General features: G+C 66.2%; 53 protein-coding genes (2 of these 53 only partly in view). 25 read left to right on the top strand and 28 right to left on the bottom strand.

Translation table 11 applies throughout. From position 1 onward, the window contains the following. The 6 genes from NMB43_RS01055 to gatC all read right to left on the bottom strand — a co-directional run. A protein-coding gene (locus tag NMB43_RS01055) for a hypothetical protein (protein ID WP_494350302.1) crosses the window boundary here: on the bottom strand, positions 1 to 549 show its 5' portion. Its footprint begins 15 nt before the window's first position; the window shows 549 of its 564 coding nt (coding positions 1-549); its start codon is at positions 547 to 549; the stop codon falls past the left edge of the window. A 1-nt stretch (position 550) separates the two neighbouring features. Then, the gene (rhtB, locus tag NMB43_RS01050) at positions 551 to 1,171 is read right to left on the bottom strand and encodes a homoserine/homoserine lactone efflux protein (RefSeq protein WP_494350301.1); all 621 of its coding nucleotides are present in this window, start codon (positions 1,169 to 1,171) and stop codon (positions 551 to 553) included. Between the two features lie 83 nt (positions 1,172 to 1,254). After that, the gene (locus NMB43_RS01045; protein WP_494350300.1) at positions 1,255 to 1,941 is read right to left on the bottom strand and encodes a hypothetical protein; all 687 of its coding nucleotides are present in this window, start codon (positions 1,939 to 1,941) and stop codon (positions 1,255 to 1,257) included. A 45-nt stretch (positions 1,942 to 1,986) separates the two neighbouring features. Next, a complete protein-coding gene (gatA, locus tag NMB43_RS01040; protein WP_494352178.1) occupies positions 1,987 to 3,387 on the bottom strand; it encodes an Asp-tRNA(Asn)/Glu-tRNA(Gln) amidotransferase subunit GatA in 1,401 nt (466 codons plus the stop codon). Between the two features lie 47 nt (positions 3,388 to 3,434). Beyond that, the gene (gene lpcA, locus NMB43_RS01035; RefSeq protein ID WP_494350299.1) at positions 3,435 to 4,019 is read right to left on the bottom strand and encodes a D-sedoheptulose 7-phosphate isomerase; all 585 of its coding nucleotides are present in this window, start codon (positions 4,017 to 4,019) and stop codon (positions 3,435 to 3,437) included. After that, positions 4,016 to 4,303: an Asp-tRNA(Asn)/Glu-tRNA(Gln) amidotransferase subunit GatC gene (gene gatC / locus NMB43_RS01030; RefSeq protein ID WP_494350298.1), complete on the bottom strand. Its 288-nt coding sequence runs from the start codon at positions 4,301 to 4,303 to the stop codon at positions 4,016 to 4,018. The genes lpcA and gatC overlap by 4 nt, the downstream gene beginning before the upstream one ends. A gap of 120 nt (positions 4,304 to 4,423) precedes the next feature. Here gatC and NMB43_RS01025 point away from each other — a divergent pair, with 120 nt between their 5' ends. From NMB43_RS01025 to NMB43_RS00995, 7 genes are all read left to right on the top strand, one after another. Then, positions 4,424 to 5,467, top strand: a complete 1,044-nt coding sequence (locus NMB43_RS01025; protein WP_494350297.1) for a rod shape-determining protein — start codon at positions 4,424 to 4,426, stop codon at positions 5,465 to 5,467. Positions 5,468 to 5,579: 112 nt separating this feature from the next. Next, positions 5,580 to 6,671, top strand: a complete 1,092-nt coding sequence (gene mreC / locus NMB43_RS01020) for a rod shape-determining protein MreC (RefSeq protein WP_494350296.1) — start codon at positions 5,580 to 5,582, stop codon at positions 6,669 to 6,671. A gap of 9 nt (positions 6,672 to 6,680) precedes the next feature. Next, positions 6,681 to 7,202 (top strand): rod shape-determining protein MreD, encoded by a 522-nt coding sequence (mreD, locus tag NMB43_RS01015; protein WP_494350295.1) that lies wholly within the window; start codon positions 6,681 to 6,683, stop codon positions 7,200 to 7,202. A 69-nt stretch (positions 7,203 to 7,271) separates the two neighbouring features. Continuing rightward, on the top strand, positions 7,272 to 9,161 hold the full coding sequence (gene mrdA / locus NMB43_RS01010; RefSeq protein WP_494350294.1) for a penicillin-binding protein 2: 1,890 nt from the start codon (positions 7,272 to 7,274) through the stop codon (positions 9,159 to 9,161). Continuing rightward, on the top strand, positions 9,158 to 10,297 hold the full coding sequence (gene rodA / locus NMB43_RS01005; protein ID WP_494350293.1) for a rod shape-determining protein RodA: 1,140 nt from the start codon (positions 9,158 to 9,160) through the stop codon (positions 10,295 to 10,297). Before mrdA ends, rodA begins: the two co-directional genes overlap by 4 nt. After that, a complete protein-coding gene (locus tag NMB43_RS01000) occupies positions 10,297 to 11,391 on the top strand; it encodes a septal ring lytic transglycosylase RlpA family protein (protein WP_494350292.1) in 1,095 nt (364 codons plus the stop codon). The genes rodA and NMB43_RS01000 overlap by 1 nt, the downstream gene beginning before the upstream one ends. 69 nt (positions 11,392 to 11,460) lie before the next feature. Beyond that, positions 11,461 to 11,964, top strand: coding sequence for a hypothetical protein (locus NMB43_RS00995; protein ID WP_494350291.1), 504 nt, complete (start codon positions 11,461 to 11,463; stop codon positions 11,962 to 11,964). 79 nt (positions 11,965 to 12,043) lie between these two features. Here the strand turns inward: NMB43_RS00995 and NMB43_RS00990 are convergent, their stop codons facing one another. From NMB43_RS00990 to metX, 9 genes are all read right to left on the bottom strand, one after another. After that, on the bottom strand, positions 12,044 to 13,639 hold the full coding sequence (locus NMB43_RS00990) for a pectate lyase family protein (RefSeq protein WP_494350290.1): 1,596 nt from the start codon (positions 13,637 to 13,639) through the stop codon (positions 12,044 to 12,046). A 197-nt stretch (positions 13,640 to 13,836) separates the two neighbouring features. Further along, complete coding sequence (locus NMB43_RS00985; RefSeq protein ID WP_494350289.1) at positions 13,837 to 14,610, bottom strand: class I SAM-dependent DNA methyltransferase; 774 nt, start codon at positions 14,608 to 14,610, stop codon at positions 13,837 to 13,839. A gap of 18 nt (positions 14,611 to 14,628) precedes the next feature. Then, positions 14,629 to 15,753, bottom strand: coding sequence for a DegT/DnrJ/EryC1/StrS family aminotransferase (locus tag NMB43_RS00980; protein ID WP_494350288.1), 1,125 nt, complete (start codon positions 15,751 to 15,753; stop codon positions 14,629 to 14,631). Positions 15,754 to 15,757: 4 nt separating this feature from the next. Continuing rightward, positions 15,758 to 16,189 carry a cupin domain-containing protein gene (locus tag NMB43_RS00975; protein ID WP_494350287.1) on the bottom strand — a complete coding sequence of 144 codons (432 nt, stop codon included), beginning with the start codon at positions 16,187 to 16,189 and terminating at the stop codon, positions 15,758 to 15,760. Positions 16,190 to 16,267: 78 nt separating this feature from the next. Beyond that, a complete protein-coding gene (locus NMB43_RS00970; RefSeq protein ID WP_494350286.1) occupies positions 16,268 to 16,633 on the bottom strand; it encodes an EamA family transporter in 366 nt (121 codons plus the stop codon). Continuing rightward, positions 16,630 to 17,376, bottom strand: a complete 747-nt coding sequence (locus NMB43_RS00965; protein ID WP_494350285.1) for a glycosyltransferase — start codon at positions 17,374 to 17,376, stop codon at positions 16,630 to 16,632. Before NMB43_RS00965 ends, NMB43_RS00970 begins: the two co-directional genes overlap by 4 nt. Beyond that, on the bottom strand, positions 17,373 to 19,268 hold the full coding sequence (locus NMB43_RS00960; protein ID WP_494350284.1) for a hypothetical protein: 1,896 nt from the start codon (positions 19,266 to 19,268) through the stop codon (positions 17,373 to 17,375). Before NMB43_RS00960 ends, NMB43_RS00965 begins: the two co-directional genes overlap by 4 nt. Positions 19,269 to 19,576: 308 nt before the next feature. Continuing rightward, entirely contained in the window at positions 19,577 to 20,179 is a 603-nt protein-coding gene (metW, locus tag NMB43_RS00955) for a methionine biosynthesis protein MetW (RefSeq protein ID WP_494350283.1), read from the bottom strand. A 1-nt stretch (position 20,180) separates the two neighbouring features. Then, positions 20,181 to 21,308, bottom strand: a complete 1,128-nt coding sequence (metX, locus tag NMB43_RS00950; RefSeq protein WP_494350282.1) for a homoserine O-succinyltransferase MetX — start codon at positions 21,306 to 21,308, stop codon at positions 20,181 to 20,183. Positions 21,309 to 21,544: 236 nt separating this feature from the next. On the opposite strand from metX, the gene NMB43_RS00945 reads away from it, so the two are divergent. Next, positions 21,545 to 22,039 (top strand): GNAT family N-acetyltransferase, encoded by a 495-nt coding sequence (locus NMB43_RS00945; protein WP_494350281.1) that lies wholly within the window; start codon positions 21,545 to 21,547, stop codon positions 22,037 to 22,039. Between the two features lie 7 nt (positions 22,040 to 22,046). Here the strand turns inward: NMB43_RS00945 and NMB43_RS00940 are convergent, their stop codons facing one another. From NMB43_RS00940 to NMB43_RS00920, 5 genes are all read right to left on the bottom strand, one after another. Next, positions 22,047 to 22,457, bottom strand: coding sequence for a cupin domain-containing protein (locus NMB43_RS00940; RefSeq protein ID WP_494350280.1), 411 nt, complete (start codon positions 22,455 to 22,457; stop codon positions 22,047 to 22,049). A gap of 18 nt (positions 22,458 to 22,475) precedes the next feature. After that, entirely contained in the window at positions 22,476 to 22,676 is a 201-nt protein-coding gene (locus NMB43_RS00935) for a DNA gyrase inhibitor YacG (protein ID WP_494350279.1), read from the bottom strand. Beyond that, on the bottom strand, positions 22,673 to 24,433 hold the full coding sequence (locus NMB43_RS00930) for a sensor domain-containing diguanylate cyclase (RefSeq protein ID WP_494350278.1): 1,761 nt from the start codon (positions 24,431 to 24,433) through the stop codon (positions 22,673 to 22,675). Before NMB43_RS00930 ends, NMB43_RS00935 begins: the two co-directional genes overlap by 4 nt. Before the next feature lie 3 nt (positions 24,434 to 24,436). Beyond that, the gene (argA, locus tag NMB43_RS00925) at positions 24,437 to 25,756 is read right to left on the bottom strand and encodes an amino-acid N-acetyltransferase (RefSeq protein WP_494352177.1); all 1,320 of its coding nucleotides are present in this window, start codon (positions 25,754 to 25,756) and stop codon (positions 24,437 to 24,439) included. Between the two features lie 101 nt (positions 25,757 to 25,857). Continuing rightward, positions 25,858 to 26,580: a 16S rRNA (uracil(1498)-N(3))-methyltransferase gene (locus tag NMB43_RS00920; RefSeq protein ID WP_494350277.1), complete on the bottom strand. Its 723-nt coding sequence runs from the start codon at positions 26,578 to 26,580 to the stop codon at positions 25,858 to 25,860. A gap of 159 nt (positions 26,581 to 26,739) precedes the next feature. Between NMB43_RS00920 and NMB43_RS00915 the strand changes: the two genes are divergently transcribed. The 8 genes from NMB43_RS00915 (at position 26,740) to NMB43_RS00880 (ending at position 36,783) form a co-directional block, all read left to right on the top strand. Next, the gene (locus NMB43_RS00915; protein WP_494350276.1) at positions 26,740 to 27,537 is read left to right on the top strand and encodes an inositol monophosphatase family protein; all 798 of its coding nucleotides are present in this window, start codon (positions 26,740 to 26,742) and stop codon (positions 27,535 to 27,537) included. A gap of 11 nt (positions 27,538 to 27,548) precedes the next feature. Further along, on the top strand, positions 27,549 to 28,421 hold the full coding sequence (locus tag NMB43_RS00910) for a phosphoribulokinase (protein ID WP_494350275.1): 873 nt from the start codon (positions 27,549 to 27,551) through the stop codon (positions 28,419 to 28,421). Positions 28,422 to 28,607: 186 nt separating this feature from the next. After that, positions 28,608 to 30,626, top strand: coding sequence for a transketolase (gene tkt, locus NMB43_RS00905; protein ID WP_494350274.1), 2,019 nt, complete (start codon positions 28,608 to 28,610; stop codon positions 30,624 to 30,626). A gap of 110 nt (positions 30,627 to 30,736) precedes the next feature. Continuing rightward, complete coding sequence (gap, locus tag NMB43_RS00900) at positions 30,737 to 31,738, top strand: type I glyceraldehyde-3-phosphate dehydrogenase (RefSeq protein WP_494350273.1); 1,002 nt, start codon at positions 30,737 to 30,739, stop codon at positions 31,736 to 31,738. A 60-nt stretch (positions 31,739 to 31,798) separates the two neighbouring features. Next, positions 31,799 to 32,983, top strand: a complete 1,185-nt coding sequence (locus NMB43_RS00895; protein WP_494350272.1) for a phosphoglycerate kinase — start codon at positions 31,799 to 31,801, stop codon at positions 32,981 to 32,983. A 211-nt stretch (positions 32,984 to 33,194) separates the two neighbouring features. Then, positions 33,195 to 34,625 (top strand): pyruvate kinase, encoded by a 1,431-nt coding sequence (pyk, locus tag NMB43_RS00890; RefSeq protein WP_494350271.1) that lies wholly within the window; start codon positions 33,195 to 33,197, stop codon positions 34,623 to 34,625. A gap of 172 nt (positions 34,626 to 34,797) precedes the next feature. Then, a complete protein-coding gene (gene fba / locus NMB43_RS00885) occupies positions 34,798 to 35,862 on the top strand; it encodes a class II fructose-bisphosphate aldolase (RefSeq protein ID WP_494350270.1) in 1,065 nt (354 codons plus the stop codon). Positions 35,863 to 36,213: 351 nt separating this feature from the next. Continuing rightward, on the top strand, positions 36,214 to 36,783 hold the full coding sequence (locus tag NMB43_RS00880; RefSeq protein WP_494350269.1) for a hypothetical protein: 570 nt from the start codon (positions 36,214 to 36,216) through the stop codon (positions 36,781 to 36,783). Positions 36,784 to 36,789: 6 nt separating this feature from the next. On the opposite strand, the gene NMB43_RS00875 is transcribed toward NMB43_RS00880, so the two are convergent. Next, the gene (locus NMB43_RS00875; RefSeq protein ID WP_494350268.1) at positions 36,790 to 37,137 is read right to left on the bottom strand and encodes a hypothetical protein; all 348 of its coding nucleotides are present in this window, start codon (positions 37,135 to 37,137) and stop codon (positions 36,790 to 36,792) included. Positions 37,138 to 37,237: 100 nt separating this feature from the next. Between NMB43_RS00875 and NMB43_RS00870 the strand changes: the two genes are divergently transcribed. Both NMB43_RS00870 and NMB43_RS00865 read left to right on the top strand, forming a co-directional pair. Further along, entirely contained in the window at positions 37,238 to 37,510 is a 273-nt protein-coding gene (locus NMB43_RS00870) for an oxidative damage protection protein (RefSeq protein ID WP_494350267.1), read from the top strand. 65 nt (positions 37,511 to 37,575) lie between these two features. Beyond that, positions 37,576 to 38,472 (top strand): phosphoribosylaminoimidazolesuccinocarboxamide synthase, encoded by an 897-nt coding sequence (locus NMB43_RS00865; RefSeq protein ID WP_494350266.1) that lies wholly within the window; start codon positions 37,576 to 37,578, stop codon positions 38,470 to 38,472. 82 nt (positions 38,473 to 38,554) lie between these two features. Here NMB43_RS00865 and NMB43_RS00860 read toward each other — a convergent pair whose 3' ends face one another. Genes NMB43_RS00860 through NMB43_RS00850 form a run of 3 tightly spaced genes read right to left on the bottom strand, consistent with a single transcriptional unit; the run spans position 38,555 to position 42,151 of the window. Then, on the bottom strand, positions 38,555 to 38,752 hold the full coding sequence (locus tag NMB43_RS00860; RefSeq protein ID WP_494350265.1) for a hypothetical protein: 198 nt from the start codon (positions 38,750 to 38,752) through the stop codon (positions 38,555 to 38,557). Continuing rightward, entirely contained in the window at positions 38,749 to 39,921 is a 1,173-nt protein-coding gene (locus tag NMB43_RS00855) for a PepSY-associated TM helix domain-containing protein (protein ID WP_494350264.1), read from the bottom strand. Before NMB43_RS00855 ends, NMB43_RS00860 begins: the two co-directional genes overlap by 4 nt. Before the next feature lie 19 nt (positions 39,922 to 39,940). Next, entirely contained in the window at positions 39,941 to 42,151 is a 2,211-nt protein-coding gene (locus NMB43_RS00850; RefSeq protein WP_494350263.1) for a TonB-dependent receptor, read from the bottom strand. Positions 42,152 to 42,444: 293 nt separating this feature from the next. On the opposite strand from NMB43_RS00850, the gene NMB43_RS00845 reads away from it, so the two are divergent. Next, a complete protein-coding gene (locus NMB43_RS00845) occupies positions 42,445 to 42,840 on the top strand; it encodes a NifB/NifX family molybdenum-iron cluster-binding protein (protein ID WP_494350262.1) in 396 nt (131 codons plus the stop codon). Between the two features lie 60 nt (positions 42,841 to 42,900). Here NMB43_RS00845 and NMB43_RS00840 read toward each other — a convergent pair whose 3' ends face one another. Next, positions 42,901 to 43,758, bottom strand: a complete 858-nt coding sequence (locus NMB43_RS00840; RefSeq protein ID WP_494350261.1) for an HDOD domain-containing protein — start codon at positions 43,756 to 43,758, stop codon at positions 42,901 to 42,903. A 110-nt stretch (positions 43,759 to 43,868) separates the two neighbouring features. Between NMB43_RS00840 and NMB43_RS00835 the strand changes: the two genes are divergently transcribed. The 4 genes from NMB43_RS00835 to NMB43_RS00820 all read left to right on the top strand — a co-directional run bounded on the left by NMB43_RS00835 (position 43,869) and on the right by NMB43_RS00820 (position 48,197). Beyond that, positions 43,869 to 45,938 (top strand): M3 family metallopeptidase, encoded by a 2,070-nt coding sequence (locus NMB43_RS00835; protein ID WP_494350260.1) that lies wholly within the window; start codon positions 43,869 to 43,871, stop codon positions 45,936 to 45,938. Between the two features lie 20 nt (positions 45,939 to 45,958). Continuing rightward, complete coding sequence (locus NMB43_RS00830) at positions 45,959 to 46,432, top strand: glutaredoxin family protein (RefSeq protein ID WP_494350259.1); 474 nt, start codon at positions 45,959 to 45,961, stop codon at positions 46,430 to 46,432. An 8-nt stretch (positions 46,433 to 46,440) separates the two neighbouring features. Next, entirely contained in the window at positions 46,441 to 46,956 is a 516-nt protein-coding gene (locus NMB43_RS00825) for a GNAT family N-acetyltransferase (RefSeq protein ID WP_494350258.1), read from the top strand. An 89-nt stretch (positions 46,957 to 47,045) separates the two neighbouring features. After that, positions 47,046 to 48,197, top strand: a complete 1,152-nt coding sequence (locus tag NMB43_RS00820) for a type IV pilus twitching motility protein PilT (protein WP_494350257.1) — start codon at positions 47,046 to 47,048, stop codon at positions 48,195 to 48,197. Positions 48,198 to 48,267: 70 nt separating this feature from the next. On the opposite strand, the gene NMB43_RS00815 is transcribed toward NMB43_RS00820, so the two are convergent. The 3 genes from NMB43_RS00815 to NMB43_RS00805 form a co-directional block, all read right to left on the bottom strand. Then, the gene (locus tag NMB43_RS00815) at positions 48,268 to 49,236 is read right to left on the bottom strand and encodes a Gfo/Idh/MocA family protein (RefSeq protein WP_494350256.1); all 969 of its coding nucleotides are present in this window, start codon (positions 49,234 to 49,236) and stop codon (positions 48,268 to 48,270) included. Positions 49,237 to 49,410: 174 nt separating this feature from the next. After that, a complete protein-coding gene (locus NMB43_RS00810; protein ID WP_494350255.1) occupies positions 49,411 to 50,589 on the bottom strand; it encodes an aldose epimerase family protein in 1,179 nt (392 codons plus the stop codon). 211 nt (positions 50,590 to 50,800) lie between these two features. Continuing rightward, a complete protein-coding gene (locus NMB43_RS00805; protein ID WP_494350254.1) occupies positions 50,801 to 53,056 on the bottom strand; it encodes a DUF8769 domain-containing protein in 2,256 nt (751 codons plus the stop codon). 60 nt (positions 53,057 to 53,116) lie between these two features. Between NMB43_RS00805 and xth the strand changes: the two genes are divergently transcribed. Both xth and NMB43_RS00795 read left to right on the top strand, forming a co-directional pair. Beyond that, positions 53,117 to 53,875 (top strand): exodeoxyribonuclease III, encoded by a 759-nt coding sequence (gene xth, locus NMB43_RS00800; protein WP_494350253.1) that lies wholly within the window; start codon positions 53,117 to 53,119, stop codon positions 53,873 to 53,875. A gap of 233 nt (positions 53,876 to 54,108) precedes the next feature. Further along, positions 54,109 to 55,778, top strand: partial view of a hypothetical protein gene (locus NMB43_RS00795; RefSeq protein ID WP_494350252.1) — the 5' portion only. 511 nt of this gene lie beyond the right edge of the window; 1,670 of the gene's 2,181 nt are visible here — the first part of the coding sequence; it begins with the start codon at positions 54,109 to 54,111; the stop codon falls past the right edge of the window.

Raw genomic sequence — 55,778 nt, 5'->3', positions numbered from 1 at the left:
TGATGTTCGCCCTATCAGAACAGGCCAAACATACTGAAAGGCCGCAGGATTCTCGCAATGACTGGCGCAGCCACTGAACGAGAGGGTGGCCTTGTCGCCCTGCTCCCACAGGCGGGCAGTGCATCCGGAGCGGGCGTCGCGCAGCTCCACGGGCTGAATGCGGGTCTGTCGCATCTGGGCCATGTCGAACAGACATTGTCCCTGGCCGGGAACGTTGAACAGCGCGCTGAGGCGCTTGACCTGGCTGTTGACGACCTCGACGCTGGCCGTCCCGTTGTAGCCCGTCTCGTTCTCGAAGCGGCACTCGGTCTTCAGGTTCAGCGGGCGCGGGGCCTGCGGGCGGATCGTCCGGCCGAGCAGGCGCGACTGGACCGGCGCCGGCGCACGACCGGGCGAGACGGCGGCGGCCTGTGTAGCGGCCGGCGCAGGCGCAGCTTGTGCGGAACCTGCCGGGGCGGGCGTTGGCGCCGGGGCGGGTTCGGGCGGTACGGGCGGCGTACTGCTGCAGGCCACGAGCACGCCGGCTAGAAGGATCGGCAGGCGGCGCATCTCAATGGCGCCGGAAGCCGGCCAGCAACAAGCCGGCACCGATAAACAGACCACCGAAGGCTCGATTGGTCCAGCGGATGTGGGCGGGGTCGCGCAACAGGCGCAGCACCCGCGCAGCCAGCAGGGTATAGCCACTCATTACGACCGAATCGGTGATCAGCAAGGACACGGCGCACAGCGCGTACTGCGGCCATTGCGGCGCCTGCGGGTCGATGAACTGGGGCAGGACGGCCAGCATGAACACGATGCCCTTGGGGTTGCTGGCGTTGATCAGGAAGGCGCGCAGGACCAATTGCGTGCGACTGCTCTGCTCCGCCTGGCCGAATTCAAGCGGGCGCGGTACGGCCCGCCACTGCTGGATGCCTAGCCAGATCAGATAGGCCACCCCACACCATTTGATGATCTCGAACGCAGTCTGCGAGGCCGCCAGCAGCGCGCCAAGACCGGCCGCGCAGATCAGCACCAGCAGGAGCACGCCCAACTGCAGGCCAAGAATGTTCCACAGTGCGCGACGGTAGCCGTAGCGCAAGCCGGCGGCCATGCAGGAGACAGCTCCAGGGCCAGGTGACAGGCTGATCAGCCAACTGGCGATGAAGAAGGCGAGCCAAGTTTCAAGCGACATCGGTTTGCATGCGGAGCGGAGAAGGTGGCAGGCATGTTAACCAGCACACAGCATCCTGCCGCCACGCTGGCGACGAATGCCCCTTATGGCTTGACCGGAAGGTCGGGACGGTAGCGCTGCATCAGGGGCGCCGGCACATCGCCCGAGTATTCGCAGGACACGACGCTGCGCGTGAGGTCGGTGCTGTCGGCGCGGATCACGAACCAGCGACGCGGCTCGCGGCTCGCCGGGAAGCCGTCGTCAGCGGTACAACGCACGCGCTTCCATTCGTTCTGCACGAGGATCTCTTCGATGCAGAACACGTCTGGCTTGTCAGCGGTGGAGCGCGCCAGATGCTGCGCCCGCTCCGGCGCGTGCAGCTTGTACCAGGTGACTACGTCCTCGGGCATTTCGTAGACGTAAAAGCCCCAGCCGGTGAAGCGCACGCCATTGCGGCGGAAGACCGACCAGTTGGTCAGATCGGAATCATGAAAGCTGAGCAGGTGCAGGCCGCCGATCTCGCGCGCCTTCTTAAACTCGACGATCGCATCCGCGCTGCGCCCCTGGTACTCCGGCGGGGCCCGGTCCGTGACCTTGAAGCTGGCTATCTGTTGTTTGCGGGTGAAGCTGGGTTCGCCGCGCCAGCGCGCGGAATCCTTGGCCAGCGCGGTAAACAGGCTGCCCTCGCAACTGGCCATGCCGCGCATGACCTCGATACCAGGCTCAGCCAGCACAGGCAGGCTGAAAGCAGCGATCAGCAGGGTCGCGAGCGGGCGTACGAGCGGATGCATCGGCGGCTCCTTCCGACGCCCCGCTCAGTCACGCGGCAGCGCCGATCAGTTGGGTGGCTGGCGCAGATGCCAGTCGGTCGCCTGCTGCAACTGGTGGGCCACCCCGAGCAGGCGTGCTTCGTTGAAATAGTTGCCGATCAGTTGCAGCCCGACCGGCAGGCCCTCAACCGAGAATCCTGCGGGTGCGGACAGGGCCGGCAGACCCGCCAAGTTCACGGCGATCGTGTAGATATCTGCAAGATACATCTGCACGGGGTCATCCGCCATCTGGCCAATCCCCCAGGCGGCGGTCGGCGCCACCGGGCCGGCGATCACGTCGCACTGCCGCAGGGCTTGCTGGAAGTCTTCGGCAATCAGGCGGCGCAGTTGCTGGGCCTTGATGTAGTAGGCGTCGTAGTAGCCATGCGACAGCACATAGGTGCCCACCAGGATGCGCCGCTTGACCTCGGCACCGAAGCCTTCGGCGCGGCTGCGTGCGTACATCTCGGCCAGGTCCTTGTAGTCGCTGGCGCGATGGCCGTAACGCACGCCGTCGAAGCGGCTCAGATTGGAGCTCGCCTCGGCTGGCGCGATCACGTAATAAGCCGGGATGGCCAGATGCGTGTTGGGCAGGCTGACCTCGACCGTGGTGGCACCAAGCTTCCTCAATTCGGCCAGCGCGCCTTCGATGGCGGTGCGCACGTCGGCCGCCAGGCCCTCGCCGAAATACTCCTTGGGCAAACCGATACGCAGGCCCGCCAGCGGTGCAGTCAGGGCGCGCGTGTAGTCCTCGCCCGGGCGCTCCAGGCTGGTGGAGTCACGGCTGTCGAAACCCGCCATGTGGTTGAGCAGCAGCGCGCAGTCCTCGGCGGTATGCGCCATCGGGCCACCCTGGTCCAGCGAGCTGGCGTAGGCCACCATGCCGTAACGCGAGACCACGCCGTAGGTCGGTTTGATGCCGGTGATGCCGCACAGCCCCGCAGGCTGACGGATGGAGCCGCCGGTGTCGGTGCCGGTCGCGGCGGGCACCATGCCGGCCGCCACCGCCGCGGCCGAGCCGCCCGAGCTGCCGCCGGCCACGCGGGCGGTGTCCCAGGGGTTGCGCACGGCGCCGAAATGCGGGTTCTCGCTGGTCGAGCCCATGGCGAACTCGTCCATGTTGGTCTTGCCCAGGCTCACCGTGCCGGCGACCTTGAGCTGGCTCACCACATGCGCGTCGTAGGGGCTGACGAAATTGGCCAGCATCTTCGAGCCGCAGGTGGTCAGCACGCCCTCTGTGCAGAACAGATCCTTGTGGGCGATCGGCAGGCCGGCCAGCGGCGCGGCCGTGCCGGCGGCGATGGCCTTGTCGGCCGCATCGGCGGCGGCCAGCGCGCCCTCACGGTCGACCGTGATGAAGGCGTTGATGGCGGCGTTCTTCGCGTCGATGCGGGCGAGGTATTGCGTGACCAGCTCGCGGCTGGACATCTTCTTTTGCTTGAGCTGTTCGGACAGCGACTTGAGGGTCTGGATGCTCATTTTTCTTGCGCGTAGCCCAGCCCGATCTCGATCTGGTCCATCAGGGCGTGGATGAATTTGATGTGGATTTCCTGGATGCGGTCGGCGTAGCCGAAGTGCGGCACGATGATTTCGGCATCGGCCAGCCCTTTCATCTTGCCGCCGTCCTTGCCCATCAGCAGGATCACCTTCATGTCGCGCGCTTTGGCGGCCTTGGCGGCGGCCAGGATGTTGGCCGAGTTGCCGCTGGTGGACAGGCCCAGGAACACGTCGCCGGGGCGGCCCAGCGCCTCGACCTGGCGCGAGAAGATGAACTCGAAACCGTAGTCGTTGCCGACACAGGTGATGTGCGAGGGGTCCGAGATGGCGATGGCGGCCAGCGCCGGGCGATTGTCGCGGTAGCGACCGGACAGCTCCTCGGCGAAGTGCATGGCGTCACAATGCGAGCCGCCGTTGCCGGCCGACAGCACCTTGCCACCCGCCTTGAGGCAGTCGATCAGGATCTGGCCGGCCTTGCCGACCTGGGCCAGCAACGCCGGATCAGCCATCACGCGGCCCAGCAGTTCATGGGCTTCCTGCAGATGACTCAGAAGACGGCTCATTCGATCACCTTCGGGACCAGGTAGAGCCCTGCTTCGGCCTCCGGCGCCACGGCCTGGAAGGCCTCGCGCCGATCGGCCTCGGTCACGGCGTCTGGCCGCAGGCGCTGGACCACGTCCTGCGGGTGCGACATCGGGGCAACGCCGGTGGTATCGACGGCCTGCATCTGCGCAATCAGATCAAAGATGCCATTGAGCTTGGCCTGGGTGGCTTCGGCATCCTGGGGAGTGAGTTCGATACGGGCCAAGCGCGCGATGCGGCCGACCTCTTCGAGCGACAGTGACATGGCGACGGAAGGTACTGGGTGGAATGAATCAGACAGGTGATTAGGGTAACATAGCCGATTATTCTGCCCTCCTGATCACACTGCCCTGCCAGGCCTTGCCGGCAGCGCTACGGTAAAAAAATGTTCGGACTCCTGCGCTCCTATTTTTCGAATGACCTGGCCATCGACCTGGGCACCGCCAACACGCTGATCTACGTGCGTGGCAAGGGCATCGTGCTTGACGAACCCTCGGTGGTGTCGATCCGCACCGAAGGCGGCCCCAACCAGAAGAAAACGATCCAGGCCGTCGGCCATGCAGCCAAGCAGATGCTGGGCAAGACGCCGGGCAACATCACGGCGATCCGCCCGATGAAGGATGGCGTGATCGCCGACTTCACCGTCACCGAGCAGATGCTCAAGCAGTTCATCAAGAAGGTGCACGACACGCGCCTGTTCTCGCCCTCGCCGCGCATCATCATCTGCGTGCCCTGCGGTTCGACCCAGGTGGAGCGCCGCGCGATCCGCGAATCTGCCCTGGGCGCCGGCGCTTCGCAGGTCTACCTGATCGAGGAGCCGATGGCGGCGGCAATCGGTGCCGACCTGCCGGTGGCCGACGCCACCGGTTCGATGGTGGTCGATATCGGCGGTGGCACCACCGAAGTGGGCGTGATCGCCCTGGGTGGCATGGTGTATTCCGGCTCGGTACGCGTAGGTGGCGACAAGTTCGACGAAGCCATCGTCAATTACATCCGCCGCAACTACGGCATGCTGATCGGCGACACTACGGCTGAGAACATCAAGAAGGAAATCGGTTCGGCCTTCCCGGGCTCCGAAGTCCGCGAGATGGAAGTGAAAGGCCGCAACCTGGCCGAAGGCATCCCGCGCGCCTTCACGATCAGCAGCAACGAGATCCTCGAAGCGCTGACCGATCCGCTGAATTCCATCGTGTCGGCCGTCAAGATCGCGCTGGAACAGACGCCGCCGGAGCTGGGCGCCGACATCGCCGAGCGCGGCATGGTGCTGACCGGCGGCGGTGCGCTGCTGCGCGACCTCGACCGCCTGCTGATGGAAGAGACCGGCCTGCCGGTGATCGTGGCCGACGACCCGCTGACCTGCGTGGTGCGCGGCTGTGGCCTGGCGCTGGAGCGCATGGAAAAACTGGGGGCGATCTTTGCCTCTGAGTAAGCCCCGGATCAGCGCGGGCGCCACGCCCGTCCGGGTGGCAACAAGCAATGCGCCTGCGGGCGCATTGCTGGTTTTTGTTTCCTGTCTTTCCGTTTTCTCGCCCCACTGAGCAATGGCCGCCGTTCCCGGTCACCAGCCGCCCCCGTTCTTCCGCCGCGGCCTGCCGCCTTCGGCCAAGCTGACCATTTACCTCGCCCTGTCGCTGGCCCTGATCGTCGGCGACCTGCGCCTGCGCTATCTCGAAACCCTGCGCCAGGGGGTGGCCATCCTGACCTACCCGCTGCAGATCGCGGCCGCCACGCCAGCCGAGTTCGTGCGCAATGCTTCCAATTACTTCAATGGTCTCGTCGGCCTGCAGCGCGAGAATCAGCAGCTCCGCACGGAGCAACTGGAAGCGGCCACCAGCCTGTTGCGCCAATCCCAGCTTGAGCAGGAGAACGCACGCCTGCGCGGCCTGCTGGAGATGCGCGACCGGGTCGGCGTGCATGCGGTGGCAGCCGAGGTGCTGTTCACCGCGCGTGATCCGTTTTCCCGCCGCGTGATTCTCGACAAGGGCGGCAACCAGGGGGTGGAGGCCGGGCTCGCCGTGGTCGACCCGGAGGGGGTGATCGGCCAGGTCACACGCGTCTATCCGCTGCATGCTGAAGTCACGCTGCTGTCCGACAAGGATCAGGCGATCCCGGTCGTGATCGAACGCAGCGGCCTGCGCGCCGTGATGTTCGGCACCGGCACCGGTCTGATGGAACTGCGTTACCTGGCGGCCAATGCCGACGTGCAGACCGGCGACCGCATCCTGACCTCGGGCCTGGACGGCGTGTTCGTGCCGGGCCTGCCGGTGGCGACCGTGGTGCGGGTGAGCCGGGACAATGCGGAGTCCTTCGCGCGCATCCTGTGCAAGCCGCTGGGCGGCGTCGAGACGAATGGCTCGGTGCTGGTACTGGGGCGCGCCGGCCCCTTGCCGCAGCGCCCCGCAGAAGAGAAGGTCGAGGCCAAGCGCAGCGGCACCGGCCGGATCGTGGCGGGGGTCTCGGAGCCAAGCACCGCACCGGCGGCACCGCCCCAGGCGTCCGCGGCACCCGCCACCGCGCCCCCTGCCGTGCGTCCGGCGCCGCGTGCCGCATCCGCCCCGCCGGCCCGTCCCGCCACTTCGGCGCCCACGCCCGCCGCCTCCCCGGCGGCCTCCGCGCCCGCCCCTTCCCGCTAGGCGTCCCGCATGCAACCCACTCACCGCTCCAGCCGCCTGCTGTTGCCCGTCAAGATGGGCTTCGTCACCTTCAGCCTGATCCTGGCCTTGGTGCTGCACTTCGTACCGGTCGGCCGCTTCTACGCGGTGCCCGACTTCGTGGCCCTGGTGCTGGCCTTCTGGTGCGTGCGCGAACCGCACCGGGTGGGCATGGGCACGGCCTTCCTGCTGGGGGCGATCGTGGACGTGGCCCACGGCGCGGTGATGGGGCAGCACGCCCTGGCCTACGTGCTACTGGCCTACGTCAGTGGCGTGGTATCGCGCCGCATCCTGTGGTTTGGCCCGGCCGCGCAGGCCCTGCACATGGTGCCGCTGTTCTTCATGACGCAACTTGTGATGCTCTTGTTGCGTCTGATGGTGGGCGGCCGTTTCCCGGGCTGGGAATACTTCTTCTCCACCTTCACGACGGCCTTGTTGTGGTTGCCCACACACTACCTGCTGCTGATCCCGCAGTTGCGGCCGATCGACCGTGATGAGAACCGTCCTTTGTAGAGCGTGGAGAGTGGGGAGTCAGTGGGCGTCCAGCCGACTCCCGACTCCCGAATCCCGCCTCCCGAACCCATGGAACTGAAGGCCCCCGAACAGGAACTCTCGCGCTTCCGCGCCCGCGTGGCGGTGGCAGGTGTTTTCGTGCTCGCATGCTTCAGCCTGATCGTGGCGCGTTATGTGCACCTGCAGATCATCAAGCACGACTACTACGCCACGCGCGCCGAGGACAACCGGATCTCGCTGGTGCCCATCGTGCCCAACCGCGGGCTCATCACCGACCGCAACGGCATGGTGCTGGCGCGCAACTACTCGGCCTACACGCTGGAAATCACGCCCGGCAAGGTGCACAACCTGGATGGCATGATCGACGAGCTGGCCGAGGTGCTGGAGATCCAGCCCAAGGACCGGCGGCGCTTCAAGAAGATGATGGAGGAGAGCAAGAACTTCGAGTCCTTGCCGATCCGCACCCGCCTGACCGACCGCGAGGTGGCGCGCTTCATCGCGCAGCGCTACCGCTTCCCCGGCGTCGAAATCAAGGCGCGCCTGTTCCGCCAGTACCCCCAGGGCGAGCTGGCGGCCCATGCGCTCGGCTACATCGGGCGTATCAACCAGAAAGAGGCCGAGCGCATCGCCGAGGACGAGGAGCTGGTCGACAACTACCGCGGCACCGAGCACATCGGCAAGGCCGGCCTGGAGCAGAGCTACGAGAAACACCTGCACGGCACCACCGGCTTCGAGCAGGTGGAGGTGGATGCGGCCGGGCGCGCCGTGCGCTCGCTTGCACGCAACCCACCGGTGCCGGGCAACAACCTGGTGCTGACCCTGGATGCGGAACTGCAGCGCATCGTCGAGATTGCCTTCGGCGACCGCCGCGGCGCCCTGGTGGCGATCGAGCCCGGCACCGGGGGCGTGCTGGCCTTGGTATCGAAACCGACCTTCGACCCCAACCTGTTCGTCGATGGCATCGACACCCAGAACTGGAACGCGCTGAACAACTCGCCGGACCACCCACTGCTCAACCGCGCGATCTACTCGGCCTACCCGCCCGGCTCGACCTTCAAGCCCTTCATGGCGCTGGCCGCGCTGGAAACAGGCAAGCGCACGCCCACACAGGCGATCGCCGACCCCGGTTACTTCGTGTTCGGCAACAACACCTTCCGCGACGACAAGAAGGGCGGTCACGGCATGGTGGACATGGCCAAGTCCATCATCGTGTCCTGCGACACCTACTACTACCTGCTGGCCAATGACATGGGCATCGACGGTATCGCGAATTTCATGGGCCCGCTGGGCCTGGGTTCGCGCACCGGCATCGACATCCAGGGCGAGTCGGAGGGTGTGCTGCCCTCGCCCGCATGGAAGAAGAAGCGCTTCAAGAAACCGGAACAGCAGAAGTGGTATGCCGGCGAGACCATCTCGATCGGCATTGGCCAAGGCTACAACTCGTACACCTTGCTGCAACTGGCCAATGCGACCGCCACGGTCGCCGCCGGTGGGGTGATGTTCAAGCCGCACATCGTGAAGTACATCGAAGACGCCAAGACTGGCCAGCGCGAAGTGGTGGAGCCGACCCCGCTGCGCACCCTGCCGTACAAGCCGGAGCATGTGGCGCTGATCCGCGACGCAATGGTGGGCGTGAACAAGTGGGGCACTGGCGCGCGCGCCTTCCGCGGCGCCGAGTACGAGGTGGCCGGCAAGACCGGTACGGCCCAGGTCTACTCGCTCAAGGGCGCCGTCTACAAGGCCAACGAGATCCATGAACGGCTGCGCGACCACGCGCTGTACATTGCTTTCGCGCCGGCCGAGAACCCCAAGATCGCGCTCGCCGTGGTCGTCGAGAACGGTGGCTTCGGCGCTGAGGCCGCCGCGCCGATCGCCCGCCTGGTGCTGGACTATTACCTGCTGGGCAAGCGTCCGCAGGGCCCGGCCGAGACCCAACCCGGCGCGGAGGGCGAGGAGTGAAGAGCTTCCACTTCGACCCGATCGGCTGGGTGCGCCGCTTCCTGGCGCCGATCGACCCCTGGCTGGCGGCCATCCTGGGACTGATCCTCGCCTCCGGCTACGTGATGATGCTGAGCGCCTCGCCAGAGCGCCTGCAGGCCCACAGCATCAACCTGGCCGTGGCGCTCAGCGCCATGTGGGTGGCGGCCGCGCTGCCGCCGCAACGCTGGGCCTCATTCGCCGCGCCGCTGTATGTGGTGGCGGTGCTGTTGCTGCTGGCGGTGGAAGTGATCGGCGACATCAGCAAGGGCGCGCAACGCTGGCTGGACCTGGGCTTCATCCGCATCCAGCCGTCCGAGCTGATGAAGATCGCCATGCCGCTGATGCTGGCCTGGTACTTCCAGCAGCGCGAGGGCAGTCTCAAGGTGCGCGACTTCTTCGCCGCCGGTGTGCTGCTGCTGGTACCAGCGATCCTGATCCTGAAACAGCCCGATCTCGGTACCGCGCTGCTGGTGCTGGGCGCGGGCTTCTTCGTGATCTTCTTCGCCGGCCTGTCGTGGTGGCTGCTGGCGCCGGTCGCCGTACTGGGGGTCGTGCTCATTGTCGGCGTCATCACCTTCGAATCGCAGATCTGCGCGCCCGAGGTCAAGTGGCCCGGCCTGCGCGACTACCAGAAGCATCGCGTGTGTACCCTGCTGGATCCCTCCTCAGACCCGCTGGGCAAGGGCTTCCACACCATCCAGTCGACCATCGCTGTGGGCTCCGGCGGACTGTTCGGCAAGGGCTGGCGCGAAGGCACACAGACCCACCTGGATTTCCTGCCCGAACGTCATACCGACTTCATTCTCGCGGTGATCTCGGAAGAGTTCGGCCTCATGGGCGTGCTCTTCCTGCTGGTCGTCTACTGCATGCTGATCGGGCGCGGACTGATCATCGCCGCCAACGCCCCCAATCTGTTCTCACGCCTGCTGGCCGGCGCCCTGACCCTGAACTTCTTCACCTATGCCTTCGTGAACATGGGCATGGTCGGCGGCATGCTGCCGGTGGTGGGCGTGCCCTTGCCGATGATGAGCTATGGCGGCACCGCGCTGGTGACCCTGTGCCTCGCCCTGGGCATTCTCATGAGCATCCAGCGCAAGCGTAGGCGGGGGGCCTGATGCGGGCAGGGTACGCGCTCGGCGTATCGCTCCTCGCCTTGCTGCTGGCCGCCTGCGCCAGCACGCCGCCAGCCCCGGCCCCAGCGCCACGCCCCTCCACGCCGACCGCCACGGCCCCGGCCCCAGCAACGCCGGCCCCGATGGTGCCGGCTCCCAAGGGCGGCGGCTACTACAAGGACGACGGCCCGGGCGAGATGGTGCCGGGCAACCTGGACGACATCCCGGATGCGGTGCCGCGCGTCGAGCCGATCCGCGCCGCCAACACCCGCCCCTACACCGCGCTGGGCCAGACCTTCACCCCCATGACCGCGCTCCAGCCCTACCGCGAGCAAGGCATCGGCAGTTGGTACGGCAAGAAGTTCCATGGCGCCAAGACGGCCAGCGGCGAGCGCTACGACATGTTCGCCATGACCGCCGCCCACCCCACATTGCCGATCCCCAGCTACGCGCGCGTGACCAACCTCGACAATGGCCGCAGCGTGGTGGTGCGCATCAACGACCGCGGCCCCTTCCACCGCGACCGGGTGATCGACCTCTCCTACACCGCCGCCCACAAGCTGGGCTATGTGAGCCGTGGCTCGGCGCGCGTCGAAGTGGAAACGATCATCCCCGAAGGCGTGGACATGGTTGCCACCGCGCGCCCGGTGGCGCCAGTCCGAACGCCCACGCCGGCCGCTCCGGAAGCCCCTGCCCCACCACCTGCCAGCGCGCCAGCGCCGGTGGCACCGCTCACGACGGCCAGCCTGCCCGAGCGCCTGCTCAATGGTGAGGCTCAGTCCGCTGCGGAGCCGGCGGTCCTGGCCGCTGCCCCGCCGCTTGCCAGCGCGCCGCGTGCACCCACCGCCCCGCACACCGCGCCCGCCCAGGGCATCTTCCTGCAGTTGGGCGCGTTTACCAGCCTGGCCAATGCTGAGAGCTTCCGCGACTATGTGCGGCAAGAGCTGCGCGAATTCGAGAGCGCGCTGAGCGTGTTCATGGACGGCAGCCGCTATCGTTTGCAGATGGGCCCTTTCGCCAGCCAGGCCGAAGCCCGCCAGCGCGCAGAGCGGGTGGCCCAGCGGCTCAAGCTGACGCCGTTTGTGGTCGTGCGCTGAGGGTCATCCCGGCAGCATCGCGTCATCGCCCGCCAGCACACCAGCGTTAAGACCGCAGGAGGTATGTTCATGCGCCTGTTCCTGTCGACCCTGTTGCTGCTCGCCCCGTCGGCCTATGCCATCGAAAAATGCGTGACGCCGGACAAGCAGGTTCTCTACTCCGATGTGCCTTGCCCACCGGGCAGCAAACGCGTGGGTGGGGTGCAGGAAGCGCCCCCGCCGGACGCCGAGACCCGCCAGCGGGTACGCGAGGAGCGCGAGCAGATGCAGCTTGAGCTGGAGCGCCTGCAGCGCGACGCCGCGGCGCAGCGCGAAGCCCGCGCGCAGGATCGCGCGGCCGAGCGCGAGGCGGCACGCCGCGCCGAGCAGGACGCCTTGATGCGCCGCCAGACCGAGGCACTGGAACGCCTGGCCACCGAGCAGGCCAACCAGCCGGTGTATGTCGCGCCGCCTTACTACTGGCCGCCCCATCGTCCTCACCCACCGATCGTGAGGCCGCCATTGCCACGCCCTCCAGTGGAGGAGGAGAAGCGCTATGAAATGGCGCCCATGCCACGCAAAGCAAACAAGTAGGCGGGCAATCCACGCTCGGTGCCAACCCAAAAAAAGACCAGCCCTTGGCTGGTCTTTTTGCTTCCTCCGCGTTCCGCTTTTACTTCGGCGCAACGACGGCCAGCTTGCCTGCCCCGGCGTTGTCCAGGACGTGTTGCTTGATGCCCTTGTCCGTCTTGCCCGCGACATAGGGATACGGTGGCGCCCAGCCCAACTCGTTGGTGAAGGTTTGCTTCGCCCAGTCCTCCACCGCCGAATTGGACGCCGTCCACGCCGCGATCGCTTCGGCCTTGACGGCCTCGTAGCGGTCGCTCGCCACCTTGTTGATGACTTCGGGGCGCAGCGGTGTGCCATTGAACCAGGAGCCTACGTCCTTGAACTGATAGCCCTTGAAGTTATCCACGATGATGTGCTCCGAAGCGCCGGTTCCGTTGTATTCGAAACTGTTCGATTCGGACAGGATCATCGATTCGATACCCATGCCAATGAAGTAATGGAAGCCACCGGTCATGGCGCGGCTGAGCATCGGATAGTCCGGATCGGTCGTGCTGCCACGGAAGTAGTTGTTGTAGATATGCACCTTGCCGAAGCGGACACGCGGTGCGCGCTCCTGCGAGTTCTCGAACAGGTTGCCGACCAGCGTGATGCGGTTCTTGCCACGGTCCTTATCGCCCTTGCCGTCACCCGAGCCCATCATGAAGGTTTTGTCGTGATTCTTGAACACCGTATAGGACACCGTCACATAATCGGTCCCGTCTTCTACGTCGAGCAGGCCGTCGTGTCGCTGGATGTGCTTGCCGAAGACTACTGGCTCCTTACTGTCTGGATGAGCGCCGTCGCTCAGGGTCAGGTGGTCGAACCACAGGCGCGTGCCTGTCACGACCTGGATGGCCTTGTAGCGCGCGTTCCAGTTGCCCGTTGCGCCGTCAGACGGTGACCACGCCATGAACCAGTCTTGCACGGCCTGGATTTCCAGGTTGCGCACGATGACATTGGTGCGCGCGTTCAACTCCAGGTAGCCATCGATGATCTTGGCATCCGTCCCCACCCCCAGGATGGTGGTGTTCGACGGCACACTGAACTGGACCTGGGCCTTCTGCACGTTGGCGCAAGAGGTTCTGGCCGACCCCTGGTTGTTGATCAAGGTGAGTTCGGCCGATGCAGCCGTGTCCCCGGCGGTGGCGCGCGCCTGCAGATCGGCCTTGTACGCGGCGTCAAAGCTTTTCACGTAGGCATCGAAGTTCCACTGCCGGCACTTGTTGTTTGAGGGCACGCTGGCCACATAGCTGGCCTCGGTGGCGAACTGTCCGTTGCCGAGATCGGTACCGTAGATGCTGCCCTTGATGTAGATGATCTTGGGTTCCAGCGCGGCAGCGCTCGCATTGGTCGCGTAGGTCGGACTGCCTTTGTTGGCGAGCGCGTCTTTCAGTTCTTGGCGAGTCGCCACGACATAGATATTGGTCGCCGGGGCGCCTTCACCGCCCGTGGGCGGCAGCAACTTGCTGGCATCGCTGGGGTCGGGATATTGGGCCGCCCAGCCGGACACCGACTGAATGGCAGCGATGCTTTCGGGCGGAGTGACCGGCGCGGCAGCAGGCGATGTGCTGTCGTCGTTACCAGAACCCCCGCAAGCGGCAAGCAAAGCGAGACCGGACATGGCTGCGACGCTGCGCAGCCAGTCTTTATGACCGTACATGGACACTTCCTCCTGAGTGATTGGGACAGGCTTGGCGCGTTATGTTCTTGTTGTTCCCGCGCGGCCCGAAGGCCACTGGCGCGCTGGCATGACTACCTACAAGCCCTGCGCAATGTACGATTTGTTGGTTCGTTTGACAGACTAACTTGCGGGGCGCAACAACAATTAACCTTCCCTTACGTCGATGCGCCCCGGCTTCAGATCGCGGTGAGCACGTAGCACACGCCCCAACTGCACTCGCTGGGCGCTGCCTCGCTGAGCCATTCGCAACTGTGCGCCACGCGGAAGCCGGCTCGTTCTGCGAACAACATGATCTCGGGCGGGAACAGGTAACGCATGCGGTGCGTCTCCTGCAGCTCTTCCACCGTGCCACTGGCGCGATCGCGCACGAAGACCTGATAGTGCACGTCGACCAGACAGTCGTTGGGATGCAAGGTGGACTCGCACAGCCGCGTCACCTCGGTGGTTTCGTCGGCCATGCGCTTGATGCGCGTGGCGGGACGCTCGGTCAGAACGGCCGGGCCATGCCACACGTCGAACAGGAACACCCCGCCCGGCGCCAGATGCGCGCGCGCCGTGGCCAGCGCGGCAGCCAGCGCGGCGTTGTCCGGCATGTAGCTCAGCACGTGGAAGAGGGACACCGCGCAATCGAAGCGCTCGCCCAGACGCACCTGGGTGAAGTCGCCCTGGCAAAAGCGCAGGCGCGCCGCCGTGTCCGCTGGCTGGCGCGTGGCGTGCGCGCGCGCCTCGACCAGCATGTCCTCACTGCGGTCAATGCCGGTCACTGCGAAGCCATCTCCCGCCAGCAAGGCCGCATGCTTGCCGCCGCCGCAGCCGAACTCGACCAGGCTGCGCGCGCCCGGGGCGAAGCGACGCAATAGATCCGCCACGAATCGGGCCTCGCCCGCGTAATCCTTGTCGCGATAAAGCAGCGCGTAATAACGCGCGTAGGATTCTCCGAATACGCTCATGTCATTCAATCCATGTAATCAGGCGAACACGCGATGCATGGCCTCGGCCACACGCGAGGTCTGCGCCTCGGTCAGGGCCAGGCCGCTGGGCAGGTAGAAGCCGCGCCGCGCGATCCGTTCGCTCACCGGCAACGAAACGCCCTGGAACAGACCCATCTTGTGGAACACCGGCTGCTCGTGCATCGGCCAGAAGAAGGGGCGGGTGCCGATGCCCTCGGCCGCCAATGCCTTCATGGCCGCCTCGGCATCCAGGGGATGCGTCTCGTCGATGACCACGCCATAGACCCAGTAGATGTTGTCGGCATGCGACAGCGCGGACAGCGGCAGTTGCAGTGCGGGAATGTCACTCAGCAGCGCGGTGTAGCGGGCGCCCATGCGCCGCTTGATGGCGACGAAATCATCCAGGCGCGCAAGCTGGGCCACCCCCAGCGCCGCCTGCAGGTTGGTCAGGCGGAAGTTCCAGCCCAGCTCCTCGTGCACGAAGCGGCGCTGCGGCTGAAAGCACAGGTTGCGCAGGCTGCGACAGCGCGCCGCCAAGGCATCGTCGTCAGTGACGATCATGCCGCCTTCGCCGGTCGTGATGTGCTTGTTGGGGTAGAAGCTGAAGGTCGACAGCGCTCCGAAACTGCCGCAGGGGCGGCCGGCACAGCTCTGACCGTGGGCCTCGGCGGCGTCCTCGATGATGGCCAGGCCGTGCTTGTCGGCCAGGGTTTCGAGCGCCGTCATGTCGCAGGGCAGACCATAGATGTGCACTGCCATGATGGCGCGCGTGCGCGGTGTGATGGCAACCTCGACCTGGGCAACGTCCATGTTCCAGGTCTGCGGATCGCAATCGACCACCACCGGCGTGGCGCCAGCGCGCACCACGGCAGCGGCGCAGGAGATGATGGTGAAGCTGGGCAAGATCACCTCATCACCCGGGCCCAGACCCAGCGCCACGACGGCGGCATCCAGCGCGACCGAGCCGTTGGCCACGGCGATGCCGTGGCGGCGCCCCACCCGCGCCGCGAAGGCCTCTTCGAAGCGTTGCACGAAGGGGCCTTCGGACGATATCCAACCGGTCTCGATGCATTCGATCAGAAGCCGTTTCTCATCGCCATCCAGCAAGGGTTCATTGACCGGGATGAAAGCAGGGCGCTCCATCGGCTCAGTCCACGATGCACAGGCTGCGATCGGTGCGCGGCGTGAAGCGCGTCTTGTCGTGGTCGCCCGAGTACGGGCCCTGCTTCACCTCGATCATCTGCAGTTCCTCCAGCACCTCAAAGCCATGCCCGCCGGTGGCCAGCAGTACCACGTCGCCCGGCCCCAGCACGCGGCTGTGCAGGTACACGCGCTCGACACTGTAGAAGTCCACGCGCAGCTTGCCGCGTTTGATGAACAGCACCTCCTGCGTGTAGCTGACCTGGCGCTTGACCTCGTTATGCACATGCGGCTCGATGACCTTGCCGCGCGGGTGGTGCATGTAGGCGAGCTGTTGCGACAGGTCGTTGGGGGTGAAGAACGAAATGCCCGGCTTGTCGTAGTCGTTGCGTACGATGATGGCCAGCAGCATGTCGCCGTCGTAGATTTGTTCCAGCATGATCTTCTCCTTTGGTATTCGCCAGGCTTGTCGTGCCGGCCCTGAGGGCTCTTGTGCGCCTGGTTGAGGTTCTCCCTTTCACTTCATTGAAATCAGCACCACCCCCATGGCGACGAGCGCCGTGCCGCCCAGCCGGGGCAGGGTCAGCGCTTCCTTGAACAGCAGCACGCCGGCGGCCAGCACCAACACATAGGTGATACTGGCCAGCGGCACTGCATAGGACAGCTCGGCGCGCGCCAGGGCGAACAGCCACAGCACCGCACCGAGTCCGAAGGCGATGAAACCCAGCACGATGCTGGGTGTGGTGAAGATGTCCCACAGCAGGCGGGGCAGGCCGCCCCCGCCAAGCTGGGCATCGGCGAAGCCCTGCATGCCCCACTTGAAGGCGATCTGGCCGATGGCGGTCAGCACGCAGGAGACGAGGATCAGCGCCAGGGTGTTCATGCGCCCACCCCCAGGCGCAGGCGCGCCACCGTGCTGAGGTATTTGCGCCCGCGCCGCACCAGGCCCCACAGGTTGGTGGCGGTCTTCGATTCGCCGATCTGGCGTGGCGTCAGCACATAGGGGACCTCTACCACGCGCGCGCCCTTGCGCTTGATGAGGGTATGGATCAGGTCGATGAAGTACTCGCCGTAATCACCGCGCAGGTCGTAGTCGGCGAGCAAGGGACGCTTGAGCACGATGAAGCCGGAGGACCAGTCGCGGAAGCGGCAGCCCAGCATCCAGCCACCCAGGATCGACAGGATCTTGCTCAGCGCCAGTTGCACCGACAGGTGCAGGCTCACCGCGCGCGCATCTCCCCCGCCAGGCACGTAGCGCGAACCGACGGCAACATCCGCGCCTTGCCCGATGGCGGCCAGCAGTTCCAGGATCTTGGCCGGCGGCATCGACAGGTCGACATCCATCCAGCCCACCAGAGGCGCACGTGCCGCCTTGATACCCTCGTCGATCGCGGTAGTGAGCCCGCGCCGTCCGATGCGGCGGATCAGGCGCACATTCGGATGCGTGATCGCGAACAGCTCCACCTCCTGCCAGGTGCCGTCAGGGGAGTCGTCATCCACCACGATGGCCTCGAAGGGCAGGGTCAGCACCTTGTGCAGTTCGACCAGCAGCACACGGATGTTCTCGCGTTCGTTATAGGTGGGCAGCACCAGGCTCAGGCGTGGTACTTCGTCGTGGCTACTCATGGCTTGGCTCCGACTTGAGGAACTTGTTGCGGCAGATGGAAACGCACGCGCGGCGAGTCCATGCCCACAGCGCGGCGGATCTGCCAGCCGTCTTCGTCCTGGTACATATAGTTGAGGGCAAGACCGCCCGGGGAGTGCAGGTAGTTCACCTGCAACTCCAGCTCATGCATGCCGGGGCTCAGGTTCAGTACGGACTCGGCGTCGCGGAAGAAGTCCGGCGACTCATGGATCATGACCGGTGCGTTGTCGACCAGCAGGGCGATGGACCACGCGCTGTAGGTCCGCATGACGAGCTGCAAGGGGGTCTCGCCCACCACTTCCAGGCGCGTCCGCATGCGCATCAGGCCGGCTTCGCGCAGCACCACGTCCGGGCGATCCTGCTGCCGCAGATCGCCCTCGCCACGGGTATGCGGAAAGACCACCCGGCTGATCATGACCGGCTTGACGTCCAGCGCATCCCGCTGAGGAATCAAACTCAGTTCCACCCGGTCCGGCAGACTCGGCGTCATCGCCGCCACACTGCCCCAGCCCAGCCCACCCGCCACGCCGAGGACGGTCGCGTAGAGCGCGAGCGGACGGCGCCAGGCCCGCCACGCCACCAGCCACGCCTCCAGCAAGCCCAGGCCCAGCAGGTAGAAGGCGAAGATGATCGCGTAGGTGTAGCGCGGCTCGCCGGTGAACAGCACGCTGACGATCATGGTCAGCACGATCAGGCTGCCCAGCAGGACGACCACGGGCCGCCGCGTCGCGTCGAGGCTGCGCCAGCGCCACAGGTACAGCCCGCAGGCGAGGAACAGGGTGAACTTGAACCAATCCCAGATCGGCCGCAGGTACTTGAATCCCGGCGCGTCGTAGCGGCTGGGCAGCATGTCGGCGAAGAACAGGTTCCGGATCTCGGACAGATTGCGGACCATGCGCATGGGATCGCGCTGCAAGGCCTCCCAGCCCAGCCGGAAGTAGTGCCCTTGTTCGTAGAACGGCACGTTCGTGTAGAACACGCCGTTCTCGGGCTTCCACGACTGGGCCGGCACGATCACGAAGAAATGCCAGCCGTCGTAGCTGAGGTCGACACGGTGGTAGTCGGTGTTGGCGATGAAGAAATCCAGCCCACCATTGGCCGACAAGCCGGTCACCCGCCCCTTGGAGACGCGTGACACCTCCAGGCTCGCCAGCATGATCAGGGAGAAGAACAGGGCCGAGAACAGCGCGGCCTGCAGCAGGAAGCGACGCGACCAGCCCTGGCGTGCCAGCAGGAAGGCCACGAAGGCGAGCCCGTAAGGCCCCAGCGCGGGGCGCACGATCACCGCGGCGGCAAACAACAATGCTGACAGCAGGATGCCGCTCCAGCCCGTACGGCACACGATGGCCGCGACCGCCATCACCAGTAGGGGCGAGCCCAGGTTGTCGGCCAGGAGGAAGGCGTTGAAATACAGCGCCGGGAAGCCGAAGCCATACAGGAGCGTGCACACAAGGACCGTGTCGCCGCGCTGCAGCCAGTGCGCGGCCAGGCGCTGCAGGGAGTACACCGAGACAGCGAAGACCACGATATTGAGCAGCAGCGCCGTCTCCAGGCGCACCAGCCCGCCCAGGCCAAGGACGCGCAGCACGCGGAACAACTCGGCGAGGAAGATGTGGTACAGCGGCGGCCAGGCGACGAATTGTGAGTCGGCGAACTCCTTGCCATCCAGGCGCTGCATGGCCTGGGTCCAGAAGTTCTTCATGTCGCTGAACAAGAACTCTTGGTACGGCGTCAGCCAGAACACGTAGAGGCAGACCGCGACGAAGGCCCCCGCAGCCAACAGGACGCCGGCGGGCCGGCCGCGCGCCCATGCCAGCGGGACGACGACCTCAACCGGCGTCGGTGCGGTCGTGGCTACACGGGCCTGGGACATGTCAATCCCCTGGGCATAGACCCGCGCAGCGGCAGCCCTATCCCCGAGAATGCAAAAATCGACCCGTTAACGCCAGAATCGGCGAAATTCGAAGAAATTGTCTCCATTGTCCACCCAAAAGCGACATCTCGTTCTTGTTCCGCTACCGTAAGCCAAGACGTATCTGCTTACAAATCTTTTCGGTCGAAAAAATGATGCTTTCGTCACGCCGGCATGACGAGGGCACGCCGCCGGACCCGCTCATGCGGGCCCGGAAACGGAACAAGAAAAGAGGAAGCGCTTGGGAGGGGCCGGACTGCTGCAGTGCGTCAGGCGCGACCGAGGCGATAGATGGCGACGCTGGCGTAATTGTTGGGCTCGATGGTGATCTCGCGATCCTCATCGAAGCCCACTCGTTCCAGCACGCGGATGCCGCGCTGCTGGCACAGCGTCTCGAAATCCGCCATGGTGAAGAAGCGGATGTTGGGAGTGTTGTACCACTGGTACGGCAGACTGTCGGAGACCGGCATGCGCCCTTCGTTGATCGACACGCGATGGCGCCAGAAACCGAAGTTGGGGAAGCTCACCACCGCCTCGCGGCCGACGCGCAGCATCTCGGCGAGAATGCCCTCGGTATTGCGCACCGCCTGCAATGACAGACTCATGATCACATGATCGAACTGCTGGTCCTCGAAACCGGCCAGCCCCTGCTCCAAGTCGATCTGCAATACGTTCACCCCGGCAGCAATGCAGGCCACCACGCGCTCGACATCGCTCTCGATGCCGTAACCCTGGACGCCTCGCGTCGCGCTCAGGTGGCGCAGCAGGCTGCCATCGCCACAGCCGAGGTCGAGCACGCGCTCACCGGGCTGAATCCAGCGGGTGATGACGTCGAAGTCGAAACGAATGTCCTGATGTGTCAGCGGCACCATCTCACACCTCGATCTTGTTGAAGTAGGCGCGCATCGCCGCGTGGTAGTGCGGGTCGTCGAGCAGGAAGGAGTCGTGCCCGGCCGCGCACTCCAGCTCGGCGTAACTCACCGCGCGGCGGTTGTGCAGCAGCGCAAACACCAGTTCGCGTGAGCGCGCCGGCGAGAAACGCCAGTCGGTGGTGAAGGACGCGATGAAGAAGTCCGCCTCGGCGCGCGCCAGCGCCGCCGCGAGATCACCGTCGTAATCGAAAGCCGGATCGAAGTAGTCCAGCGCCTTGGTCGTCAGCAAATAAGTATTGGCATCGAAGAAGCCGGCGAACTTGTCGCCCTGATAACGCAGGTAGGACTCGATCTCGAACTCGATGTCGTAGTGGAACTTGCGTTCACCATGGCGCAGCTTGCGGCCGAACTTCTCCGCCATCGCATCGTCGGACAGGTAGGTGATGTGGCCGATCATGCGCGCCAGGCGCAGGCCACGCACCGGCACCACGCCATGCGCGTAGTAGTCGCCGCCATGGAAATCCGGGTCGCTCAGGATGGCCTGGCGCGCCACCTCGTTGAACGCGATGTTCTCGGCCGACAGCTTGGGCGCCGCCGCGATGACCATGCCATGGCGCACCCGCTTCGGGTAACGCAGCGTCCAGTCCAACGCCTGCATGCCGCCCAGGCTGCCGCCCAGCACCGCCGCGAATTGACGAATACCCAACAGATCGGCCAGGCGTGCCTGCGCGTCCACCCAGTCCTCTACCGTCACGAAGGGGAAGGCCGCTCCCCAGGGTTTGCCGGTATCGGGATTGAGCGTCAGCGGCCCGGTGCTGCCATAGCAGCCGCCCAGGTTGTTCACGCCAATGACAAAGAACTTGTTGGTGTCGAGCGGTTTGCCGGGGCCGACGAGGTTGTCCCACCAGCCGAGGTTCTTCGGCTGGTCGGCATAAACGCCGGCCACATGATGCGAGCCGGACAGCGCATGGCACACCAGCACGGCATTGCTGGCCTGCGCGTTGAGCGTGCCATAGGTCTCGTAGACCAGTTCATAGCGCGGCAGGACGCCGCCGCTGACCAGGTGAAGCGGCGCCTCGAAACTAGCGCGTTGCGGCGTGACGATGCCGACCGAAGCGGGGCTTGTCATGGACTTCCCGAAAAACAAAAACCCAGCGGCTTGGAAGCGACTGGGTTTTGGCTAGGCCCGCCGCTTTAGCCGAATTTTTAGCGCGCCCGCAAGCTGAGTGGAATCAAATCGGCGCGTGCTGCCGCATGGCAGCCTGCGCAACTTACCCCCGCCGGCCCCGACTTGTCAAACCAGGCCCGCGCCATGCGAGGATGTCGGCAAGCCACCGCAAACCTTCACCTGTCCAACCGACTGCCATGCCCGCTCTCGACATTCAGCCCATCCGCCTCGACCACCCTCGCCACGCCGCCGATCTGATCGACTTGCTGGACCACTATGCAGGCGACCCCATGGGCGGCGGCAGCACGCTGGACGAACAGGTGCGCCGTGAACTGCCGCAACGCCTGCGTGACTGGCCCGGCTACCACGGCTTCCTGGCCTATCGCGATGAGCAGGCGGTCGGCCTGATCAACTGCTTTCTCGGTTTCTCGACCTTCAAGGCCCGCCCGCTGCTCAACATCCATGACATCGTGGTTCGCGACGAGGCGCGCGGCCAGGGTGTGGCGCAAACCCTGCTCGCGGCGGCCGAGGGCGCTGCGCGGGCCCACGGCTGCTGCAAGCTGACGCTCGAAGTGCTGTCGAACAACGCGGCCGCGCAGCGCAGCTACGCACGCTTCGGCTTCGCCCCTTATGTGCTGGACCCGGCGGCGGGGCAGGCTCTGTTCCTGCAGAAATGGCTCGCCGCAGACTGAGCCCCGCTCAGGCCGGACCCGGCGGATTCGCCGCGAACCACTCGGCAATGGCGGGCATGTGGGACTCGAAGGCACCGGGGATGGACAGGTTCAGCGCGCCGGCGGGCTGATCGCCGCGATTCTGGAAGTCGTGCACGACGCCTCCCGGCACCAGCACGAAACTGCCGGGCCCGGCCTCGGACCAGACCTCGCCGACGAGAAAGCTCATCGTGCCGGCCAGCACGTAGAACACATCGTCTTCCGGATGGGCATGCGCGCCCGGGCCCTGGGTGTGGGGCTCCAGCCACCATTCGGAAATGGAATAACGTCCTGCAGTCTCGACGCCGTCCGCCTTGAACAACGCGCGGATGCGCCCCATGTCGTAGGGCCGCCCGGCACCGGGCGGCAGCAGCAGCGGCTGACGATCATTCTCTTCCATGGCCTGCGCTCCTCAGACTCAGTTGGGGCCGCGCTCCTCGCCATCCCCCAGGGGTTCCTCCTGGCCGGCCACGCGATAGGTGTCGGACGCCCAGGCGCCCAGGTCTATGCCACGACAACGCGCGGAACAGAAGGGCCGGTAGCGGCTCTCCGGCGTCCACGGTACGGGCGCCTTGCAGTGGGGGCAATTGACGATGCGGGGCGGGGTCTGGCTGCTCATTGCGACAAGTGGGGTGGAAGTGAAACGTCATCGCTGTCGAGGGCGACCTCCCAGCGATTCTTGCCATGCGCCTTGGCGGCGTACATGGCACGGTCGGCGGCGGCGACCAGGCCCATGGGCGTGCGCGAATGGCGCGGCGCAAGGGCAAAGCCGAGGCTCACGGTCACCGCCGCCGGTTTACCACGGAACATGAAGCGCTGCTCGGCGGCGCGCGTGAGCACACGGCGCGCAAGCTGCGCCATGGCGTCCTCATTGGTGTTGGCGGCAAGGATCGCGAACTCGTCGCCGCCGAGACGGAAGAACAGCTCATTGCGTCGCACGATGGCCCCGATCTGGTTGGCGATCTCGATCAGCACCTGGTCGCCCGCCTGATGGCCAAAGTTGTCGTTGATGTGCTTGAAGCCGTCGAGGTCGAAGGAGATCAGGCCCACCTCCTCCTCGCGCCGTCCGGCGTCGGCCAGTTGGCGGTCCAGTTCCTCCAGGAAGCGGCGGCGGTTGTAGAGCCCGGTCAGGGGATCGCGCTCGGCCAGTTCGGTCAGGCGCTGCTGCGCCAGGCGCGCGGCGGTGACATCCTCGAACACCCAGATGCGGCCGATCGCCCGCGTGCCGTCTGACGAGCTGACCAGCGAAGACATCTCGTTGATGATGCGTCCGTCGGTGAAGCGGATGTCATAGGGCTGGCTGCGCCCGCGCAGCGACAGCACCTCTTCCACATGCGCCAGGTAGCGCATGGGGTCAGCCAGGCGCGCGCCACCCTTTTCCAACAGGACTTCGTCGCGCACACCGACCAGCGCTTCGCGCTCGCCCAGTTGCCACAGGTCGACAGCGGGCTGGTTGATGTAGACGACGCGGCGGTCTCGGTCGATGAACACGATGCCCAGTTGCACGGTGTCGAGCAGCGAGGCCAGGCGCATGCGTTCGTCATTGCTGCGCGACAGGTAGTGCTCTTTCAGGGCCTGGGCGCGACGCAGCGCGGCGACGTTCTCCAGCAACTTGAGTTCGGCATCCTTGCGGCTCTGGATGCTCTGCGCCGAGAAGCGCAGGCCCACCATCTTGCCGTGCTCATCCAACTGTGGATACCAGCGGCAGCTATACCAGCTCGTGCGCCCGGCCCTGTCGACGAGGCGCAGTTCGTGGTCCTCACGCGCTTCACCGGCGCGCCCGCGCGCCGCCAGCTCGCGCATCTGCGGCCGGTCCTTCTGGTACACCCATAGCTCGATCAGGTCCGGTGCCGCATAGCACTCGGTCGGAGTGTAGCCGGTCAGTTGCGCCACGGCCGGATTCACCCACAGCAGACGGCCGCGCGGACTGAAGTAGGCTTCCAGGCCCTGAGTGCCCTCGGCGATCACGCGGTAGTGGGCGACCTGCTGGGCCAGCGAGCCGAGCCGGTCGGCGCGCTCCATCAGGGTGGCCGCAATGCTGGCGCGCAAGGCATCGAAGTCGCGCCAGCCGGTCGGCTTCAAGAGCGGCGTCTCGGCCTGCTGCAAGGCCTCATCCAGTTCGCTCCGCAGGGCCTCCAGTTGCTGGCGCGCCGCGCCCTGACCCAGGCGCAAGCCAAGCAGCATCAGCAGCAAGGTCAGTGCACACAGCAACAGGCTGGCGCCGAGTCCACCGATCAGGCTGGCGTCGCGCCAGTGCATCAGCCAGCTCGCCGCGCCGACCAGCAGCCCGGCCAGCAAGGCGTAGCCGTGGCGCAGGCGGCGCCAGCCGGTCACGCTGGCGCGCAGGCGGGCAAGCAGGGCGCGCAGCGCATTCATGGATCAGAGCGCCTTCATCAGCACCTTGGAGCGGCGCTGGAAGTTGTACAGATCGCGCTTGCGCGCCGGCAGGCGCTCGGGGCCCACTTCGATGAAGCCGCGTTCGCGGAACCAGTGCTCGGCACGCGTGGTGAGGATGAAGAGCTGCTTGAGCCCGGCCACCCGCGCACGCATCTCGATATGCTGGGTCAGGCGCTCGCCGATACCGGCGCGGCGAAACTCCGGCGTCACCGCGAGACAGGCCATCTCGCCCATGCCGTCCTCCTCGAAGGGGTACAGCGCGACGCAACCGACCACCACGCCGTCGTTCTCGGCCAGGGTGAAGCGGTCGATCTCCTTCTCCAGCAACTCGCGCGGCCGCCGCACCAGGGTGCCGTCGGCCTCCAGCGGGCCGATCATCGCGACCAGCGAGGCAACGTCCTCGATGTTGGCTTCGCGCAGACGATAGAGCGGGTCGCGCGTGACCATGGTGCCGACACCCTGACGGGTGAAGAATTCGAGCAGCAGGCCACCGTCCTTGTCGCGGTCGATCAAGTGGGCGCGCGACACGCCGTTGCGCACGGCGCGGATGGCGCGTGGCAGGAACAGGTGGAGGTCTTCGGTCAGGCCCTGGCCGTTCTGGAACATGCGCTCGGCCTCATCGGCGGTGATCGCTTCGATCAGGCGGCCGCGGTCGTCCAGCAGGCCTGGCGCATCGCACAGGTAGATCAGCTTCTCGGCCTTGAGCGCCACGGCCACCGCCTCGGCCACCTCTTCCATGGCGAGGTTGAAGATCTCGCCCGCCGGCGACACGCCCAGCGGGGTGATCAGCACGACGTTCTGCTGGTCCAGGTCGGCCACGATTTCGTCCGCGATGACCTTGCGCACCGAGCCGGTGAAGTGCATGTCGATGCCATCGACCACTCCCATCGGCCGCGCGGTGATGAAGTTGCCGCCGGTCACGCGCATGTAAGCACCGGCCATGGGCGTGTTGGGCAAGCCTTGCGACAGGTGCGCCTCGATCTCGAAGCGGGTGATGCCCATACCGGCCTTGACGGCCTCCAGCGACTTCACGTCTGTGATGCGCAGGCCGTTGTGATACTTGGATTCGAGGCCGCGCCGCGCGACCTCTTGCTCGATGTGGGGGCGCGAGCCGTGCACCAGGATCAGGCGCACGCCCAACGCGGCCAGCAGGTTGCAGTCGTGGCACAGGTCTTCCAGCAACTCGCCCTGCGCCACTTCGCCACCGAAAGCCAGCACGAAGGTCTTGCCTCGGAAGGCGTGGAAGTAGGGCGCGGCACCACGCACCCAGTCGACGAAGCGGATGGCGTCGTCGTCGCCCATGCGCACAGCCGCCGCCAGCTTCTCGCTGATGACCCGGTCTTCGTCTTCGTTCCGCTCCCCTGCTGCCTTGTCTGTCACGCCCGCTTCCTTCTCCACTGAACTCAGTAATCGCCCCACAGGGCATGCATGGCCGCCAGCATCGCCAGCCCGGCCGTTTCGGTGCGCAATACGCGTGGCCCCAGTGTCACTGCCTGGCAGCCGGCCGCTTTCAACATGGCCAGCTCGGCGGGGCTCCAGCCCCCTTCCGGCCCCACCAACACGGCCACCGGGCCTGCCGGCGCTGCCATGTGGGTGAGTGGCTGGGCGTCTTCCGGGTGCAGCACCCAGCGCGTCGTCCCCGCCGTATCGGCCAACCAATGCGCCAGCTTGCGGATGCCCCGCACCGGGGTCAAGTGGCTGCGCCCGCATTGCTCGGCGGCGCCAATAGCCACCTGTTGCCAATGCGCCAAGCGTTTGTCGGCGCGCTCCCCTTCCAGGCGCAGCACGCTGCGCTCGGCCGCGATGGGCTGCACGGCCTGCACGCCCAGTTCCACCGCCTTCTGCACGATCCAGTCCATCTTGTCGGCCACCGCCAGCGCCTGGACCAGGGTGACGGCCAGAGGCGACTCGCGTGGCGTCTCGATTGCCTGCTCCAACTGGACATGGGCGCGCTTTCCAGCGAACTGGATGAGCCCGGCGTACTCGCGCCCCTCGCCATCGAACACCTGCACCCGCTCGCCCTGACGCAGGCGCAGTACTTTTTCGGCATGGTGCGCGGCGTCAGGCGGGAGCGGGACGTCGATGCCCGCAGCCAGGTGCGAAGGGCAGTAGAAGCGATGGATCATGGTGCTATCATCGAACGCACGGGCCAAGACCGGATTGGCCCGGCGGAAAGCCTTGCCCCGCGCGGGATTGCGCGGCTGGCGGAGCACCCGATTATAGCCCCTGCCCCACGTCCCCCTTGCACCGCCGCTCGCCCAACGATCGTCGGTGGGAGATTCATCATGGCGAACCTGGCTTTGGCGCGTGCCCTGGAATCAGTGGTGCGCGAGGTGGCACGCGAGGCCATCATGCCGCGTTACCTGAACGCGGTGCGGCAGCACAAGTCCGACGGCAGCTCGATGACCGAGGCCGACGTAGCCTCGCAGCAGGCACTGATCCGCCGCCTGCCTGAGATCAAACAGGCCCCTGTTCTCGGGGAGGAGATGAGTGCGCGCCAGCAGGCGGAATGCTGGGCCGCCGGTGGCGAGGGCCTGTGGTGCATCGACCCCATCGACGGCACCACCAACTTCGCCAATGGCGTGCCGCTGTTCGCCGTGTCCGTGGCCTACATCGTGGCTGGCGAGACGCAGTTCGGCGTGGTCTACAACCCGACCACCGACGAGGCCTTCTACGCCGGCCGCGGCGGCGGCGCGTGGCTCAATGGCAACCGCCTGCCGCTGCGCCGCCCGGCCGCAAGCCTGCGCGGCGCAGTGGCCGGCATTGACTTCAAGCGTCTGCCACCCCGCCTCGCCACGGCGCTCGCCGCCGAACCGCCCTATTACTCGCAGCGCAACTTCGGCTCCAGCGCGCTGGAGTGGTGTTTCGTCGCGGCCGGCCGGCTGGATGTCTACGTGCATGGCGGGCAAGCCTTGTGGGATTACGCGGCCGGGCGCCTGATCCTGGAGGAGGCCGGCGGCCAGGCCAGCACGCTGGAGGGCGGGGCGGTCGGCGCCGATCCGGCGCGCAAGCTGGCGGTGGTGCTGGCCGCCGATGCCAGCCTGCAGGCCGAATGGCTGGCCTGGCTGCGCGCCCACATCTAGAGGACGGCCCCATGTCAGCCAAGCACCCTGTCATTGCGGTCACCGGTTCCTCGGGCGCCGGCACCACCACCGTATCGCGCAGCTTCCAGTGGATCTTCCGCCGCGAGAAGGTGACCGCCGCGATGGTCCAGGGCGACGGCTTCCACCGCTACGACCGCAGCGAGATGGGGCACCTGATTGCCCAGGCCGAGCGCCAGGGCCAGTCCGGCCCGAGCCACTTCGGCCCCGACGCCAACCACCTGGACAAACTGGAGGCCTTGTTCGAGGAGTACGGCCGCCAGGGCAGCGGACACCATCGCCACTATATTCACGACGAGGTGGAGGCCCTGCACCTGGGCCAGGCGGAAGGAACCTTCACGCCCTGGACGCCCTTGCCGGCCGATACCGATCTGCTGTTCTACGAGGGTCTGCATGGCGGCGTGGTGACCGACACGGTGGACGTGGCACGGCATGTGGACCTGCTGATCGGCGTCGTCCCCACGATCAACCTGGAATGGATCCAGAAGCAGCATCGCGACACCCGAGTCCGCGGATATTCGCTGGAAGCGGTCCAGCACACCATCCTGCGGCGCATGCACGACTATGTGCACACCATCGTCCCGCAATTCTCACGCACCCACATCAACTTCCAGCGCGTCCCCGTGGTGGACACCTCCAACCCTTTCATCGCGCGCGAGGTGCCCAGCGCCGACGAAACGATGGTGGTGATCCGCTTCCGCGACCCGCGCAGCATGGATTTCCCTTATCTGCTCTCCATGTTGGCGGGCTCCTGGATGAGCCGCGCCAACACCATCGTGGTGCCGGGCGGCAAACTCGACCTGGCAATGCAGATCATCCTGACCCCCCTGATTCTCCAGCTCATCGCCCGCAAAACCGCAGCCTGAGGCGGTACGCCAACCCTTGCGCTCCATCAAGCCTGACAACTTGGCGCCATAGTAGATTTTCATCGTGGCTGTCGTTTCCTTGCTGGTTTGCACAATCGCCTAGGGGCAATTGCGCATCGCGGCAAAGGGGGATTTCAAGGATAATCAAGGGTTTTCCGAACTCCAGCCAGCACAGCCCCATACAGCATGCAGAACACCGCCCAGACTCCCAAATTCAATTCCGTGACCGGCGCCATCCGCGCGCTGGCGATGGATGCCGTCCAGCAAGCCAACTCCGGCCACCCCGGCATGCCCATGGGCATGGCGGAGATCGCCGAAGTCGTTTGGCGCGGCCACCTGCGCCACAACCCGGCCAACCCGGCCTGGGCCAACCGTGACCGCTTCGTCGTGTCGAACGGCCACGGCTCCATGCTTCATTACGCGCTGCTGCATCTGACCGGTTACGACCTGCCGATCGAGGAGCTCAAGAAGTTCCGCCAGCTCGGCTCCAAGACGCCGGGCCACCCCGAAGTGCACCACACACCGGGTATCGAGACCACGACCGGACCGCTGGGCCAGGGCATCACCAATGCGGTGGGCTTTGCGCTGGCCGAGAAGATGCTGGCGGCAAACTTCAATCGCCCTGGCCACACCATCGTCGATCACCATACCTACGTGTTCCTGGGCGACGGCTGCCTGATGGAAGGCATCAGTCACGAGGCCGCCTCACTGGCCGGCACCTGGGGCCTGGGCAAGCTGATCGCCTATTACGACGACAACGGCATCTCCATCGACGGGGAAGTCGGAGGCTGGTTCACCGACGACACCCGGAAGCGTTTCGAGGCCTATGGCTGGCAGGTGATTGGCCCCATCGACGGCCATGACGCCGCCGCCCTGCAGGCCGCCACCATCGAAGCCAAGGCCGACACCCAGCGCCCGACCCTGGTGATCTGCCGCACCACCATCGGCGCGGGCTCGCCGAACAAGGCCGGCACGGCCGACTCGCACGGCGCCCCGCTGGGTGCCGCCGAGATCGCGCTGGTGCGCGAGACCATCGGCTGGCCGCATGCTCCGTTTGAAATCCCGGCCGATGTTTACGCCGCATGGGACGCCAAGACCGCCGGCGCCCAGGCCGAAGCCGAGTGGAACGCCGCCTTCGCCGCCTACGCCAAAGCTTTCCCCGAGTTGGCTGCCGAGTTCACGCGCCGCAGCCAGGGCACGCTGCCGGCCGGCTTCGCGGCCGCCGCCGCCGCGCTGCTGGAGAAGGTGCAGGCCAAGGCCGAGACCATCGCCACGCGCAAGGCCTCGCAGAACGCCATCGAGGCGCTCGCGCCGGCGCTGCCGGAGTTGCTGGGCGGCTCGGCCGACCTGGCTGGCTCGAACCTGACGCACTGGTCCGGCAGCAAGGAACTGGCCGCCGGGTCGAACGCCGACGCCAGCGGCGTCAACTACATCAATTACGGTGTGCGCGAGTTCGCCGAGATCGCGATTGCCAACGGCATCGCGCTGCACGGCGGCTTCATCCCATACACCGCGACCTTCCTGGTCTTCTCGGACTACTGCCGCAGTGCGATCCGCATGGCCGCACTGATGAAGATCCGCCAGGTCATGGTGTTCACGCACGACTCGATCGGCGTCGGTGAAGATGGCCCGACGCACCAGCCGGTGGAGCACACCGCCTCGCTGCGCCTGATCCCGAACCTGAACGTATGGCGTCCGGCCGACACGACCGAGACTGCCGTTGCCTGGACGCACGGCATCGAGCGTGCCGACGGCCCGACCGTGCTGGCCCTGACGCGCCAGAATCTGCCTTTCACGGCACGCTCGGCACAGCAGATCGCCGACATCCGCAAGGGCGGTTACGTGCTGGTGGACGCGGCCGATGCCAAGGCGGTGTTGATCGCGACCGGCTCCGAAGTGGGCGTGGCGCTGGGCGCGCAGAAGCTGCTGGCCGAACAGGGCGTGGCGGTGCGCGTGGTATCGATGCCCTGCACCCGCCTGTTCGATCTTCAGGACAAGGCCTATCAGGCCGCCGTGTTGGGCCAGGGCCTGCCGCGCGTGGCCATCGAGGCTGGTGTCACGGACGGCTGGTACAAGTACGTCGGCCTGGACGGTGCCGTGGTAGGCCTGGATCGCTTCGGCGAATCCGGCCCTGGCGGCACCTTGTTCAAGCATTTCGGCTTCACGCCGGAGCGCGTGGCCGAAGTCGTCAAGGGCTTGTTGTAAAGTGTAGGGTTCGCGGAACCCCTGATGGGGTTCCGGCGCCAGCGGGCTCACTCCCCCGGTCTGCTGCGTGCATTGTGATGGTGGAAAACTCAAAGTTGAGGAGCAACTCAATGGCTATCAAAGTCGGTATCAACGGTTTTGGCCGCATCGGCCGCATGGTCTTCCGCGCCGCCGTGCAGAACTTCAAGGACATCGAGATCGTCGGCATCAACGACCTGCTCGAACCCGAGTACCTGGCCTACATGCTCAAGCACGACTCCGTGCATGGTCATTTCAAGGGTGAAGTGGCTGTTGATGGCAACACCCTGATCGTCAATGGCAAGAAGATCCGTCTCTCCGCCGTGAAGAACCCGGCCGAGCTGAAGTGGGACGAAGTCGGTGCCGACATCGTCGTCGAATCCACCGGCCTGTTCCTCGACAAGGAAACCGCCTCCGCCCACCTGAAGGCGGGTGCCAAGAAGGTCGTGATGTCGGCGCCGTCGAAGGACGACACCCCGATGTTCGTGTACGGCGTGAACCACGACAAGTACGCCGGCGAAGCGATCATCTCCAACGCTTCCTGCACCACCAACTGCCTGGCCCCGATCGCCAAGGTGCTGAACGACAGCTTCGGCATCAAGCGCGGCCTGATGACCACGGTGCACGCCGCCACCGCCACCCAGAAGACCGTCGACGGCCCGTCCAACAAGGACTGGCGCGGTGGTCGCGGCATCCTGGAAAACATCATCCCGTCCTCGACCGGTGCCGCCAAGGCCGTGGGCAAGGTGATCCCCGAGCTGAACAAGAAGCTTACCGGCATGTCCTTCCGTGTGCCGACCTCCGACGTGTCGGTGGTCGACCTGACGGTCGAGCTGAACAAGGAAGCCACCTACGAAGAGATCTGCGCCGCCATGAAGGCCGCCTCCGAAGGTTCGATGAAGGGCGTGCTGGGCTACACCACCGAGAAGGTGGTGTCGACCGACTTCCGCGGCGAAGCCCGTACCTCGGTGTTCGACGCCGATGCCGGCATCGCGCTGGATTCCACCTTCGTCAAGGTGGTGTCGTGGTACGACAACGAGTGGGGCTACTCCAACAAGGTGCTGGAGATGGTCCAGGTCGTCGCCTCCAAGTAAGCGACCCGCGAGCCGGCGCGCGGCCTGTCCGCGCCCGGCTGCACGCAACAAGGGTTCCGCATGCGATTCAAGAAACTCTCCGATCTCGACCTGGCCGGCAAGCGGGTTTTCATCCGCGCCGATCTCAACGTGCCGCAGGATGAAGTGGGCGCGATTACCGACGACACGCGCATCCGCGCCTCGCTGGCGGCCATCCGCCTGGCGCTGCAAGGTGGTGCCGCGGTGATGGTCACCTCCCACCTGGGGCGGCCAAAGGAAGGGGAGTCCAAGCCCGGTGACTCGCTGGCCCCGGTGGCCGCGCGTCTGGGCAAGTTGCTTGAGCGGCCGGTGCGTCTGGTGACGAACTGGGTCGACGGCGGCTTCAGCGTGCAGCCCGGCGAAATCGTCCTGCTCGAAAACTGTCGCCTGAATGTCGGCGAGAAATCCAACAGCGCCGAGCTGGCAGCCAAGATGGCCCGCCTGTGCGACATCTACGTCAATGATGCCTTCGCCACTGCGCACCGCGCGGAAGCGACGACCCAGGCCCTCGCCCTGGCCGCGCCCGTGGCCTGCGCCGGCCCGCTGATGGCGGCCGAGCTGGACGCCCTGGGGCGCGCACTGGTGGCACCGGAGCGCCCGCTGATGGCCATCGTCGGCGGCTCCAAGGTGTCGACCAAGCTGTCCATCCTCGACAGTCTGGCCGACAAGGTCGATCAGTTGATCGTCGGCGGCGGCATCGCCAACACCTTCCTGCTGGCGGCCGGCTTCCCGGTCGGCAAATCCCTGGTCGAGACCGATCTGGTGGAGGATGCCAAGCGCATCATCATCAAGATGGCCACGCGCGGTGCGACGGTGCCGATTCCCAGCGACGTGGTGGTGGCGCGCGAGTTCTCACCCACCGCGCATGCGGTGGTGAAGGCCGCCCGCGACGTGCAAGCCGACGAAATGATCCTGGACGTGGGGCCGGAGACGGCCGAACGCCTGGCCAGCCTGGTCGGCGCCGCCAAGACCATCGTGTGGAACGGTCCGCTGGGCGTGTTCGAGTTCGACGCCTTCGCGAACGGCACGCGCCGCGTGGGCGAAGCCATTGCATCTGCCGCGGCGATGACCCTGGCCGGCGGCGGCGACACCATCGCCGCCATCGGCAAGTTCGGCATCGGCGACAAGCTGGACTACGTCTCGACCGCCGGTGGCGCCTTCCTGGAGTTTCTCGAGGGCAAACCCCTACCGGCCGTTCAAGCTCTGCTGGAACGTGCCGACAACTGAAGCGAACCTACCCTGTGACGCCGGGCCCATGCCACGGCGTCTTTTCTGACGACTGAATACTGATCACATGAACAAACCCGAAGGCTTGCCCAACAAGCCCGCCAAAAAAAGCACGCGCAGCAAGCGGACGCCGGCGAAAGCCACGGCGCCGTCCCCCGCCCACGCTGCCGATCCGTCTCTCCCTCTGCTTACTTCCTACGAAGGAGTCAGTATGCAACGCCATACCAAAATCGTGGCCACCCTTGGCCCGTCCTCGAATGACGCTGAAACCCTGGAACGCATGATCCGCGCCGGGGTCGACGTCGTGCGCCTGAACTTCTCGCACGGCAAGGCCGAAGACCACCAGAACCGTGCCAACCTGGTGCGCGAAGCCGCCAAGCGCGTCGGCAAGCCGGTGGCGATTCTCGCCGACCTGCAAGGCCCGAAGATCCGCGTCGGCAAGTTCGAGAAGGGCAAGACCTTCCTCGAGAAGGGCGGCAAGTTCATCCTCGACGCTGCCTGTGAGTTGGGCAACGACGAGCGCGTGGGCCTGGACTACAAGGAGCTGCCCAACGACGTGAAGCCGGGCACTATCCTGCTGCTCAACGACGGCGCCATCGTGCTGGACGTGGAGAAGGTCGTCGGCACCGAGATCCACACCCGTGTGCGCCACGGCGGCGAGCTGTCCAACAACAAGGGCATCAACCAGAAGGGCGGCGGCCTGACCGCGCCGGCCCTGACCGCCAAGGACATGGAAGACATCAAGACGGCCGCTGCCATCGGCATCGAGTACGTCGCCGTGTCCTTCCCCAAGACGGCCGCCGACATGTACATGGCGCGCACCCTGCTCAAGGCAGCCGGCTCCAACGCCCTGACCATCGCCAAGATCGAGCGTACCGAGGCCGTCGAGCCGAAGAACCTGCGCGAGATTCTGGAAGCCTCCGACGGCGTCATGGTCGCCCGTGGCGACCTGGCGGTCGAAGTGGGTGAGGCCGCCGTGCCGGCGCTGCAGAAGAAGATGATCAAGCTGGCCCGCGAGATGAACAAGCTGGCCATCACCGCGACCCAGATGATGGAGTCGATGATCTCCAGCCCGGTGCCGACGCGTGCCGAAGTGTCCGACGTGGCCAACGCCGTGCTGGACGGCACCGACGCCGTGATGCTGTCGGCCGAGACCGCCGCCGGCAAGTACCCGGTGGAAGTGGTCGAGACCATGGCCCGCGTGTGCGAGGAAGCCGAGAAGTCCTACCCGTCCACGCTGGAGCAGGATTTCCTGAACCGCAAGTTCTCGCGCATCGACCAGTCGATCGCCATGGCTGCGCTGTTCTCGGCCCACCACCTGGGCGCCAAGGCCATCGTGGCGCTGACCGAATCGGGCTCCACCGCACTGTGGATGAGCCGCATGCGTTCGGGCATCCCCATCTACGCGCTGACCTCGCAGCCGGACACCATCGGCAAGGCCGCGCTGTACCGCGAGGTCTACCCAATCTCGATGCCGCGCATCACCGACAGCCGCGACCACCTGCTGCAGGAAGCCGAACTCACCCTGCTCAAGCACAAGCTGGTACAGCCCGGCGACGTGGTGGTGATCACCGTGGGTGAGCCCCTGGGCCAGTCCGGCGGCACCAACAGCCTGAAGATCGTACGCATCGGCCACGACTAAGCGTTCTAAGCCGGGACGGAAAGGGCTCCTGCGGGAGCCCTTTCTGCTTTTCGGGGAATATGTCGTGCCCGAACGGGGACGCGTGCTGCCGTGCGCAATCTACGCGGGTAAAATGGCGCTTTCGGCATCACCCTCAGCCGCACAATTCACCCTTACAACGGAGAGTTTCGTCATGGCCCTCGTTTCCATGCGCCAACTGCTGGATCACGCAGCAGAGAACACCTACGGCCTGCCTGCCTTCAACGTGAACAACCTGGAACAGGTCACGGCCATCATGGAAGCGGCCCACGAACTGGACAGCCCGGTCATCATGCAGGCCTCGGCCGGGGCACGCCGCTACGCCGGCGAAGCCTTCCTGCGCCACCTGATCGAGGCTGCCGTCGAAGCCTATCCGCACATCCCCGTCGTGATGCACCAGGACCACGGCCAGTCGCCCGCCGTGTGCATGGCTGCCATCAAGTCCGGCTTCAGCTCGGTGATGATGGACGGCTCGCTGCTGGAGGATGGCAAGACTCCGTCCGACTATGACTACAACGTGGCCGTGACGCAGGAAGTGGTGAAGTTCTCGCACTCCATCGGCGTCACCGTGGAAGCCGAGCTGGGCTGCCTGGGTTCGCTGGAGACCGGCATGGCCGGCGAGGAAGACGGCATCGGCGCCGAGGGCAAGCTGGACCACAGCGCGCTGCTGACCGATCCCGAGCAGGCTGCCGACTTCGTCAAGCGGACGCAATGCGACGCGCTGGCCATCGCCATCGGCACCAGCCATGGCGCCTACAAGTTCACCCGCAAGCCCACCGGCGACATCCTGGCCATCGGCCGCATCAAGGAGATCCACGCCCGCCTGCCCAACACCCACCTGGTGATGCACGGCTCGTCCTCGGTGCCGCAGGATCTGCTGGAAGAGATCCGCAAGTACGGTGGCGACATGAAGGAAACCTACGGCGTGCCGGTCGAGGAGATCGTCGAAGGCATCAAGCACGGCGTGCGCAAGATCAACATCGACACCGACATCCGCCTGGCCATGACCGCCGCGATCCGCAAGTTCTTCGTCGAGCATCCGGGCGCTTTCGACCCGCGCGAATACCTCAAGCCCGCGCGCGAGGCCGCCAAGAAGATCGTCAAGGCGCGCTTCGAAGCCTTCGGCTGCGCCGGCCAGGCGAGCAAGATCAAGCCGGTCTCGCTGGACAAGATCGCGGCCCAGTACAAGAGCGGCAATCTGGCACAGAAGGTCAACTGACGGATTTCTGCGGGGCCACGCCCCACGCCGGAACAAGGCCTCCCACGGGAGGCCTTGTCGTCTGGGCACTTCTTCCGCGCGCGGGCGAGGGTCTGCGCGGAGACAGCCCCCAGCGGGGCTGCCCACGTGACAGGCCTCGCCATCACCGATCGGGGGGGCCCGCCATCCGCCGGTCGCTGCCCCCTGGCGGAACGACCACGGGAAAATCCCGATGCCTGAAAAAGCAGGTTCATTATTCCGGCGCAATATCGGCGCGAAAGCCTGGGTGGCGTTCAGCCAGCCCTGCCGGCTCGGACTATGATCACCGGCTGAACCGCATCCGCCACGCATGCCCACGAGGAGTATGAGTCGATGACGCAACCCGTCCTCTCCACCGCCCTGCGACGCATCGTCTGCCCGCTGTTGCTGCTGCTCAGTGGCGCCCTGCTGCCCGCCACAGCCGCCGACATCGGCACCGGCGATCCGGTCATCGACGAGGCGCAGTTGCTGCTTGTGCGCATCACCAGCGGGAAGGAGTCGCTCAGCGACGCCAAGCTGACCGAAGCCTTGAGCCTGTTGTTCGCCCGCCCGGCTTTCGAGGGCATCCGCGAGGAGGGCTGGCGCTACATGCTGTTCACGCTGGTCAAGACACGCCAACTGGTCGAACAGTATGGGCCGCGCTACGTCGACGCTCGCCAGCGCGCCGGACTGGCCCAGGTGGCGCAGAGCATGCTGCGCCTGCAAGGGGAACTGGTCACGCTGTACGGCCCCAAGTTTTCCCTGGAAGCACATCTGCAGCGCTATCCACAGAGCCGGGACGCGTTCACCCAGAACCTGCCGACCCCGCCGCAGGCGCCGAACACCCAGTACTTCAATCGTTTTGACCTGGCCCTGCGCGACATCCACGCCCAGCTCAAGAACCTGGGCATGGTGGCCTACTGAGCAGGCTCAGCGTCCCATGCGCCGCTCGTAGGCCTGCGAGAAGCGCTCGCCAAGCTGCGGGTCGTTGTTCGTCGCCCCGCGCGAGTCGTAGCGCACCTGCACGCTGCCGTCGGCCTGGCGCAGCACGCTGACGGTGACCTCGATGCCATTCCTGTCGCCACGGATCAGACCGGTCGCGGGGTCGGCCTGGCGCAGCGTGATGCCGGCATCCTGCACGCCGCCCAGAGCGGCATTCCAGGCCCGGTCGTACTTGCTGGGGCCAGCCGGGTAGGGCTGGTACACCGTGCAGGCGACCAGCAGAGCGGCACAGGCCAGCGCGGCCAGCCAGGAGGAATTCGGGCGCAGCGTAGGCATGCAAGGTCCTTTCCTTGGGAAGTCTGTTCCAGGGGGCGTCTCGGCCTGCCGCCACCTTTCCACTACAATGGCGGCTTCAACGAATTACAGGAAGTCCATCATGGCGCGCATGGTCAAGTGCATCAAGCTGGGAATCGAGGCCGAGGGCCTGGATTTCCCGCCCGTTCCCGGCGAACTGGGCAAGAAGATCTGGGAGAACGTCTCCAAGGAGGCGTGGCAGCAGTGGATCCGTCACCAGACCATGCTGATCAATGAGAACCGCCTCAACCTGATGGACCCCAAGGCGCGCAAGTATCTGTCCGAGCAGATGGACCGCCATTTCTTCGGTGGCGGTGCCGATGCCGCCACCGGCTACGTGCCGCCCAGCGCCTGAGTCCCACCCGTTCTTTTTGAAGCAGGCCGTCGCATGCGACGGCCTCGTGTTTTTCCGGAGTTCCCATGAGCCAGCCCCAGTTCGAATCGTCCATCACCAGCCTGCCCCTGCTCGGCCGTGGCAAGGTGCGCGACATCTACGCGGTGGACGCGGACAAGCTGCTGATCGTGACCAGCGATCGCCTGTCCGCCTTCGACGTGATCCTGCCCGATCCCATCCCGCGCAAGGGCGAGGTGCTGACCAAGACCGCGCTGTTCTGGTTCGACAAGCTCTCCCACATCCTGCCCAACCAGCTCACCGGCATCGCGCCGGAAGACGTGGTCAGCGCAGCCGAGCGCGACCAGGTGGCGGGCCGCGCGCTGGTGGTCAAGCGCTTGAAGCCGCTGCCGGTCGAGGCCGTGGTGCGGGGCTACATCATCGGCGGCGGCTGGAAGGACTACCTCGCCACCGGCAAGGTTTGCGGCCACACGCTGCCGGCCGGCCTGAAGCAGGCCGCCAAGCTGGCGCAACCACTGTTCACGCCCTCCACCAAGGCCGAGCAGGGCACGCACGACGAGAACATCGACTTCGCGCAATGCGCGGCCCTGCTGGGCGAAGCACGCGCGAAGGAAGTCAGCGACGTGGCGATCCGCCTGTATTCGGAAGCGCGCGACTACGCTGCTGCGCGCGGCATCATCATCGCCGACACCAAGTTCGAGTTCGGCCTCGACGCCGCTGGGACACTGCACATCATCGACGAAGCGCTGACGCCGGACTCCTCGCGCTTCTGGCCTGCCGACAGCTATGCCGAAGGCATTTCTCCGCCGTCCTACGACAAGCAGTACGTGCGCGACTACCTGGAGACCCTGGACTGGAACAAGACCGCGCCGGGCCCAAGGCTGCCGGCCGAGGTCATCGCCAAGACCAGCGCCAAGTACATCGAAGCCTACGAGCGCCTGACTGGCCGCAGCATCGACGACTGAGCGACGCTGGCGCCAAACAGAAAAGGCCGGCATGTTGCCGGCCTTTTTTTGCGTTGCACGAGCGGGAGAAACCGCGGCAACTTCAGGTGTGCGGCTTGCCTTGCTTGAGCCAGCCAAACCAGACGCACACCACGACGGGAATGCCCAGCGCGAACCAGGCGAACACGTCCAGCGGGCCTTCGTCGTCGAACAGCGCCAGCACGAGTCCCAGCAAGCTCAACACCGCCAGCACGACGGGCCACAGCCAGATCTGTCGGTTCAGGTAGTGGGGGCGCTTCATGCCGATTCCTTCGCCAGGTCCGTCGCCGGCAGCGCTTCCGTCTGCGGGGCCACGATTTCGTCTTCGACACTACCGCGCCTGTGCTTGGCCAGCCACAGGTAGAGCCCACTGCCCAGAACGATGATGCTGAGAATGTCCAGCAGCGCCCAGAGGATCTGCATCGGGCGACCACCGTAGTCGCCAAAGTGGAGCGGCTGCGAGACCTTCAGGATGTAGTAGTACCAGGGCATCGCGCGGCTGTCGGTGAGCTCCGCCGTGACGGCATCGACCAGCACCGGCTTCAGGATGCGCGAAGTCAGCGCACCCTTACCGCGCATGAAAACGGCATAGTGGTGCGGGCTGGAGAAGGAGGTCCCGGGGAAGGCGATGAACTTGATCGCCATGTCTGGCTCGGCGCGCAATGCGGTCTGCACGGCGGCCTCCAGCGAACCCAGCCTCTCGGGAATGGCTTTGCCCTTGTAGGGTGCCACCATCTGCGCGAGCTGATCGCTCTTCCAGTAGTCGACGAAGAGGTCGGCCCAGGTGTTGATGACGCCCGTGGCGCCGACGACGAAAAACCAGGCGAGCGTCACGATGCCCAGCAGGTTGTGCAGGTCCAGCCACTTAATGCGCGTGCTGCGCGCGCGGCGCACTTCGCCGAAACGCAGCCTGCGCATGAATGGCGCATAGAGCACCACGCCCGACACCAGCGCGACAAGCAGCAGCATGCCCATGAAGCCCAGGAACAGCGAGCCCGGCAGGCCGGCGAACAGGTCGATGTGCAGCTTGGCCATGATGTACATGAAGCCACGATCCAGCGGGGGTTCGCTGAGCACTTCACCGGTGCGCGCGTCCACCGCCACCTGCTTGAGGCCAGTGACGGTGGTAGGCGTCTGCGACAGAGTGACGAACCAGGTGCGGTCGTCATCCTCGTCCTGCGAGGCGAACATGCCGACCTTGCCCGGATGGCGTGATTGAGCGATCTCCAGCACGCGGTCCAGGCTGATGTGCGGCGTGTCGGCGGCCATCTCGGGTGGCTCGACCAGCGTGCCCAGGGCATGCCCGATCTCGTGGTGAAAGATCAGCGGCAAGCCGGTGATGCACAAGAGCAACATGAACACCGTACAGACCAGGCTGCTCCATTTGTGCAGCCAGGTCCAGGTGCGCAAGGCCTGGGGGGTACTGAACATGGATGCGGTCCCGCTCAGCTCAGAAGTCCAGCGTGGCGGACAGGCCATAGCTGCGCGGCGCACCGACCACGAGGTAGCCGTTTCCAGGGTAGCCGCCCACCGAGGCCCAGTACGACTCGTTCGTCACGTTGTCGATGCGGGCGCGCAGCGTGACCAGCTTGCCGCTCACGTCGAGCAGGTAGCGGGCACCGATATCCAGGCGCGTCCAGCCATCGACCTTCAAGGTGTTGGCGGCATCCGCGTAACTGGAGCCGGTGTAGACCACACGGCCATCCAGGGCGAGACCACGCAGGCCCGGCACATCCCATTCGGTGCCCAGCGTGGCCTGTTGGCGCGGCACGCCGATGACGCGCTTGCCCTCGGTGCTGGCCACGCCCGTTTCGCTTTGCTCGGCATCCAGCAGGGTCAGGCCACCCAGCAGGCGCAGGCCACGCATGGCCTCGCCATACACCGTCAACTCCAGCCCCTGGTGACGATCCTCGCCCTCGGAACTGAACGTCGCCTGCCCCGCGCCGACCGGGGTCAGCAAGGAACGCGGCTTGGTCGTGGAGAACAGCGCGAGGCCCGCGCCCAGGCGACCGCCATCGTACTTGGCACCAACTTCCTTCTGCTTTGCGACATAGGGGGCCAGCATTTCACCCGCGTTGGTGACCGCCAGACCACCCGAGGTCGTCGGCGCTTGCTCCCCCTGCACCAAGCCTTCGATGTAGTTGGCATACAGCGACACCTGCTTGCCGAACTTGTAGACGGCGCCCGCGACGGGGCTGATCCGGCTGTCGTCATACTCATTGCTGGCGACATGCGTGTTGTAGGCGTAGCTACGCGAGCGGATGTTCTGGTGGCGTGCACCCAGCGTCAGCAGCAGGCTGTCATCGAGCAGCGACACGGTGTCACCCAGCGCGACGCTGGACAGACGGGTCATCCCGTTGAGGGCCGGCGAGGCCAGATCGTTGCCGCGCAGCGCAGTGCTGCTGAAGGCAGGCAAGCCGTAGGACACCGGGTTGTACAGGTTGGTGGCCAGGGTATTGCGCAAGTCCATCACATAGGCGTTGCGTCTCTCCAGTTCGAAGTAGCTGCCGGCCAGCACCCACTCGTGGCCAACCGAGCCGGTGGCAAAGTGCCCGCGCAGGCCCAGCTCGCCGGTATCGACGCGGTCCTCGCGTGTGTTGTCGAAACGGTAGGTGGTGCCCGCACCGGTCGTCGCATTGGTCACCGTCAGGTTGGCCAAGGAGTTGGCTTCGTCGCTGCGACGGAAGCCATACGCCGCCCAGGCGGTCAGGTGCTGGGTGAGATCGTACTCACCGCGCAGGGTGCCAAACAGGTCGCGCTCATTGGAGTAGGACCAGGGCTGGGCGAAGTTCTGCTCGGCATCCGGCACCTCCGGCACGGCGCTGACGCCGGACAGTGTCACGTTGGTGCGCGTCTGCTTGAGCTTGTTCTCCTGGAACCCCAGATCGGCCGACACACGTGCATCGCGGCTGCGCCAGTCGAAGCCCACCGAGGTCACACTGGTCTGAGCCTGCTCATCCTCGACCGCCGTCTCACCATCGCGATAGCCCGCGTTCAGGCGCAGGCCGAAGCTGTCGTCCGCGCCGAAGCGACGGGCAAAGTCCGCCGCCATGCTGCCTTGCGTGCCCGGGCCAAAGCCCACAGTGACGCGATTCAGTGGCTCGTTTGGTGCGCGCTTGGGCAGCAGGTTGATCGCGCCGCCGAGGCCACCGCCTCCTGGCGTGGAGCCATTCAGGAAGGCAGATGCACCGCGCAACACTTCCACACGCTCGAACAGTTCGGTCGCGATGTACTGGCGCGGCAGCAGGCTGTACAGGCCGTTGTAGGCGACGTCATCCGAGCTCAGGATGAAGCCGCGCATGAAGTAGGACTCCTGGAAGTTACCGAAGCCACGCGCCACACGCACGCCAGGATCGTTCTGCAACACCTCGCCCACGCTCTTGGCCTGGCGATCCTGGATCAGCTCGTTGGTATAGCTGGTGGTGGAGAAGGGAGTGTCCATCACGTCCTGCGTGCCAAGAATCCCCACCCGACCACCCCGCGCCACCTGGCCGCCGGCATAGGCCGGCGCCAGCCCCTCGGCCGAGGCGTCGGCGCTGGCCGTCGCCACGGCCGTCGGCAGCGTCGTGTCCGCAGCGGCGGTTGTCTGCGCCCAGGCGGGCGTACACAGGGCCAGCAAAGCCAGAGAAACAGGAGACAGCGCGAACGCGGGGTGCAGCATGAGGATCGAAACTCCAAAAAAAAACGGGCCACGGGCCCGTCAAGTACATGAGGACGTGTTTGCCATAAACACAAATACGAACAATTCTCGTTATTTTGCCGGAATCTGACTTGCCTGACAACTGCAGCCGCCTCAAGCGTCCCGCCACCCTCCCGCCGCCCGACGAAGCAATTGACCGGTTGGCGGCGCGAAACGCCACAGGGCGGTTGGTGCACGGCAACACAAAAAAGCGGCTATACGCTTCAAGGGCGTCGTCCCGGAGTCACGAGCCATTCGCCGCCGCCCACCCGCTCATGAAGATCGCAATCGCCACCCGCAACTACACCGTACTTGGCGGCCCGGCCGAACAGGCCCGCCATTGGTTGTTGTACGAACTCGATGTGCCGGCCGCGGCAGGGCAAGGCCTGCCTGTACCGTATCGCGTCGAGCTGGGGGCAGACCAGTTGCCGCAGGCTTTCCGCTGGGAAGGCCCGCATCCGCTGGATGGGGTGGGGGTGATCCTGTGTGCGGGCGCCGGCGATGCCTTCATCACGCGCATGCGCCTGCGCGGCGCCGAGGTGCTGCTGACCGGCGAGACGGTGCCCGAGCGAGCCGCCTCGCGCATCCTGCGCGGTGAGACACAGCCCGCCCCGCGCCACGACTTCACCACCACCTGGTATCGCCTGCAAGATCTGCTGGGCCTGCAATAGCGCCAGGCGCACATGAAAAAAGGGCCGGCATGCCGGCCCTTGCCATGGGAACCGCTTCGCTCAGGCCGACAGCATCGCCATCGCGGCGGCGCGCTGCACCCGCGCCTCGTCCAGCAACTGGTTGACGACCTCCGGGTCCACGCCGTGCAAGGCGGTCTGGCGCAGCGTGATCTGCATGTCCAGCGGCACCGTGCTGAAGGGGTTCGGCGTACCGGCCGCCATGTTCGCGAGGTACAGCACATCGGCGAGCTTCTTGGGCGGCCAGCCATCCTCCAGCACCTCGACATCGTCCAGGGCTTCCACGATCACGTCCGGCGTGCCCAGGGCGCGCAGTACGGACTGGCCGACCTCCTGGTGCCACACCAGGATGAACTCGGACAGCTCATCCTGTTCCTCCAGCAACTCGGGGAAGTGGCGCACGCGCGACAGCAGGTAGAACTGGCCGATGTCATAGACCATGCCGGCCAGCAGCGCGGTGTCGGGTGCGACATGATGGATCTGGTTGGCGATGGCGAAGGACATGGAGGCCACGTCCAGCGTATGCCGCCACAATTGCTCGGCCAGGCGCCATACCGGCGCGAACTCCTCGGCGGTGGCAAGCTGGTCACCGATCACCGCGAAGGCCAGGGTGCGGGCATTGTTGATGCCCACGCGCATGAGTGCGCGATGCACGTCGGTGACCTCGTTGCCCGAGGGGTTGAAGAACACCGAGTTGGCCATGCGCAGCAGCTTGACCGAGAGCAGCGGCTCCAGGCCGATGACCCGCGCGACCGAGGCGAGGCTGGAGTTCGGTTCCTCCAGCGCGCGACGGATCTTGACTGCCGCCTGCATGCTGGTCGGGAACACGAACTCACCGGTGGACAGCTCTTTCTTGATCGCGTCCGCGAATGCGGCGCGACGACCCTGGTTCTCGGACATGTTGAGCCTTTCGGGAAACTGCAATATCTGCGACGACAGGAATCTTTTTCGGCAGAATCGGGGTCTGACTTGATCCCCCTTGTCATCACACCGCCCTGGACACCACGAAAATGACCAACCCCCTGCTCCAGACCGCCGGCCTGCCGCGCTTCGACAGCGTGGAGCCTGCTCACGTGGAACCCGCCATCCGCCAGCTCCTGGACGACAACCGGGCCCTCGTCGCCCGCCTTTCTGCGGACACTGTAGCCGCCACCTGGGACGATTTCGTCGCTCCCCTGATGGACGGTGGCGAACGCCTCGGCCGCGCCTGGGGGGTGGTGGGGCACCTGCACAGCGTGATGGACACCCCGGCCTGGCGCGAAGCCTACAACGCCATGCTGCCGCAGGTCTCGGGCTACTACGCCGAGCTGGGTCAAAACCTCGCCTTGTTCTCCAAGTACAAGGCCCTGCACGAGAGCGCGGCCTACGCCGACCTCGGCCCGGTGCGCCAGCGCATCGTCGCCCACGAGGTACGCGATTTCCGCCTCTCCGGCGCCGAGCTGCCGGAGGCCGACAAGCCGCGCTTCAAGGCAATCCAGGAAGAGCTGGCGGCACTCTCCGCCAAATTCTCGGAGAACCTGCTGGATGCCACCAACGGGTGGACCGAGCACATCACGGACGAAGCCTTGCTCGCCGGCATCCCGGACGACGCGCGCGCCGCCGCGCAGGCCGCGGCCGAACGTGCGGGCAAGACGGGCTGGGTGTTCGGCCTGCAGATCCCGAGCTACCTGCCCGTCATGCAGTACGCCGACGATCGTGGGCTGCGCGAGCGCATGTACCGCGCCTATGCCACGCGCGCCTCGGAGTTCTCGGCCGAGCTGGGCCACCCCGAATGGGACAACTCGGCCAACATCGAGCGCATCCTGGCGCTACGCGCGGAAGCCTCGAAGCTGCTGGGCTATGCCAACTTCGCCGAGGTTTCGCTGGTCCCCAAGATGGCCGAGTCGCCCGAGCAGGTGCTCGACTTCCTGCGTGACCTGGGGCGTCGTGCCAAGCCTTTCGCGGAACGCGACCTGGCCGAGCTGCGCGCCTTCGCCGCTGCCGAGCTGGGCCTGCCCGAGCTGGCGCCCTGGGACATCCCCTGGGCCTCGGAGAAGCTGCGCCAGTCGCGCTACGCCTTCTCCGAGCAGGAAGTGAAGCAGTATTTCCCCGAGCCGGTGGTGCTCAAGGGCCTGTTCGGCGTGATCGAGCGCCTGTATGGCGTGAGCATTCGCGCCGATGAAGCCCCGGTGTGGCATCCGGATGTGCGCTTCTTCCGCATCGAGCGCAGCGGTGAGCTGGTCGGCCAGTTCTACCTTGACCTCTATTCGCGCGACACCAAGCGCGGCGGTGCCTGGATGGACAGTGCCGTCACACGGCGCCGTGTCGCCGCCGGCATCCAGACCCCGGTGGCCTACCTGGTGTGCAACTTCCCCGGGCCAGTCAATGGCAAGCCTGCGACCTTCAGCCACGACGACGTGCTGACCCTGTTCCACGAATGCGGCCACGGCCTGCACCACCTGCTGACGCGCGTCGAGGAGTTGCCGGTGTCCGGCATCGCCGGCGTGGAATGGGACGCGGTGGAACTGCCCAGCCAGTTCATGGAGAACTTCTGCTGGGAATGGGACGTGCTGTGCAGCATGACGGCGCACGTCGACTCGGGCGAAGCGCTGCCGCGCGCGCTGTACGACAAGATGATCGCGGCCAAGAACTTCCAGAGCGGCCTGCAGACCGTCCGGCAGCTTGAATTTGCGCTGTTCGACATGCGCCTGCACCATGACTTTGAACCCGCTGGCTACAAGCGCGTGCTGGACCTCGCCGCCGAAGTGCGGCGCGAGGTGGCGGTGATCCTGCCGCCCGCCTGGCACCGCTTCCCGCACAGCTTCAGCCACATCTTTGCCGGCGGTTACGCGGCCGGCTACTACAGCTACAAGTGGGCCGAGGTGCTGTCGGCCGACGCCTTCGCCGCCTTCGAGGAAGCCGGCCAGGCCAGCGGAAGCGTGGTGGACCGTGCCACCGGCGAGCGCTTCCTGGCCGAGGTGTTGGCGGTGGGCGGTTCGCGCCCGGCACTGGAGTCCTTCACCGCCTTCCGCGGGCGGGCGCCGCAGGTGGATGCACTGCTGCGCCACAGCGGGATGGTCGAGGAATCCGCGACCACCTGACATCATCGAGGAGTCGAACAATGAAGCGTATGTCCCTGCTGCTGGCCGGCCTGCTGGCCCTGGTGTCGCTCAACGTGGCCGCCGAGGTCTACGTGATCCGCGACAAGAACGGCAAGGTCATCGGCTACTCCGACCAGCCGCCGCCCGACAACAAGACCGAGGTGCGCCGCCTCACCGACAACCGCGTCGACAGCCAGAAGATGTCCTTCGAGATGCAGCGCGCGGCCGACATGGCGCCGGTCACGCTGTACACCACGCCGGACTGCAAGGCCGCCTGTGAGGATGCGCGCAAGCTGCTGAGCCAGCGCCAGATCCCCTTCTCGGAACAATCCGTGACCAAGGCGGAGCAACTGGATTCGCTCAAGCAACTGCTGGGCAAGGACAAGCCGCAGGTGCCCACGCTGGTGGTCGGCCGCCAGCCCACCGAGGGCTTCGCCGTGCAGACCTGGAACTCGGCCCTGGACGTGGCCGGTTACCCCAAGGCGCCGCGCTAGGAACGGCGATGCCCACCATCCGCCACGAGGAGGCCGCCGACCGGCCGCACATTCACCAACTGGTGAGCGAGGCCTTCGCCGGCATGGCACACAGCAACGGCCGCGAGCAGGATCTGGTCGACGCGCTGCGCGCCGAGGGCGCGCTGAGCCTGTCGCTGGTAGCCGAATACCAGGACCGGCTGGCTGGCCATGCCGCGTTCTCGGCGGTGAGCCTGCAGGGCAGGGAGGCGCCGCAGGAGGGCTGGTTCGGCCTCGCCCCGCTGGCCGTGCTGCCCGAACTGCAGGGCCGCGGCATCGGCCGCGCGCTGGTCGAGTCCGGCCTGGTCGCCTTGCGCAGCGCCGGCGCGCGCGGCTGCGTGGTGCTCGGCGACCCGGCCTACTATGGCCGATTCGGCTTCCAGGCGCAGCCCGGGCTGTGGTTGGCCGAGGTCCCGCCGGAGTACTTCCTCAGCCTGTGCTTCGACGACGCCCCCTGCCCGCAGGCCGAGGTGCGCTACCACCCGGTGTTCGCCCGCTGCGACTGAGTACCCCAAGGTCCGCTTGACGCTGATCGGCCCGCCGCGTCTGCGCCCGGCCAGGCGGCACGCTTCAGTCTAGAATCTGCAGCTTCCGCATGCCGAGGCACACCATGGACCCGCTGAACCCGACCGTGATCGACACCCTGCCCTCCATCGAGATCGAGGGCTACCCCTTCATGGGGACGCTGATCGAGCAGATCCTCTGTCTGCTCAATTCCAGCACGGTGTTCAGCGACATCATCATCCACCAGAACAGCCCCCTGCTGCTGCGCCAGCCCAAGCGCCTGGTGGCGGTGTCGGACACGCCGATCACCGCACAGGAGCTGGAGGAGTTCTTCGAGGTCATCGAGCCGGCCTGGCGCGAACGCATCCAGGACCGCGCCTTCGACCGCGCCAAGGATCTGTACAGCGCGCGCATCCGCGTCAACTGCTTCACCTTCCAGGGCAAGAAGCGCCTGGGCTGCGTGATCCGTCGCTTCCCCACCGCGCCGATCCCGCTCGAAGAGCTGGGCGTGCGCGAATGCATCCAGGATTTCGCCAAGCTCACCAGCGGCCTGGTGCTGTTCGTCGGCGACACCTGCCAGGGCAAGTCGACCACCATCGCCTCGCTGCTCGACGAGATCAACAAGACCCGCTCGGGCCACATCATCACCATCGAGGACCCGGTGGAAACCATCATCCCGCAACGCCGCTGCATCATCACGCAGCGCGAGGTGGGCGCCGACGGTGACGTGGAGAGCTACTACCTGGGCGCGCTGGATGCGCTGCGCGAGCGGCCGGATGTGATCGTGATCGGCGAGATTCGCGACGCGCAGACCGCGCAGGAAGCGCTGGCCCTGGCCGAGGCGGGCCCGCTGGTGTTCGCCACCCTGCACGCGCGCTCCACCGAGCTGGGCCTGCAGAAGATGCTGCGCCTGCTGGGCAACACCGAAGCCCAGGCGCAGACGCTCGCCAGCTCGCTGCGCGGCGCGATCTGCCAGGCCTTGTTGCCGGCGGCCAATGGTGACTCCTATTACCTCGCGACGGAGTGCCTGACGATGAACGCGGAAGCGGAAGGGCTGATCGCCTCGCGCAACCTGGCCGGCATCCGCCCGCTGCTGGACAAGCTGACGCGCCAGCCCGACACGCGCTCACACACCATGAACGACGACCTGCAGATCCTGTTGCGGACCAAGCGCGTGGACGTGGTCGATGCACGCCGTGCCACGACCGATCCGCTGCGCTTCACCGAGATGTTCGGCGGCTGACAGGGCGAAGACACCGGGTCCCCGCCTGCGCAGGGGCGGCGCGTCAGGAGGCAGCCTGCCCTTCGACCCCTCAGCGCCCCAGCAGGCGGTCCATCACCCACGACGCACGCGCGGCCGATTCGCCGGTGCTGATCGCCGTCGCGCGCCCCAGCAGCGTATCCACCACGTTCTGGATCAGCGGCTGTTGCACATGCGGCGGGTTGGCCAGGTCCCAGCTCTGCACGCCCTCCGCCGTGGCGAGGGTGACCGGGTTTTCGTTGAAGCTGGCGAACTCGATGCGCCCACGGCTGCCCACGATGCGGATCATGTCGCGCGCATCGAAGCTGGAGAAGCACCAGATGCCACCGCCCAGTACGCCATTGGCGAAGCGGAAGCTGCCGCTGACCGCATCCTCCGCCGCATACAGCCCAGCCTGATTGGCGGCGAAACCGGAGGCCTCGACGACGGGCCCGAACAGGTGGTCGAGGAAGTCGAGCTGATGCGCAGCGAGGTCGACGAAGTAACCTCCACCCGACACGGCAGGATCGACACGCCAGTTCTGCGCCGGGTCGCTATCGGCAGCCTGCGGCGGGCGGTGCAGGGTGATGGTGACGAAGCGCGGCTCGCCGATGGCACCGGCCTCGATCAGTTCCTTGACCTTGAGGAAGCGCGGCAGCGCACGCCGGTAGTAGGCGATGAACAGCGGCACGCCAGCGCGCTTGAAGACTTCCACCATCTCCAGGCATTCCGCATGGCTCAGCGCCATCGGCTTTTCGACGTAGGCCGGCTTGCCGGCGGCCGCGCAGCGCAGCGCGTAGTCCTTGTGGGTGGAGGGCGGGGTGGCGATGTAGACGGCGTCGACCTCGGGGTCGGCGATCAGCGCGTCGGCATCGGTCGTCCAGCGTGGTACGCCATGACGCCGGGCGTAGTCGGCCGCCAACTGGCCGTCGCGGCGCATCACCATCACCAGTTGCGAACCCTCGGCCTTCTGGAAACCTGGCCCGCTCTTGACCTCGGTGACGTCGCCACAGCCGATCATGCCCCAGCGGATGCTGTTCATGCCTCACTCCTTGTCTGACAAATTCGATACGTATTCTGCCCCAAGCCGACCGCGCCTGCCGCATCGCACAAGGCGAAAAAAAGTGGGGCACCTTTGCAGGTGCCCCAAGATACCTCGCTGGATCAGGCAGACGAGGTGTCGGAGACAATCGGTCGAGAACGGTTCAGCCGCGCCTCATTTGCGCGTCGAGAACTTATAGACAATCTTCCCCGTAAACCATTCCCCGGGATTGAGCGTCGTGCTCGGAAAATCTGCGTGATTGGGTGAATCGGGAAAGCGCGAGGGCTCCAGGCAGAAGCCGCTGCGGAAGTGGAAGATCGCGCCCTTGCCGGCGTCGCGAGGCACCTGGCCGGCGAGGAAGTTGCCGGAATAGACCTGGAGGCCCGGCTCGGTCGACCACACCTCCATCACCCGGCCCGACTTGGGATCGCTGATGCGCGCATTGAAGGCTAGTTCGCCCGGCTTGGTGTTCAGCACGTAGTGGTTGTCGTAGCCATTGCCGGCCTTGAGCAGATCGTAATCGGCCTTGATGTCCTGGCCCAGCGCCTTGGGCTTGCGGAAATCCATCGGCGTGCCGGCCACCGCGCGCATCTTGCCGCTGGGCACCAGGGCCTCGGTCACTTCCAGCACCTGGTCGGCATTGACGCTCAGCACATGGTCCTCGATCGAGCTGCCCAGCTTGCCCGACAGGTTGAAGAAGGTGTGACCGGTGAAGTTGGCCACCGTCTTCTTGTTGGCCGCCACCGCGTCGTAGCTGATCACCAGCTCGTTGTTGTCGGTCACGGTGTAGACCACGCGCACCGGCAGGTCGCCGGGAAAACCTTCTTCACCATCCTTGAACAGGATGCTCATCTGCACGCTGTTTTCGGACAGTTGCTTGGCGTCGAAGGGAATGAAGCGCGAGCCCTTCTTGCCGCCGTGCAAGGTGTTCTGGCGCGGCGCGGCGGGCGGCGTGGACAGGTCGTTGATGGCCAGCTTGTAGTCCGTGCCGTCGAGCGTGAAGCTGCCGTTGCCGATGCGGTTGGCATAGCGGCCGACGAAGGCGCCCATCGAAGCCTGGCCGGCCATGACCTTGTCAATCGACTCGTAGCCCTGGGCCACGTCGCCCAGCACGCCATGCCGGTCCGGCACCAGGATCTGCTCGACCTTGGCACCGTAGTTGGTGATGCGCACGACCATGCCGCGCTTGTTGCGGATGGTGTAGAGATCGACCGGCTTGCCGTCGACCTCCTTCTGGAAATGTTCGCGCTTGAGTTCGACCACCTCGGGCGCCAGCTTGACGGCGGCGAGGGATGCGACGGGCGTGACGACGCCGGCCAGCATGAGGGCAAGACTGAGTGTTGCGGTACGCATGTGAGACCTCCCGGGATGAGAACGGCCACTGCAATGGACGCCGGCCAACACGGCGGATGCCGCTTCGCAGCACTGCCGGCCTTGTCAAACTGCGCGGCATTCTAGGCCTGATATGTCATACAACTAGACGGGTAATCCCCTACATGGAGCTGGGATTCGCCTGTCGTCTGACCGGGATCAGTTTTTGCCCCTCGGGCGGTCGGTCATCCGTTCAGAACGGCAACGCCTGGCCATTGCTCATGCGGGCCTGCCCCTCAGGCAGGCTGTCGCCGCCGGCGCGCAGCAGACGTGCTTCGCGCGTCAGGTCCACGCGCAGACGCAGGGGGCCGGCGTGGAGCTCAAGCGTCTCGTCCTCGCGGTCCTGCCCGCTCGTCACCGCCTGCGCCTGCTGCCGGAAGGCCTCGCCCGCCGCCTCGTCCTGCAGGCCACCGGCCGCGCGTGCCCACAGGGCAAACACGCCCTTGCCGGGCAGGTGTTCGCCCTCACGCCGGCCATGCAGGGCACTCAGGCGCAGCGCGCCGTGTTGCAGACCATCGTTGTACAGATAGGTGGAAACGGCCTTGCCCGCGCCGTCACGCGCCGCCAGCACACGCAGGGCCAGCGCGGCCGTGCCACGCTGCACGACCAAGGTGGCCCCGGCGGGAATCTCGATCTGCTGCGCCTGGTGGGCCACGAAGTCGTAGTCACCCAACACCTCCGTACCCGTCGCGCCGATGCGCTCGAAGGCGAGGTCGAGGAGCTCCACCCGCGTTTGCGCGGCAATCGGCGAATACACCCAGGCGCGGCAGCGCACCGCGCCATCCGGTGCGGTCTGCTCAAAACTGTAGTCGCGCGCCTGCGCGCTGCCGCCGGCACGTTGGATGCGCTCGCCGCCGACGAGGCGCCCTTGCGCATCGTAGAAGTTGAGGTACAGCGAGAGTTCGCCGCCGGCAAGGCGGGTACGCAAGCGATAGCGCGCCCCGGCGGTGACCGCAAAATCGCGCGACAAGCCCACGCCGGCCTGCGTATCGGCATCTTCCAGCAACACGCGATCACGCGGCGTGGCCGCCTCGATGCGCACCCGGGTCGTACGCTCATTGGCGAGTGGCTCCACCTGCCAGGCGCTGCGCTGCGTAAACACGGGCAGGGGCCGGCCATCCAGCCAGTAGCGTGCGTCGGCCGGCAGGATCAGGGTGGATTCCAGCGTGTGGTGGATCGCGTTCTCCAGTCCGCCCTGGGCCAGGAACAAGACCTCCGGGCCGCGCTGCACGCTGGCCAGGAAGGGCCGCAGATGCAGCGACTTGAGGTGGCCGGAGCCGCTCTCCATGTAGCGCGTCAGGCCGTAGTAATCGCTGCGGCCATCCAGGGTGTAGGTGATCACCGGCGCCTCCGCCCCCTCGCCCAGGTTCACCGCCAGCGGCGCCGTGTCCATGTTGTGGTAGTTGGCCTCGCTGCTGGCGAGGCTGAAGTCGGCCGCGAGGTAATGCCAGTGGCGTGCATGCGCCGCCTCGCCCCAGCGTGTGCCGATCATGCGCGGCAGGGGCGCGTGGCGCAGGGCCTCGACCCGGGCCGACGGCACCTGCCAGGCGTAGTGCGCATACGGGCCGGGCTCCACCCGCGCCTCGCGCGCCGAGGGCCAGCCGGCGCGCGCCGCCAGCAGGTTGATGTCGCCGGTGTTGTAGAGGCGGTTGTAGTCGCGGCTATGCACCCCGCCCAGGCGACCGGCCGGGGCATACCAGTGCAGGGCGAGATCGCTCCACACGGCGTCCAGCCCGCGCTGGGCGATTTCGCGCGTTTCCTCGTCACGTGTCAGGTTGCGGATCAGCGCGAGGCACTCCAGGTCGACCGCGTAGTAGGTCGGGCTGAGGTATTCCGTGATGCCGTGGCGCGCGGTGTAGTCCAGCCATTCGCGCAGCATGCGCCGGCCTTCGGTGGCCAGCGGCGCATCCTCCAGCCCCTCGCCCAGCGCGATCAGGTTCCACGCCTTCATGAGAAAGATGTTGGTGTAGCTGACCGGCACCGCGTGGCGGGTGATGCCGGTCCGCGCGAGGCGCAGCATCTCCTCCAGCGGCGCACGCTGGGCCGGCGTCAGACGCTCGCGGTAGAGCAGCCACAACAGCGCCGCATGACGCACCACGAACTCGACCCCATTGCGGTCAACCACCCGCGTATCGTCGAGATACCAGCGGATGTTGCCGTAGGTCTTGCTGGCCGGATCGCGATCCTGCCGCTCGCGCACGATCTCCAGCGCACGCTGGATGCGCGCCGCATCCTCGCCGCCGGCCGCCACCGCATCCAGCGCGTAGGCCATGAACTCGCGCGTGTCGGCATGCAGCCTGGGCTGCCCGCCCTGGTGCAGGCGTTGCCAGCGCGCCTCGGCCCGCTCGCGCAGGGCGGGCAGGTCCGGCTGCCAGTCGGTGGATGAAGCCGGCAGGGGCAGGGCGCCCACCAGGCAAGCGAAGGCAAACAGTCGGCATATGCGGCGCATGGAGCATCCGGTGGGTAAACTGGGTGGTACAAACAAGCTAACCATCATCCCATCGCCCCCATGAAAATCGCCACCTGGAACGTCAACTCGATCAAGGTCCGCCTGCCCCATCTGCTCGACTGGCTGGCCAGCAACCAACCGGATGTGCTGTGCCTGCAGGAGCTCAAGTGCGAGGACAAGTCCTTCCCGCTAGCCGAGATCGAGGCCGCCGGCTACCGCGCGGTGTTCAACGGCCAGAAGACCTACAACGGCGTGGCGATCCTCACCCGCAGCGAGGCCACCGAGGTGCAGCGCGACATCCCCGGCTTCGCCGACGAGCAGAAGCGCGTGATCGCGGCGACGGTGGACGGCGTGCGCGTGGTGTGCGGCTACTTCCCCAACGGCCAGGCCGTAGGCTCGGACAAGTTCGCCTACAAGCTGAGCTGGCTGGCCGCCCTGACCGACTGGCTGCGCGAGGAACTGCAGCGCCATCCGAACCTGGTGCTGGCCGGCGACTACAACATCGCCCCCGAAGACCGCGACGCCACGCCGGAGTGGCAGGACGAGATCCACGTCTCGGAACCCGAGCGCGAGGCCTTCCGCGCGCTGCTCGCGCTGGGCCTGACGGACGCGTTCCGCCTGTTCGAGCAGCCGGAGAAAAGCTACTCGTGGTGGGATTACCGCATGATGGCCTTCCGCCGCAACGTGGGCCTGCGCATCGACCACCTGCTGGTCAGCGCCCCCCTGGTACCGCAGGTGGCGGGCTGCGTGGTCGACAAGGCGCCGCGCAAGCTGGAACGCCCCTCCGACCATGCGCCGGTGGTGCTGAGCCTGGGTTGAGCGGGCCCCGGCCATCCCGGTTCGCCGCAAAACGCCCCCGGATATGACAAATTGGGCATTCCAGATGCGTTTTTCCTGTTGTTTGCCCGATCACAAGCCACGCGCATTTAACTTTCCTTTACATTCCCGCAGCGCGTCGATCGCACGCGCGCACAGAGGGCCGCCGGGGTAACACAGGCCCATGACAAACAAGTGACGCGGGCAATCCGCGTCGCACGCGGGAGATATCTCAGATGAACAGGCAGTTCACACTCGGCGCCATCGCGCTGGCAGTTTCGTTCGCCCTGCTGCAGGGCTGCGGTGGTGGTGGCGGAGGAGGCAGCAGCGCCCCAGCCGGCAACGCCGGCTTGTCCAGTTCTTCCAGCGGCGGCACGCCCGTCGTCAGCGCGCCCACGGTGAGCGGCACGGCGGCCTTTGGCGCCCCGATGGCAGGCGCCACCATCACCCTGATGGATGCCAACGGCAGCAAGAAGAGTGTGATCGCCAAGGCGGACGGCAGCTATTCGATTGATGTGACGGGGCTCAGCGCCCCCTTCCTGATCACCGCCTCCGGCCTGTCGGGCGACACGGTCAAGAACTACGCGGCCCTGCTGGCCAGCGCACCGGCGAACGGCGTGGTCGCCAACGTGAACGTCACCCCGCTGACCACCGCCATCGTGGCGCTGGCCTCCAGCAACGGCGCCTCGCCCACAGAGTTCAGCGACGCCGCCAAGCTCAAGGCCTTGAACACGACGACGCTGCAGCAGGCCGAGACGGCGATCAAGAACATCATCGCCACGGTGGCGGCCGACCTCGGCCTGCCGGCCAACTTCAACCCGGTCACCACCCCCTTCGTCGCCAGCCTCGGCCAGCCCGGCGACACCCTGCTGGAGACCGTCAAGGTCGCGGTCAGCGACGTCGGCGTGACGCTGACCAATGCCCTGGCCCCGGTGGCGGACAGCGCCAACGCGGCCTCGGCCACCATCACCCTCAGTAACCCGAACGCCACCGTCACCCCGCTGCCCAAGGCCAGCGTGACGCCCAGCTTCAACACGCTGCTCAGCGACCTGCGCAGCCAGATCAACAATTGCCTGGCCCAGACGCCGGCCGACCGCGTGACGCTGGATAGCAACAACAATGTGACCGCCCTCAAGGGCGAGTGCACGACGGCCAAGCTGTCGGCCTTCGACAGCGGCTACCTGAGTGGCGGCCTCAACCTCATCGAACGCTGGGGCCCGCGCCTGCGCGACCTGCCCAAGGGCGCGACCATGGCCCAGGCCGAGATCCTCGCCAGCTTCGCCAACGCCGACGGCAGCACCAGCGTCGTGCTGCGCCTGCCCTTCAACGTCGAGCAGGGTGGCACCTCGTACAACGAGGTCATCAAGGCGGACAGCAGCGCGGCCTACAAGCTCACCGGCAACCAGCGCAAGTACGACCTGAACGTCACCACCCGCGTCTATCGCATCCTCGACGTCAGCACCCACGAGCGCTACAGCACCGAAGGCAACACCATCACGCGCAAGAGCGTCGGCCGCCTGTCGCGCTGGGAAACCGCGATCAACGTCGCCATTTCCACCGAGAGCGCCTCGGCCGCCAAGGTCTATGCCGCGCGCGTGAAGGGTCCGGGCCTGCCGGCCAACGGCCTGGTGCTGGCTCGCACCAGCACCTGTGGCACCGGCGGCAACCTGTACGCCTACAGTGCCGATGGCAGCCTGCCCAGCACGACGGGCAAGACCGCGCCCTTCTTCGCCACCACCTCCACCGGCGGCACCTGGCGCCTGCATGTCGAGCCGCTGAACGCCGGCGAGTACAAGGGGAGCAACCTGCTGCGCGAGGTGCGCGGCTGGGGAACGTTGATGGGGCCCAACCTGCTCAACGGCCTGGCCAATCCCACCAGCTACAGCGACAGCGACTTCGACATCAC

This window comes from Uliginosibacterium sangjuense, assembly GCF_059132465.1.
This window is presented reverse-complemented; position numbering and strand designations above follow the sequence as displayed.

What these genes read in the sequence shown, in the direction of transcription:
- rhtB (WP_494350301.1), bottom strand. Translation starts at nt 1,171, where the DNA reads ATGTCGCTTGAAACTTGGCTCGCCTTCTTCATCGCCAGTTGGCTGATC.
- NMB43_RS01045 (WP_494350300.1), bottom strand. Translation starts at nt 1,941, where the DNA reads ATGCATCCGCTCGTACGCCCGCTCGCGACCCTGCTGATCGCTGCTTTC.
- gatA (WP_494352178.1), bottom strand. Translation starts at nt 3,387, where the DNA reads ATGTCCAGCCGCGAGCTGGTCACGCAATACCTCGCCCGCATCGACGCG.
- lpcA (WP_494350299.1), bottom strand. Translation starts at nt 4,019, where the DNA reads ATGAGCCGTCTTCTGAGTCATCTGCAGGAAGCCCATGAACTGCTGGGC.
- gatC (WP_494350298.1), bottom strand. Translation starts at nt 4,303, where the DNA reads ATGTCACTGTCGCTCGAAGAGGTCGGCCGCATCGCGCGCTTGGCCCGT.
- NMB43_RS01025 (WP_494350297.1), top strand. Translation starts at nt 4,424, where the DNA reads ATGTTCGGACTCCTGCGCTCCTATTTTTCGAATGACCTGGCCATCGAC.
- mreC (WP_494350296.1), top strand. Translation starts at nt 5,580, where the DNA reads ATGGCCGCCGTTCCCGGTCACCAGCCGCCCCCGTTCTTCCGCCGCGGC.
- mreD (WP_494350295.1), top strand. Translation starts at nt 6,681, where the DNA reads ATGCAACCCACTCACCGCTCCAGCCGCCTGCTGTTGCCCGTCAAGATG.
- mrdA (WP_494350294.1), top strand. Translation starts at nt 7,272, where the DNA reads ATGGAACTGAAGGCCCCCGAACAGGAACTCTCGCGCTTCCGCGCCCGC.
- NMB43_RS01000 (WP_494350292.1), top strand. Translation starts at nt 10,297, where the DNA reads ATGCGGGCAGGGTACGCGCTCGGCGTATCGCTCCTCGCCTTGCTGCTG.
- NMB43_RS00995 (WP_494350291.1), top strand. Translation starts at nt 11,461, where the DNA reads ATGCGCCTGTTCCTGTCGACCCTGTTGCTGCTCGCCCCGTCGGCCTAT.
- NMB43_RS00990 (WP_494350290.1), bottom strand. Translation starts at nt 13,639, where the DNA reads ATGTACGGTCATAAAGACTGGCTGCGCAGCGTCGCAGCCATGTCCGGT.
- NMB43_RS00985 (WP_494350289.1), bottom strand. Translation starts at nt 14,610, where the DNA reads ATGAGCGTATTCGGAGAATCCTACGCGCGTTATTACGCGCTGCTTTAT.
- NMB43_RS00980 (WP_494350288.1), bottom strand. Translation starts at nt 15,753, where the DNA reads ATGGAGCGCCCTGCTTTCATCCCGGTCAATGAACCCTTGCTGGATGGC.
- NMB43_RS00975 (WP_494350287.1), bottom strand. Translation starts at nt 16,189, where the DNA reads ATGCTGGAACAAATCTACGACGGCGACATGCTGCTGGCCATCATCGTA.
- NMB43_RS00970 (WP_494350286.1), bottom strand. Translation starts at nt 16,633, where the DNA reads ATGAACACCCTGGCGCTGATCCTCGTCTCCTGCGTGCTGACCGCCATC.
- NMB43_RS00965 (WP_494350285.1), bottom strand. Translation starts at nt 17,376, where the DNA reads ATGAGTAGCCACGACGAAGTACCACGCCTGAGCCTGGTGCTGCCCACC.
- NMB43_RS00960 (WP_494350284.1), bottom strand. Translation starts at nt 19,268, where the DNA reads ATGTCCCAGGCCCGTGTAGCCACGACCGCACCGACGCCGGTTGAGGTC.
- metW (WP_494350283.1), bottom strand. Translation starts at nt 20,179, where the DNA reads ATGGTGCCGCTGACACATCAGGACATTCGTTTCGACTTCGACGTCATC.
- metX (WP_494350282.1), bottom strand. Translation starts at nt 21,308, where the DNA reads ATGACAAGCCCCGCTTCGGTCGGCATCGTCACGCCGCAACGCGCTAGT.
- NMB43_RS00945 (WP_494350281.1), top strand. Translation starts at nt 21,545, where the DNA reads ATGCCCGCTCTCGACATTCAGCCCATCCGCCTCGACCACCCTCGCCAC.
- NMB43_RS00940 (WP_494350280.1), bottom strand. Translation starts at nt 22,457, where the DNA reads ATGGAAGAGAATGATCGTCAGCCGCTGCTGCTGCCGCCCGGTGCCGGG.
- NMB43_RS00935 (WP_494350279.1), bottom strand. Translation starts at nt 22,676, where the DNA reads ATGAGCAGCCAGACCCCGCCCCGCATCGTCAATTGCCCCCACTGCAAG.
- NMB43_RS00930 (WP_494350278.1), bottom strand. Translation starts at nt 24,433, where the DNA reads ATGAATGCGCTGCGCGCCCTGCTTGCCCGCCTGCGCGCCAGCGTGACC.
- argA (WP_494352177.1), bottom strand. Translation starts at nt 25,756, where the DNA reads ATGGGCGACGACGACGCCATCCGCTTCGTCGACTGGGTGCGTGGTGCC.
- NMB43_RS00920 (WP_494350277.1), bottom strand. Translation starts at nt 26,580, where the DNA reads ATGATCCATCGCTTCTACTGCCCTTCGCACCTGGCTGCGGGCATCGAC.
- NMB43_RS00915 (WP_494350276.1), top strand. Translation starts at nt 26,740, where the DNA reads ATGGCGAACCTGGCTTTGGCGCGTGCCCTGGAATCAGTGGTGCGCGAG.
- NMB43_RS00910 (WP_494350275.1), top strand. Translation starts at nt 27,549, where the DNA reads ATGTCAGCCAAGCACCCTGTCATTGCGGTCACCGGTTCCTCGGGCGCC.
- tkt (WP_494350274.1), top strand. Translation starts at nt 28,608, where the DNA reads ATGCAGAACACCGCCCAGACTCCCAAATTCAATTCCGTGACCGGCGCC.
- gap (WP_494350273.1), top strand. Translation starts at nt 30,737, where the DNA reads ATGGCTATCAAAGTCGGTATCAACGGTTTTGGCCGCATCGGCCGCATG.
- NMB43_RS00895 (WP_494350272.1), top strand. Translation starts at nt 31,799, where the DNA reads ATGCGATTCAAGAAACTCTCCGATCTCGACCTGGCCGGCAAGCGGGTT.
- pyk (WP_494350271.1), top strand. Translation starts at nt 33,195, where the DNA reads ATGCAACGCCATACCAAAATCGTGGCCACCCTTGGCCCGTCCTCGAAT.
- fba (WP_494350270.1), top strand. Translation starts at nt 34,798, where the DNA reads ATGGCCCTCGTTTCCATGCGCCAACTGCTGGATCACGCAGCAGAGAAC.
- NMB43_RS00880 (WP_494350269.1), top strand. Translation starts at nt 36,214, where the DNA reads ATGACGCAACCCGTCCTCTCCACCGCCCTGCGACGCATCGTCTGCCCG.
- NMB43_RS00875 (WP_494350268.1), bottom strand. Translation starts at nt 37,137, where the DNA reads ATGCCTACGCTGCGCCCGAATTCCTCCTGGCTGGCCGCGCTGGCCTGT.
- NMB43_RS00870 (WP_494350267.1), top strand. Translation starts at nt 37,238, where the DNA reads ATGGCGCGCATGGTCAAGTGCATCAAGCTGGGAATCGAGGCCGAGGGC.
- NMB43_RS00865 (WP_494350266.1), top strand. Translation starts at nt 37,576, where the DNA reads ATGAGCCAGCCCCAGTTCGAATCGTCCATCACCAGCCTGCCCCTGCTC.
- NMB43_RS00860 (WP_494350265.1), bottom strand. Translation starts at nt 38,752, where the DNA reads ATGAAGCGCCCCCACTACCTGAACCGACAGATCTGGCTGTGGCCCGTC.
- NMB43_RS00855 (WP_494350264.1), bottom strand. Translation starts at nt 39,921, where the DNA reads ATGTTCAGTACCCCCCAGGCCTTGCGCACCTGGACCTGGCTGCACAAA.
- NMB43_RS00850 (WP_494350263.1), bottom strand. Translation starts at nt 42,151, where the DNA reads ATGCTGCACCCCGCGTTCGCGCTGTCTCCTGTTTCTCTGGCTTTGCTG.
- NMB43_RS00845 (WP_494350262.1), top strand. Translation starts at nt 42,445, where the DNA reads ATGAAGATCGCAATCGCCACCCGCAACTACACCGTACTTGGCGGCCCG.
- NMB43_RS00840 (WP_494350261.1), bottom strand. Translation starts at nt 43,758, where the DNA reads ATGTCCGAGAACCAGGGTCGTCGCGCCGCATTCGCGGACGCGATCAAG.
- NMB43_RS00835 (WP_494350260.1), top strand. Translation starts at nt 43,869, where the DNA reads ATGACCAACCCCCTGCTCCAGACCGCCGGCCTGCCGCGCTTCGACAGC.
- NMB43_RS00830 (WP_494350259.1), top strand. Translation starts at nt 45,959, where the DNA reads ATGAAGCGTATGTCCCTGCTGCTGGCCGGCCTGCTGGCCCTGGTGTCG.
- NMB43_RS00825 (WP_494350258.1), top strand. Translation starts at nt 46,441, where the DNA reads ATGCCCACCATCCGCCACGAGGAGGCCGCCGACCGGCCGCACATTCAC.
- NMB43_RS00820 (WP_494350257.1), top strand. Translation starts at nt 47,046, where the DNA reads ATGCCGAGGCACACCATGGACCCGCTGAACCCGACCGTGATCGACACC.
- NMB43_RS00815 (WP_494350256.1), bottom strand. Translation starts at nt 49,236, where the DNA reads ATGAACAGCATCCGCTGGGGCATGATCGGCTGTGGCGACGTCACCGAG.
- NMB43_RS00810 (WP_494350255.1), bottom strand. Translation starts at nt 50,589, where the DNA reads ATGCGTACCGCAACACTCAGTCTTGCCCTCATGCTGGCCGGCGTCGTC.
- NMB43_RS00805 (WP_494350254.1), bottom strand. Translation starts at nt 53,056, where the DNA reads ATGCGCCGCATATGCCGACTGTTTGCCTTCGCTTGCCTGGTGGGCGCC.
- xth (WP_494350253.1), top strand. Translation starts at nt 53,117, where the DNA reads ATGAAAATCGCCACCTGGAACGTCAACTCGATCAAGGTCCGCCTGCCC.